This window comes from Streptomyces sp. NPDC059906, from assembly GCF_042730645.1.
Taxonomy (GTDB): Bacteria; Actinomycetota; Actinomycetes; order Streptomycetales; family Streptomycetaceae; genus Streptomyces; species Streptomyces rubrogriseus.
In genome coordinates, this window is record NZ_JBHWKU010000006.1 from 281,284 (window position 1) to 338,422 (window position 57,139).

49 protein-coding genes and 2 pseudogenes (3 of these 51 only partly in view) are annotated in these 57,139 nt (G+C 71.8%); 20 read left to right on the plus strand and 31 right to left on the minus strand.

Annotated elements, in window-relative coordinates; translation table 11 throughout:
- Positions 1-5, plus strand: the 3' end of a protein-coding gene (locus tag ACFV9J_RS12835; RefSeq protein ID WP_385353385.1) for a TlrC/CarA/OleB/SrmB family ABC-F type ribosomal protection protein. It extends 1,690 nt beyond the left edge of the window; the window shows 5 of its 1,695 coding nt (coding positions 1,691-1,695); the start codon falls outside the window, past its left edge; the stop codon is at positions 3-5.
- On the opposite strand, the gene ACFV9J_RS12840 is transcribed toward ACFV9J_RS12835, so the two are convergent.
- Both ACFV9J_RS12840 and ACFV9J_RS12845 read right to left on the minus strand, forming a co-directional pair.
- Positions 1-1,511 carry the 5' portion of a carboxylesterase/lipase family protein gene (locus tag ACFV9J_RS12840; RefSeq protein WP_385353387.1) on the minus strand. Its footprint begins 7 nt before the window's first position, so only the first 1,511 of its 1,518 coding nucleotides appear in the window; the start codon lies at positions 1,509-1,511; its stop codon lies off the left edge, out of view. The genes ACFV9J_RS12835 and ACFV9J_RS12840 overlap by 12 nt on opposite strands.
- A gap of 137 nt (positions 1,512-1,648) precedes the next feature.
- Complete coding sequence (locus ACFV9J_RS12845; RefSeq protein ID WP_385353389.1) at positions 1,649-2,620, minus strand: zinc-binding dehydrogenase; 972 nt, start codon at positions 2,618-2,620, stop codon at positions 1,649-1,651.
- A 641-nt stretch (positions 2,621-3,261) separates the two neighbouring features.
- Between ACFV9J_RS12845 and ACFV9J_RS12850 the strand changes: the two genes are divergently transcribed.
- From ACFV9J_RS12850 to ACFV9J_RS12875, 6 genes are all read left to right on the plus strand, one after another.
- Complete coding sequence (locus ACFV9J_RS12850; protein ID WP_385353391.1) at positions 3,262-3,585, plus strand: hypothetical protein; 324 nt, start codon at positions 3,262-3,264, stop codon at positions 3,583-3,585.
- A 101-nt stretch (positions 3,586-3,686) separates the two neighbouring features.
- Complete coding sequence (locus ACFV9J_RS12855) at positions 3,687-4,049, plus strand: hypothetical protein (RefSeq protein ID WP_385353393.1); 363 nt, start codon at positions 3,687-3,689, stop codon at positions 4,047-4,049.
- Positions 4,050-4,174: 125 nt separating this feature from the next.
- Positions 4,175-5,134, plus strand: a complete 960-nt coding sequence (locus ACFV9J_RS12860) for an SDR family NAD(P)-dependent oxidoreductase (RefSeq protein WP_385353395.1) — start codon at positions 4,175-4,177, stop codon at positions 5,132-5,134.
- A 92-nt stretch (positions 5,135-5,226) separates the two neighbouring features.
- The gene (locus ACFV9J_RS12865; RefSeq protein WP_385353397.1) at positions 5,227-6,489 is read left to right on the plus strand and encodes an MFS transporter; all 1,263 of its coding nucleotides are present in this window, start codon (positions 5,227-5,229) and stop codon (positions 6,487-6,489) included.
- Positions 6,490-6,561: 72 nt separating this feature from the next.
- Positions 6,562-8,229, plus strand: a complete 1,668-nt coding sequence (locus ACFV9J_RS12870) for a PucR family transcriptional regulator (protein WP_385353399.1) — start codon at positions 6,562-6,564, stop codon at positions 8,227-8,229.
- A 212-nt stretch (positions 8,230-8,441) separates the two neighbouring features.
- On the plus strand, positions 8,442-9,800 hold the full coding sequence (locus tag ACFV9J_RS12875) for a diaminopimelate decarboxylase (protein ID WP_385353401.1): 1,359 nt from the start codon (positions 8,442-8,444) through the stop codon (positions 9,798-9,800).
- An 82-nt stretch (positions 9,801-9,882) separates the two neighbouring features.
- Here ACFV9J_RS12875 and ACFV9J_RS12880 read toward each other — a convergent pair whose 3' ends face one another.
- On the minus strand, positions 9,883-11,238 hold the full coding sequence (locus tag ACFV9J_RS12880) for a hypothetical protein (protein WP_385353403.1): 1,356 nt from the start codon (positions 11,236-11,238) through the stop codon (positions 9,883-9,885).
- A 102-nt stretch (positions 11,239-11,340) separates the two neighbouring features.
- A complete protein-coding gene (locus ACFV9J_RS12885; RefSeq protein WP_385353405.1) occupies positions 11,341-12,264 on the minus strand; it encodes a helix-turn-helix domain-containing protein in 924 nt (307 codons plus the stop codon).
- 90 nt (positions 12,265-12,354) lie between these two features.
- Here ACFV9J_RS12885 and ACFV9J_RS12890 point away from each other — a divergent pair, with 90 nt between their 5' ends.
- A complete protein-coding gene (locus ACFV9J_RS12890) occupies positions 12,355-13,296 on the plus strand; it encodes an alpha/beta hydrolase (protein ID WP_385353407.1) in 942 nt (313 codons plus the stop codon).
- On the opposite strand, the gene ACFV9J_RS12895 is transcribed toward ACFV9J_RS12890, so the two are convergent.
- A complete protein-coding gene (locus tag ACFV9J_RS12895) occupies positions 13,257-16,136 on the minus strand; it encodes a TIR domain-containing protein (protein ID WP_385353409.1) in 2,880 nt (959 codons plus the stop codon). The genes ACFV9J_RS12890 and ACFV9J_RS12895 overlap by 40 nt on opposite strands.
- Positions 16,137-16,239: 103 nt before the next feature.
- Positions 16,240-17,160: a LysR family transcriptional regulator gene (locus ACFV9J_RS12900; protein WP_385353411.1), complete on the minus strand. Its 921-nt coding sequence runs from the start codon at positions 17,158-17,160 to the stop codon at positions 16,240-16,242.
- A 126-nt stretch (positions 17,161-17,286) separates the two neighbouring features.
- On the opposite strand from ACFV9J_RS12900, the gene ACFV9J_RS12905 reads away from it, so the two are divergent.
- From ACFV9J_RS12905 to ACFV9J_RS12915, 3 genes are all read left to right on the plus strand, one after another.
- The gene (locus ACFV9J_RS12905) at positions 17,287-18,156 is read left to right on the plus strand and encodes an inositol monophosphatase family protein (protein ID WP_385353413.1); all 870 of its coding nucleotides are present in this window, start codon (positions 17,287-17,289) and stop codon (positions 18,154-18,156) included.
- A 48-nt stretch (positions 18,157-18,204) separates the two neighbouring features.
- Positions 18,205-18,849: an NADPH-dependent F420 reductase gene (locus ACFV9J_RS12910; protein ID WP_385353415.1), complete on the plus strand. Its 645-nt coding sequence runs from the start codon at positions 18,205-18,207 to the stop codon at positions 18,847-18,849.
- A 113-nt stretch (positions 18,850-18,962) separates the two neighbouring features.
- Positions 18,963-19,334: a VOC family protein gene (locus tag ACFV9J_RS12915; RefSeq protein ID WP_385353417.1), complete on the plus strand. Its 372-nt coding sequence runs from the start codon at positions 18,963-18,965 to the stop codon at positions 19,332-19,334.
- 30 nt (positions 19,335-19,364) lie between these two features.
- On the opposite strand, the gene ACFV9J_RS12920 is transcribed toward ACFV9J_RS12915, so the two are convergent.
- Entirely contained in the window at positions 19,365-19,682 is a 318-nt protein-coding gene (locus ACFV9J_RS12920) for a hypothetical protein (RefSeq protein ID WP_385353419.1), read from the minus strand.
- 94 nt (positions 19,683-19,776) lie between these two features.
- Here ACFV9J_RS12920 and ACFV9J_RS12925 point away from each other — a divergent pair, with 94 nt between their 5' ends.
- Entirely contained in the window at positions 19,777-20,691 is a 915-nt protein-coding gene (locus tag ACFV9J_RS12925) for a LysR family transcriptional regulator (protein ID WP_385353421.1), read from the plus strand.
- A gap of 154 nt (positions 20,692-20,845) precedes the next feature.
- Positions 20,846-20,977, plus strand: coding sequence for a hypothetical protein (locus ACFV9J_RS12930; RefSeq protein ID WP_385353423.1), 132 nt, complete (start codon positions 20,846-20,848; stop codon positions 20,975-20,977).
- Here the strand turns inward: ACFV9J_RS12930 and ACFV9J_RS12935 are convergent.
- Positions 20,974-21,858, minus strand: coding sequence for an aldo/keto reductase family oxidoreductase (locus ACFV9J_RS12935; protein ID WP_385353425.1), 885 nt, complete (start codon positions 21,856-21,858; stop codon positions 20,974-20,976). The genes ACFV9J_RS12930 and ACFV9J_RS12935 overlap by 4 nt on opposite strands.
- A gap of 93 nt (positions 21,859-21,951) precedes the next feature.
- On the opposite strand from ACFV9J_RS12935, the gene ACFV9J_RS12940 reads away from it, so the two are divergent.
- Positions 21,952-22,815 (plus strand): LysR family transcriptional regulator, encoded by an 864-nt coding sequence (locus ACFV9J_RS12940; protein ID WP_385353427.1) that lies wholly within the window; start codon positions 21,952-21,954, stop codon positions 22,813-22,815.
- Positions 22,816-23,050: 235 nt separating this feature from the next.
- Here ACFV9J_RS12940 and ACFV9J_RS12945 read toward each other — a convergent pair whose 3' ends face one another.
- Positions 23,051-23,632: a TetR/AcrR family transcriptional regulator gene (locus ACFV9J_RS12945; protein WP_385353429.1), complete on the minus strand. Its 582-nt coding sequence runs from the start codon at positions 23,630-23,632 to the stop codon at positions 23,051-23,053.
- Positions 23,633-23,760: 128 nt separating this feature from the next.
- Here ACFV9J_RS12945 and ACFV9J_RS12950 point away from each other — a divergent pair, with 128 nt between their 5' ends.
- Entirely contained in the window at positions 23,761-25,230 is a 1,470-nt protein-coding gene (locus tag ACFV9J_RS12950; protein WP_385353431.1) for an MFS transporter, read from the plus strand.
- 105 nt (positions 25,231-25,335) lie between these two features.
- Here ACFV9J_RS12950 and ACFV9J_RS12955 read toward each other — a convergent pair whose 3' ends face one another.
- Positions 25,336-25,800 carry a DinB family protein gene (locus tag ACFV9J_RS12955; protein ID WP_385353579.1) on the minus strand — a complete coding sequence of 155 codons (465 nt, stop codon included), beginning with the start codon at positions 25,798-25,800 and terminating at the stop codon, positions 25,336-25,338.
- A 95-nt stretch (positions 25,801-25,895) separates the two neighbouring features.
- Positions 25,896-26,864, minus strand: coding sequence for a helix-turn-helix domain-containing protein (locus ACFV9J_RS12960; protein ID WP_385353433.1), 969 nt, complete (start codon positions 26,862-26,864; stop codon positions 25,896-25,898).
- Positions 26,865-27,138: 274 nt separating this feature from the next.
- Between ACFV9J_RS12960 and ACFV9J_RS12965 the strand changes: the two genes are divergently transcribed.
- Positions 27,139-27,645: a peptidoglycan-binding domain-containing protein gene (locus tag ACFV9J_RS12965; protein ID WP_385353435.1), complete on the plus strand. Its 507-nt coding sequence runs from the start codon at positions 27,139-27,141 to the stop codon at positions 27,643-27,645.
- Positions 27,646-27,776: 131 nt separating this feature from the next.
- Here ACFV9J_RS12965 and ACFV9J_RS12970 read toward each other — a convergent pair whose 3' ends face one another.
- Positions 27,777-29,651, minus strand: a complete 1,875-nt coding sequence (locus ACFV9J_RS12970; protein WP_385353437.1) for a Na+/H+ antiporter NhaA — start codon at positions 29,649-29,651, stop codon at positions 27,777-27,779.
- Positions 29,652-29,798: 147 nt separating this feature from the next.
- Positions 29,799-31,841 carry an NPCBM/NEW2 domain-containing protein gene (locus ACFV9J_RS12975; protein WP_385353439.1) on the minus strand — a complete coding sequence of 681 codons (2,043 nt, stop codon included), beginning with the start codon at positions 31,839-31,841 and terminating at the stop codon, positions 29,799-29,801.
- A gap of 617 nt (positions 31,842-32,458) precedes the next feature.
- Between ACFV9J_RS12975 and ACFV9J_RS12980 the strand changes: the two genes are divergently transcribed.
- A complete protein-coding gene (locus ACFV9J_RS12980; protein WP_385353441.1) occupies positions 32,459-33,592 on the plus strand; it encodes a methyltransferase in 1,134 nt (377 codons plus the stop codon).
- A gap of 182 nt (positions 33,593-33,774) precedes the next feature.
- Positions 33,775-35,433: a ribosomal protection-like ABC-F family protein gene (abc-f, locus tag ACFV9J_RS12985; RefSeq protein ID WP_385353443.1), complete on the plus strand. Its 1,659-nt coding sequence runs from the start codon at positions 33,775-33,777 to the stop codon at positions 35,431-35,433.
- Between the two features lie 142 nt (positions 35,434-35,575).
- On the opposite strand, the pseudogene ACFV9J_RS12990 reads toward abc-f, so the two are convergent.
- The 7 genes and pseudogenes from ACFV9J_RS12990 to ACFV9J_RS13020 form a co-directional block, all read right to left on the minus strand.
- Positions 35,576-35,797, minus strand: a pseudogene (locus ACFV9J_RS12990) (leucine zipper domain-containing protein); the annotation flags it as partial.
- A gap of 101 nt (positions 35,798-35,898) precedes the next feature.
- On the minus strand, positions 35,899-36,699 hold the full coding sequence (locus ACFV9J_RS12995) for an alpha/beta fold hydrolase (RefSeq protein WP_385353445.1): 801 nt from the start codon (positions 36,697-36,699) through the stop codon (positions 35,899-35,901).
- A gap of 25 nt (positions 36,700-36,724) precedes the next feature.
- A complete protein-coding gene (locus tag ACFV9J_RS13000; RefSeq protein WP_385353447.1) occupies positions 36,725-38,275 on the minus strand; it encodes a bifunctional 3-(3-hydroxy-phenyl)propionate/3-hydroxycinnamic acid hydroxylase in 1,551 nt (516 codons plus the stop codon).
- Positions 38,276-38,326: 51 nt separating this feature from the next.
- The gene (locus ACFV9J_RS13005) at positions 38,327-39,259 is read right to left on the minus strand and encodes an NADP-dependent oxidoreductase (protein WP_385353449.1); all 933 of its coding nucleotides are present in this window, start codon (positions 39,257-39,259) and stop codon (positions 38,327-38,329) included.
- A 52-nt stretch (positions 39,260-39,311) separates the two neighbouring features.
- Positions 39,312-40,394, minus strand: a complete 1,083-nt coding sequence (locus tag ACFV9J_RS13010; protein WP_385353451.1) for an alpha/beta hydrolase family protein — start codon at positions 40,392-40,394, stop codon at positions 39,312-39,314.
- Positions 40,394-41,377, minus strand: a complete 984-nt coding sequence (locus ACFV9J_RS13015; RefSeq protein ID WP_385353453.1) for a fumarylacetoacetate hydrolase family protein — start codon at positions 41,375-41,377, stop codon at positions 40,394-40,396. The genes ACFV9J_RS13010 and ACFV9J_RS13015 overlap by 1 nt, the downstream gene beginning before the upstream one ends.
- Entirely contained in the window at positions 41,374-41,952 is a 579-nt protein-coding gene (locus tag ACFV9J_RS13020; RefSeq protein WP_385353455.1) for a VOC family protein, read from the minus strand. Before ACFV9J_RS13020 ends, ACFV9J_RS13015 begins: the two co-directional genes overlap by 4 nt.
- Positions 41,953-42,223: 271 nt before the next feature.
- On the opposite strand from ACFV9J_RS13020, the gene ACFV9J_RS13025 reads away from it, so the two are divergent.
- Positions 42,224-42,982, plus strand: coding sequence for an IclR family transcriptional regulator (locus ACFV9J_RS13025; protein ID WP_385353457.1), 759 nt, complete (start codon positions 42,224-42,226; stop codon positions 42,980-42,982).
- A gap of 10 nt (positions 42,983-42,992) precedes the next feature.
- Here the strand turns inward: ACFV9J_RS13025 and ACFV9J_RS13030 are convergent, their stop codons facing one another.
- The 10 genes from ACFV9J_RS13030 to lanA form a co-directional block, all read right to left on the minus strand.
- Positions 42,993-43,271, minus strand: a complete 279-nt coding sequence (locus tag ACFV9J_RS13030) for a hypothetical protein (RefSeq protein WP_385353459.1) — start codon at positions 43,269-43,271, stop codon at positions 42,993-42,995.
- Positions 43,272-43,373: 102 nt separating this feature from the next.
- Positions 43,374-44,630 (minus strand): Gfo/Idh/MocA family protein, encoded by a 1,257-nt coding sequence (locus ACFV9J_RS13035; protein WP_385353461.1) that lies wholly within the window; start codon positions 44,628-44,630, stop codon positions 43,374-43,376.
- Between the two features lie 95 nt (positions 44,631-44,725).
- On the minus strand, positions 44,726-45,883 hold the full coding sequence (locus ACFV9J_RS13040) for an ROK family transcriptional regulator (protein WP_385353463.1): 1,158 nt from the start codon (positions 45,881-45,883) through the stop codon (positions 44,726-44,728).
- 92 nt (positions 45,884-45,975) lie between these two features.
- A complete protein-coding gene (locus tag ACFV9J_RS13045) occupies positions 45,976-47,475 on the minus strand; it encodes a glycoside hydrolase family 36 protein (protein WP_385353465.1) in 1,500 nt (499 codons plus the stop codon).
- 78 nt (positions 47,476-47,553) lie between these two features.
- Positions 47,554-48,903: an ABC transporter substrate-binding protein gene (locus ACFV9J_RS13050; RefSeq protein WP_385353467.1), complete on the minus strand. Its 1,350-nt coding sequence runs from the start codon at positions 48,901-48,903 to the stop codon at positions 47,554-47,556.
- 118 nt (positions 48,904-49,021) lie between these two features.
- Positions 49,022-49,912: a carbohydrate ABC transporter permease gene (locus ACFV9J_RS13055; RefSeq protein ID WP_385353469.1), complete on the minus strand. Its 891-nt coding sequence runs from the start codon at positions 49,910-49,912 to the stop codon at positions 49,022-49,024.
- A gap of 10 nt (positions 49,913-49,922) precedes the next feature.
- Positions 49,923-50,876 carry a carbohydrate ABC transporter permease gene (locus ACFV9J_RS13060; protein WP_385353471.1) on the minus strand — a complete coding sequence of 318 codons (954 nt, stop codon included), beginning with the start codon at positions 50,874-50,876 and terminating at the stop codon, positions 49,923-49,925.
- 287 nt (positions 50,877-51,163) lie between these two features.
- Complete coding sequence (locus ACFV9J_RS13065) at positions 51,164-52,564, minus strand: lanthionine synthetase C family protein (RefSeq protein WP_385353473.1); 1,401 nt, start codon at positions 52,562-52,564, stop codon at positions 51,164-51,166.
- On the minus strand, positions 52,561-55,782 hold the full coding sequence (locus ACFV9J_RS13070; RefSeq protein ID WP_385353475.1) for a lantibiotic dehydratase: 3,222 nt from the start codon (positions 55,780-55,782) through the stop codon (positions 52,561-52,563). The genes ACFV9J_RS13065 and ACFV9J_RS13070 overlap by 4 nt, the downstream gene beginning before the upstream one ends.
- A gap of 84 nt (positions 55,783-55,866) precedes the next feature.
- Entirely contained in the window at positions 55,867-56,028 is a 162-nt protein-coding gene (gene lanA / locus ACFV9J_RS13075) for an SCO0268 family class II lanthipeptide (protein ID WP_003978597.1), read from the minus strand.
- Positions 56,029-56,215: 187 nt separating this feature from the next.
- On the opposite strand from lanA, the pseudogene ACFV9J_RS13080 reads away from it, so the two are divergent.
- Positions 56,216-56,724: pseudogene (locus tag ACFV9J_RS13080) on the plus strand (AraC family transcriptional regulator); the annotation flags it as partial.
- Positions 56,725-56,728: 4 nt separating this feature from the next.
- Here the strand turns inward: ACFV9J_RS13080 and ACFV9J_RS13085 are convergent.
- Positions 56,729-57,139 carry the 3' portion of a VOC family protein gene (locus ACFV9J_RS13085; protein ID WP_385353478.1) on the minus strand. 381 nt of this gene lie beyond the right edge of the window, so only the last 411 of its 792 coding nucleotides appear in the window; its start codon lies beyond the right edge, outside the window; the stop codon is at positions 56,729-56,731.

Below are 57,139 nucleotides of genomic sequence, written 5' to 3' on the forward strand. Positions count from 1 at the left end.
CGTAGGACCGGAAAGTCGGCCTCGGCCCAGAGGGCTCGGACGGCGGCGGACCGGTCGCCGGTGCCGGCGGAGTGACGGCCGGCAGTCCACACCTTGACCTCGGTGACCTCGGTAAAGGAGTCACGGACAGGCGGCCAGCCCGGGCTTCCGGTGGCGGCGAAGTCGGCCCAGGCGCGCACCATTCGGCGGGCCAGTCCCTGGTCCGCGGCGGTGGGCGCGCCGCCGATGAGGAAGGCCAGACGCTCGTCGTCCAGGTTTCCGAAGGCGAAGGGAACGTCCGCACAGTGCCAGGCGCGTACCACCGCACCCGGATCGGCGCGGCGCCGGTCGAAGCGGGACAGGAACGCCCGGCCGCCGGCCCGGGCGTGGACTTCGGCGAGTCGGTCGGCGTACGCACCGAACAGCAGGTCGCCGAAGACGGCGAGGTAGACGTCCAGCACCGGGGCCTGGGGCAGTGCGGCGCGGTAGCCGGCCACCAGGCCGTCGGGTAGGCCGAAGTCCTCGGCGAAGCGCGCGAGTTGCCCGTCGGTGGTCACCTTCGCGCTGCTGCCGACGGCGTCGAGCAGCCAGTACTCCTCCGTGGTGTGGCAGACCAGCAGGTCCACGTCCCTGGCCGCACCGGCCGCCATCCCCGTGAGGGGGTCGGTGGGCAGGACGTCGCCGTCGAGGACCGGGGCGTACAGCGAGGGGTCGTAGTGGCGGGACCCGGAAGCGGGATCGTGCCGGTAGTCGTCGACCACCTGGTCGGCGGCGGCGACCAGGGCCTGCGGAGTCGTGGAGAGGAGGCCCGCCGACGTGGCCGGGCAGCCCGCGGCGGCGGCGACCTCGCGCGTGGTCGCGGCCGCGATGTCGCGCGTGTAACAGGGGCTGGCGGGGCTGTGCGCGATGGCGCGGTGGAACAGGCCGCGGGCGCGGTCCATCACCATGAGGCAGGCGACCGAGGCGGCCCCGGAGGACTGGCCGGCGACGGTGACGTTGTCGGGATCGCCACCGAAGGCGGCGATGTTCTCGCGCACCCACCGCAGGGCGGCGACCTGGTCGAGCAGCCCCCGGTTGTCGGGGTGGGCGATCGCCCCGTCCGGCGGGACGTGGCCGAAGCCCTCGAAACCGATTCGGTAGTTGAGAGTCACCACGACCAGCCCGGCACGGGCCAGTACGGTGCCGTCGAAGTCCGGCTGGGCCGACGAGCCGAAGGTGTAGGCACCGCCGTGGATCCAGACGAGCACCGGCAGGGGGCCACCGTCCGGGGCGGGCGTCCACAGGTTGACGGTGAGGATGTCCTCGTCACCGGGAGACCACACGGGCGCTCCGGGCAGCCGCGCGGACTGCGGGGCGACCGGACCGAATCGCCTGCCGTCCCGCACCCCGGTCCAGGCGGGCGCCGGGGCCGGCTCCCGGAACCGGTGGACGCCGAACGGCGCGGCGGCATACGGAACACCGAGGACGGCGACGACGTCGCCGGAGGCCCGAAATCCCCGCACCGAACCGTACTGGGTCTTGAACACGTCCACTGGGACCGCCTCTCGCTGCACGCCTGTGGGACGGGGGCCCAGCATGGCATCGCCCGGCCGGTCGGAACCAACACCAAGATCGTCAGGTTTGACGCTCCCGTGTTGTCAGTCCCTTGGTACCGCCGGTCGGTGCGGGCCTACTCGCCGCCCACCAGGAGCAGTGACTTGCCCACCGTCGTACGCGCGGCCAGAGCGCGGTGGGCGTCCGCGGCCCGCGCCAGCGGGTAGGTGGCGCCGATGGCCGGGCGCAGGCGTCCCTCGGCGGCGCTCTCCAGCGCCAGGCCCAGCAGTTCCCGGGCGGTCCTCTGGTCCGGAGGGCCGTCCATGAGCGGCATGAGCAGCCGGATGCCCCGGCGCTCGGCGGACTCCCGGTCCGGGGCGGCGAATCCGTCGGCGGTCCCGTAGGTGACGAAGCGTCCACCGTCCGCGAGCGCGTCGACGCTGGTCGCACCGAGCGCCCCGCCCGCGCCGTCGTAGACGAGCGCGGCGCCGCCACCGGTCGCCTCGCGCACCCGCTCGACCCAGTCCGCCCGCGTGTAGTCGACGACGACCTCGGCGCCCAGATCCCGGGCCAGCGCCAACTTGGCGTCGCTGGACGCGGCGGCCACCACCCGGGCCCCCGCGTCGACCGCCAACTGCACCAGCAGTGTGCCCGCCCCACCGGCCGCCGCCGAGACCAGTACCCAATCCCCCTTCTGCGGCGCCCCCAGCCGGTGGAAGCCGAGAGCGGTCACGCCGTCGTGCACCAGTGCGGCCGCCGTCACGGCGGCCAGCCCGTCAGGAACCGGCATGATCTCCTGCGCACCCGCGACGACACGTTCGGCGTATCCGGTCCCGGTTCGTACGACCACGCTCCGGCCGATCCAGCCCGGATCCACTCCGTCACCGACTGCCAGCACCTCGCCCGCTCCGCCGCCACCCGGCACGTACGGCAGCGTTCGCGGGAAGAAGTCCTGACCCCAGCCGCCGCGCAGCAGCGTGTCCAGGAAGATGACGTCGGCCGCGACCATGCCGACGACGACCTGGCCGGGGCCGGGCACGGGATCGGGCAGCTCGACCAGGGTCAGCACGTCCGGAGCACCGAACGAGGCCACGTGGATCGCATGCATGAGCAGCACCCTTCGCTGGAGAAAACATCCCGCCCAGCCTCCGACCTCAAGTCCGGTCGAGGTCAAGGCTCGTCCGGGCCGTCCGCCACAGGCCGGTGGCTCGAATGTGACCCACAACACAGTTGACCTGGTTACGCGCCCCCTCATGATCTTCACGGCTTCTTCTCATGAAAATTAAGCGGGGCGATAGCCGTCACACTCCTCGGAGTCACCGTTCCCGCGGTGGGGACCGGGGCAACTCCGGCGGTGGCCGACGACAGGGCTGCTTCGGCGGTGGCGGACCGTACGCCGGAGTCGGAGGCGAGCGCGCTCGCGGCGCAGACGAGTGCGGCACCGGTCCGCGCCCGCAGGAGCGACGGCGGATGGGCTCCCGTCGACACCATCCTCGTGCGGGAAGCCGACGGCACGGTGCGGGCGAAGAACACGACCGCCGCTCTCACGTTCTCGGGCGGCGGCAGCGGCGCCTCACTGGTCGCGCTCGAGAACCAAAGGGCACGAACTGTGTTTCGGCTGGCCCACCGCGCTCCCCGAACCCGGCCTCGACGGCGACACCGCCACCTACGCCGAGATCCTTCCCGGCGTCGACCTCCGGCTGACCGCGCTGAACTCCGGGCACTTCCCGAACGAGGCCGCGTTGAAGTGTGGCCTACACGGTGCCCGCGCCCAACGTCGGCTTGAGCGGCTCGCGGGGGTACTTCAGCATCACGGTCAAGAACGACGGCGGAAAGGTCTCGCGCAAGGCCACCTTCAAGAAGGGGCCCGAGCCCAAGCCGGATCTGAAGCGCGGGGAGGACCTGTTCTCCGAGATGGAGAGCTACATGTACGACGAACTGACGCGCAATGCCCGGTCCGACGACGTCAAGGCTCGTGTACATGCGCCCGACCGTGTCGATCACCGCGGCGTGGAACCGTTCCCTGGTCAGGTCGAGGCCGTGCAGGGCGTGGATCAGGTGAAGAAGAGGTAGCCGGGCCTCGGGGCCGGGGGCAGGTTTTGACCGGTGCTTGGTACGGCGACGAGCTGGACGGCGCCGGTGCTTGGCGGAGCAGGTGACGGATGGAGGGACGTATGGAGAACAGGCGACTGCACGGGTGTCTCGGGGCGGTGGTCGGGCTGGCGCTCGCGCTGCTCGCGGCCATGCTGCTGGGCAGGGTGTGGAACGCCTGCGACACGGGGGTGAACAGCGCGGCCAACAGCAGCTTTCTCCTTGTCCTCTTCATCCCAGGACTGTGGGCGGTGCTGCTGCTCGGCTGGCTGGCGGCGGGCGCTGTCCTGGGACGCCGTCCCGCTGTCCACGCCCTCGCCCTGGTCGTCGTACTCGTAGTGGTCGTCTGGTGCGCCCTCTCGCTCTTCTGGGGCGGGACCACCTACGACTGCCCCAGCGGTGTCCCCCGGTGGTGGCCGGACGTCCTCCCGGCTCCGGGTTTCTGAGGGGCGTGTCGGTCGTCTGTCGGCGGTGCACGTGATCTGTCGGCGATCTGTCGGCCGGGGGAGCGATCTTGGGCGAGTCGGTGCTCCTCACGAGCACCCCGCCCGAGCACAAGGAGTCTGTCATCGTGTCCAGCGCACCCCAGAGCCGACCATGGGACGTACACCGGCTGCCGTCCGCCGAGGGACACAACTTCCTCGTCACCGGGGGGAACGCCGGGATCGGCTACTTCGCCGCGGAGCAGCTCGCCGCCACCGGCGCCCTCGTCGTCATCGGCAGCAGGAACCCCGCGAAGGCGGACGCCGCCCTTGCCTCGATCCGCTCGCGTGTCCCGGGCGCGCGGGTGCGGCACCTGCACCTGGACCTCGCCGACCTGTCCACCCTGAAATCCGCCGTGGACGATCTGGCGGCGGACCTCGGTCGTCTCGACGCGGTGGTCCACAACGCGGGGGTCGCGCTCGACGACCCGCCCCGTCGGGAGACCGAGGACGGCCACGAGCTGATGTTCGGCACCAACCACCTCGGCCACTACGCGCTGACGCGGTGGCTGGCCCCCCTTCTGTCCGCGGCGCCGGCGGGCCGCGTCGTGACGGTGGGAAGTTTCGCGGCGCGATCCGAGCGGCTGGACCTCGACGACCTGCAGTCCACCCTGGACTACCGGCCCAAGCGCACCTACGGCCGGTCGAAGCTCGCGCAGATGTGCTTCGGCTTCGAACTCGACCGCCGGCTGCGCGCCGTCGGCAGTACGGTGCTCAGTGTGGTGGCCCACCCCGGTGGCGCCCTCGACTCCCTCACCCCGCCCCGCCCGCCGGTCAGCACGTCGACCCCCGGCGAGCGACTGCGCGGCCTGCCCGCGGCGCTCATGGTGCAGGGCAAGGACGCCGGGGCGTGGCCGGTGGTCCGTGCCGTCCTCGACTCCGACGTACAAGGAGGGCAGCTGTGGGGGCCGAGGGTCTTCGGCCTGCGCGGCCAACCGCGACGTGAGCCGGTCCCGGCACACATGGCGGACCCGGCGGCCGCCGCTCACCTGTGGGCCGCCAGCGCGGAACTGACCGGTACCACCGATCCGCACCTCGGCTTCCGGTAGGCGGAACCGCTCCCTCGAAGGAGCCGACACGTGGGGGCGACCCCGTCCGGTCACTGGAAAGACCGCTCGGAGATCAAGGACAATCGGGAACCATGTCTGAAAGAGCGACGGAATCCGTCCTGCGGTCCCCGGGCATACCCCACCTCCTTACGGTGGGGGCCTTCTGCTTCGCCGGACTGGCCCTGCTGCTCCCCGTCTCACCGGCGTGGGCCGTCGCCGGAGGCGCCGACGAGTTCGGTGCCGGACTCGTCACGGCCGTCCTGATGGCCGCCACCGTCCTGTCCCAGCTGTGTGTCAGAACGGCGCTGCGCACCATCGGCTGGCGCCGCACGCTGGCCCTCGGTGCTCTCCTGCTCGGCCTGCCCGCCCTCCTGCAGAGCCTCAGCGACCAGCTGGTGCCCATCCTGGTGACGACCGCCCTGCGCGGAGCGGGCTTCGGCATCGTCACCGTCTGTGGCGCCACCGCCGCGGCCGCGCTGGCCCCGCGCGGTCGCCAAGGGGCGGCCATCGGCCTCTACGGCCTCGCCGTAGCGCTGCCCCAGGTCGTCCTCACCCCGGCGGCACCCTGGCTGATGGGCACGTTCGCCCTCCCCGCGATCGTCGCCTGCGGTGTTCTCCCCGTCCTCGCGCTGCCCTGGACCCGGGCCCTCGGCCGCGCGGTCGAGGCCCGCACGGACGGCCCGCCCGCCCAGAACGGCCGTACCGGGCACCCCGCCCCCGCCGCCACGGTGCTCCGGCGCATCCTGCTCCCGCTCACCGTCCTGCTCCTGGTCACGGCGGCAGGCGGCGCGGTACTCACCTTCGCCCCGCAGTTCACGAGCACCCCCGCGCTCGCCGCCACGGGTCTGCTCGCCCTCACCGCCACGGCCGCCCTGGCCCGCTGGGGCTGTGGAGAACTGGCCGACAGGATCGCCCTGCGCCCGATCACGGCCCTCCTCGCCACGACCGCCTGCGCGGGACTGGCACTGATCGCCCTGGCCATCGGCTCGGACGGCGAAACCGTCCTCCCCCTGCTCGCCGGACTGCTCCTGCTGGGAGCCGCGTACGGAGGACTCCAGAGCCTCACGCTGGTGCAGGCCTTCGACCTGGCCGGCGCGGAGAACCGGCACCTGACCTCCGTCGCCTGGAACATCGGCTACGACGCCGGTACCGGGCTCGGATCCCTCGCGCTGGGCCTGGCGGCGCAGGTGGCCACCTTCTCCGCCGGTTTCGCCGTCATGTCCGCGGTGATGGCAGCGCTGGTCCTGGCGGTGGTCCTCACCCCCAGGCGGCCGGCCGGGCGTACTGCGGGAGACCGCCCGCGCACGCGCGGCAGTACCCGTCGCTCACCCACCCGGCCCCGGAAGCTGCCGTAGCGACCTGCCCCTCTGCCGAGGGGGAGAGCCGCCTGCGAGAGGGCGAGCCGCTCGGACGACCATGATGGAGGCATGGCAGCAAGGGAACCGGACCGGCGCGACGGCAGGCCGTCGCTCGAGCAGATCCTCCGTCTGATCGCCCCCGGAATGCTGGATGTCGTCGTGGCGCCGCGCGGATCCGGTGTGCCGGTGGCCGACGTGGTGCTGCACGACCCGGGCGAGGAGCGGGACGACGGCACCTGGGCGGCGTCCGGACTGATCCTGCTCGCGGTCGGGGTGGATGTCGCCTCGCCGGAGGCGATCGACGTGCTGCGTGGTGCGGAGCGGGCCGGAGCCGCGGCCGTGGTGCTGAGGCGGGGGGCCCGCGGGCCCCGGGCGGCGCTGCTGGAGGCGGCCGCCTCGGGACGCACCGCGCTGCTCACCCGGCGGCCGGGGCAGGGGTGGACGGAGGTGCTCGGCCAGCTGCGCACCGCTCTGGCCCACAGCGCCCCGACCGCAGGGACCGGGGTGGAGGGGCTGCGGCTCGGCGACCTCCCGGAGCTCGCCAACACGGTGGCGACCCTGGTCGGGGGCGCGATCACGATCGAGGACCCGCAGTCGCGGGTGCTGGCCTACTCGCGGATGGACCACGAGCCCGACCCGATGCGCAGGCTGACGATCCTCGGGCAGGAGGTGCCGCGCTGGCGGGTGGACGAACTGCGTGAGAGCGGCTTCTTCCAGGCACTGTGGAACACCGACGGCGTCGTACGGCTGCCTGCCGACGACCGGTACGCGGAACGGCTGGCCGTCGCGGTGCGTCACGGGTCGGAGATCCTCGGGTCCCTCTGGGCCGCCGCCGACGGCCGGCCGCTGGCCGAGGACGCGGCGGCGGCGCTGCACACGGCGGCGCGGGCCGCCGTGCCGCACCTGGCCCACCACCAGACGTGGGGCCGGGCCGCGGCCCGGGCGCGGGAGGGCGCGGTGCACGCGCTGCTCGACGGCAGCGGCCGGGCGGCCCGCGTCGCGCACGACGCCGGGGTCGCGCGGGACCGGCCGTACACGGTGCTGGTCGCGGAGGCGTACGACAGCCGGGACCTGACGGTCGTGCCCGCCCCGGCGACGGGGGACGCCGCCGAGCAGCGGATGCTGGACGTACTCGCGCTGCAGGCCGAGGCGTACCGGCCGGGCTGCGTGAGCGCGCGATCGGGGCGGCGGCTGTACGTCCTGCTTCCGGCGGAGGACGGCGCGACGGACCTGGCGCGTGCCCTGGCGGCGACGGCGCGGTCGGTGCCGCGCGGTGTGGTGTTCGCCGGCGTCGGCCCGGTCGCGGCGGACCTGTCGGGGCTGCCCGCCTCGCGCGAGGCCGCGGAGCTGGTGGTGCGGGTGCTGCGCGAGCGGGCCGCGCGGCGACCGGCCGCGGACGTGGTCTCCGCGGTGGCCGCGTTCGGCGAACTCGTCCCCGAGGTGTCCGCGCTGCGCGTGCTCGACCTGATCGCGCCCTTGTGGGAGAGCCTGTCGGGCCCCGTGCACGCGATGGTCGAGCACGACCGGGCGCACGGCTCGGAGTACGGCGCGTCGGTCGGCGCCTACATCGACGCCTTCGGCGACACGGGCACGGCCGCTCGGCGCCTCAACGTGCATCCGAACACCCTGCGGTACCGGCTGCGGCGGGCTCGGGAGCTGTTCGGTGTCGACCTGGCCGACCCCACCCTGCGCCTCCTGGCGGACATCGGACTGCGGCTGGCGCGGCGCACGGAGTGAGGCCCCGGTCCTTCCTGAGTCGGGGCGGTCACCCGAGCACCTTGATCCTTCTCCTTGATCATTCTCCTGTCATGTAGCACAGGAAACTGCCCGACCGTGGTCGCGTGGCACGAAGACGCGCCGGGCTCGGCGGAGCGAAGCTGTACGAGGCAGAGTGGCCGGCCGCTCCACGAGCGGGCCGTGCACGACCGACACCTCTGGAGTGTGGTGCAGTGACTTCCGGTTCCCTCCATCAACGCGGCAGCGCCCGTGAGGCCGCGCTCGCACGGGCGGTCGAGGACGGCCTGCTGGGCCCGCGAGCGCCCCTGGTCGGTCTCCTCGACGTCGACGGCGTGCTCGCCGCCGTCGACGCGCTGAACGAGGCGTTCGAGGGACCCGCACCGGTGCAGCACACGTTCGCGGCGAAGGCGTGCGGGCTGGTGCCGGTGCTGCGGCTGCTCGCGGAGGCGGGCATGGGCTGCGAAGTGGCCTCGCCCGGCGAGCTGGAGCAGGCGCTGGCGGCCGGATTCACCTACGACCGGCTGGTGTTCGACAGCCCCGCCAAGACCGTCGAGGAGCTGGAGTTCGCCCTGGCCCACGGCATCGCGATCAACCTGGACAACTTCCAGGAGATGGCCCGCGTCGACGGCCTGCTGGCCGGCCGGGAGGCCTCCGGGCCCATCGGACTGCGAGTGAACCCGCAGGTCGGTGCGGGAGCCATCGGTGCGATGAGCACCGCCACCGCGACCTCCAAGTTCGGCGTCGCGCTGTGCGACGAGGGCGCCGTCGACGCGGTGATCGAGGCCTTCGCGCGCCGGCCCTGGCTCAACCGGCTGCACGCCCACGTCGGCTCCCAGGGCTGCCCGCTGCCGCTCATCGCCCAAGGGGTGCGGGCGGCGTACGAACTGGCCGAGCGCATCAACAAGGAGCTGGGGCGCGCCCAGATCACCGGGCTCGACATCGGCGGCGGCCTGCCCGTCAACTTCGACAGCGAGGACGACCGTCCGACGTACGCCGACCACGTCGCCGAGCTGCGCTCCGCCGCACCCGGGCTGTTCGACGGCCGCTACGCCCTGATCACCGAGTTCGGCCGTTCCCTGCTCGCCAAGAGCGGCACCATTGGCTCGATCGTCGAGTACACCAAGTCGGCCGGCGGCCGCAGGATCGCGGTCACGCACGCCGGTGCGCAGGTGGCCACCCGCACGGTCTTCATGCCGGAGGCCTGGCCGCTGCGCGTCGGGGTGTTCGACGCCGCGGGCCGTCCCAAGCAGGGCCCGGCCGAGGTCGTCGACATCGCGGGCCCGTGCTGCTTCGCCGGTGACCTGACCGCGACGGGGCGCGAGTTGCCGGCCGTCGAACCGGGCGACGTGGTGGCCCTGTACGACACCGGGGCGTACTACTTCTCTTCGCACTTCTCCTACAATTCCCTGCCACGTCCCGCTGTCTACGGTTATCGGACGGATTCCCGCGGGCAGGTCGCCTTCGCACTCGTGCGCGAGGCCCAGAGCGTGCGCGGTGTCGTCGAGGAGAGCGGACTCGCCCAGGCGGACGCCCTGGTGGCACTGGGCCCGGGCCGGATCGCGGAACGGTAGTGTCCAGGCCGGGCACCGGTGAGGAAGAAGCTGCGCCGTCGGGCGCGGGCGGTTCGGCGGCCACCGGCCATGGCGACCGGCGTCACCGCCCGGGTCGCCGCGACCGCCCGAGCCGGGAACGCCAGGAACGCCGGGAACGCCGGGTTCGTCGCTCGGACGGGACGGCGTCCGGGGCGGGCAACCGCAGCGATATCCGGCGGCGTGCGAGCAGACCGACCACGATCAGCAGCAGGAACGGCGACCAGGCGATCGCGTACGCGACACCGTAATGCTGGAAGTCCAGGATCGACCGGCTCGGGTCCACGTCGCTGCTGTTGACGCCGAAGTACGCAAGGAGCAGCGCGGGCGGGAGCGCGAGGAGCGAGCCGACGGCGATCACCGCCGCCAGCACCCGGTCCCGGTCCTCGGCGTACTGCTGGGCCGCCGTCTCGAGGCCGACGCGGCGCGTCGCGAGGACGGCGTTCACGCGCTCGACGATGCGGGAGGTGTTGGCCAGCGCGTCCGCCAGTGACGAGACGTCGCGCAGTGACGCATGGAAGCTCTCGACCAGCAACTCCGGTACGAGGATCGTGTCGGCGTACACCTCGACGCTGAAGCTCAGGTCGAGCTGGAGATCGTTGAGCCGGTGCGAGAGCTGCGCGACCAGGGCGCGGGCATCGTCCGTCGTCTCGACTGCGGCTGCCCGGTCCAGCTCCAGCGCCTCGAACGCCTGGCGTCGGATGCGGTGCACGGCCGCGACCGCGGTGAGGATGCCGGCGGCGGCCAGCCCGAACGCGTTCTCCACCGGCGGTGCGTAGCCAACGATCAACGACACGCCTCTGCCGTGCGCGACCATGGTCTGGCCGGCGTTGTTCAGCGTCTCGGGCCGTCGAATGCCCAGTGTGGCGCCGGTACCGCTGTCCAGCGTGCCGCGCAGCACGATGGTCACCACGTCCTGGCCGACCGCGTCGCCGGGCACGTGCTCGGCCAACAGCCTTCGCGCGAGGGCCGCTCCGGGAAAGACGCTCTGGTGGACGTTCCGGCCGAACTCGAGCGGTGGCCGGTCCGCGGTCCGGTCCGTGATGCCGTACGCCCGTAAGCGCTCGTCGAGCCATGCGGTCAGCGGCATCCCGCCGACGCTGGTGGCGGAGCGGTCCTGCCAGGTGGCGAAGAGGGTTTCGGCGATCGTGTCCGAGTCGCCCGCCTCGTCCGGGACTTCGAGGTCCACGAAGAGCAGCGGGTCCTGGCGAGGGGTGACAGCCAGGGTGATGTCCGCACCGTCGACCCGGGCCGCGTTCGGCGGCAGCAAGATCTCGCAGACGTGCTCGTGCAGCACCAGCCGGGGCAGCAGCAGTCCGGCGGCTTCGACGTGGGCGGTGAACCGGCCGAGACCGAGTGCCTCGGACAGCGGACGGAGCCGGTCGTCGGGCACGTGCACCTGCGGCGTGAGGTGGTACATCAAAAGCAGGCGGGTACGAACCCTGACCGCTGCGTCGGACCGTGGCACAAGGCCCCCCTCCGGCTGACACCCGTGTGGGGCAGCAGCCTAGGGGGCCGCGGATCATTGCGCCCAGGCCCTGGCGCTTTTGCGACCGTCACCGGACACACCGGGACCGGTCCGCGCCGACGTGACGGCGCCCACGGCGCCCACGGCGCCCACGGCGCCCACGGCGCCCACGGCGTGCAGGGCGCGCAGGCGGTCGTGGGAGGGAGTGCCGGGCGCGGCGGTCAGGGCGACGAGCTGCTGGTCCGGGTCGGCCGTGTCGGTGAGCGCGGACCAGTCGAGGGTGAGTTCGCCGACCGCCGGGTGGCGCAGGTCTTTGGTCCCCGCGCTGCGGACGGCCACGCGATGGTCCTTCCACCAGGTCCGGAAGTCCGGGTCCTGCGCGGACAGCTCTGCCACCAGCGCCGACAGACGCGGATGGTGCGGGTCCCGGGCCGCCTCCATCCGCAGTTGCGCCACGCAGGCCCGCGCCATGTAGGGCCAGTCGGTGTACAGGGCCCGCACCGCCGGGTCGAGGAAGACCAGACGGACGAAGTTGCGTGCGTCCCGCGGCAGCAGCGCGAAGTCGGTGAACAGCGCGGCGGCCGGCGGATTCCACGCCAGGACGTCGGTGCACCGGCCGAGGACGAGGGCCGGAGTGTGGGTGAGATCGTCGAGCAGACGCCGCAACTGGGGCCGGACCTGCCGGCCGGGCCGCCGCAGCGGCCGGCCGGCGTCCTTGCCCGAGAGCTCGAAGAGGTAGGCCCGCTCGTCCGCGCTCAGCCGCAGTGCACGGGCAAGCGCGTCCAGCACCGGTTCGGAGGCCCGGCGCCGTCCCTGTTCCAGTCGGGTGTAGTAACCGGGGCTGATCGACGCGAGCACGGCGACCTCCTCCCGGCGCAGGCCCGGGACCCGTCGGCGCCCGTCGTAGGGGAGCCCGGCCGTCGGGGGGCTCAGCTCCCTGCGCCGCGCCTTGAGGAAGTCACCCAGTTCGCTGCTCATGCCATCGAGTCTCGCACCGCGGTCCGGCCCGGTGAGGGGGTCGGCTCTGGCCCATTGTCCCGGCGTGCGGCACCCGCCAGGGTCGGGGGCATGAAGACCGACGTCACCTTCCGCAGCAGTCGTCTCACCCTCGCCGGCACCCTCTTCCTGCCCGGCACACCGACCGCCGGTCGGCTCCCGGCCGTCGTCATCGGCCATCCCGGCGGCGGGGTCAAGGAGCAGACGGCGAGCGGCTACGCGGAGCGCCTGGCCCGTGAGGGTTTCGCCGCACTGGTCTTCGACGCCGCGCACCAGGGCGAGAGCGAGGGGGAGCCGCGTGGCCTGGAGAACCCCTTCCAGCGCGCCGAGGACATCAAGTCGGCCGTGAGCTTCCTGGTCACCCGAGACGGGATCGACCCGGACCGGATCGGCGCCGTGGGCATCTGCGCCTCCGGCGGCTACGTCCCCTACGCCGCCCAGACCGACGTGCGTATCAAGGCGGTCGCCACGGTCAGCGCGGTGGACCTGGGTTCGGTGATGCGCGACGGCTCCGGCCCCGCCCGGGATCCACGGGCCTTGCGCTCCATGCTCGAACGCGCGAGCGCCGCACGCACCGCGGAGGCACGCGGCGAGGCCGTCCCCCGGCAGGAGTGGATCACCGAGGCCGTGGACGCCGAGACCCGCGAGTACTACCGCACCCCACGCGGCCACCACCCCGGTGCGGTCCAGCCCTGGCCGGTCCGCAGTCTCGACCAGATCATCCAGTACGACTCCTACGCCCTGATCCACCTCATCTCGCCCCGCCCGCTCCTGATGATCGTCGGTTCCGAGGCCGGCACGGCGCACTTCAGCCGCGATGCCATCGAGAAGGCGGCCGAGCCCAAGGAGCTCTTCGTGGTCGACGGCGCCACCCACGTCTCCCTCTACGACCGGGACGAGCACGTCACCCCGGTCGTCGCCAAGCTCACCGCCTTCCTCGCCACCCACCTCCGGCACGGCGCTCCGCGCGTCCCTCAGCGACAGGGGTCCACCACGTCCAGGTCCTTGAGGTAACGGTCGCGTTCCCGGGCGGGCAGGGGCTGGCTCACCAGGCCGCACAACAGGTCGTGCCACGCCTGCACACCGACCGTGCGGCGCACGACCCTGTGGTCGGGGCCGAGCGTGAGGATGTCGTCGGCGGGGCCGGGGACGACCTGCATGCCCTCGTTGGGCTGCGCGGAGCCGGCCGGGGGGTCCGTGGTCCAGACGTCGAGCTGATCGCCGCTGCCGGCGTCCAGGACGCGTACACCCCGGGTGCTCTCGGCCATGAACCCCTGGAACAGCAGACGGCCGTCCCGGCTGAACGCCACGTCACCGCTTTCCTTCGGCAGGTACCCGGTGGCGCGCACGCGCTCGCCGGAGTCGAGCCGTACGACGTACACATGGCTCTCCATGTCCGAGAAAGCCGCCTGCCTGCCCTCGTGGTCGACACTCATGGCCAGGGGACGGGCCTCGCTCGGCAGGGTGGTGCGGGCCGTGTGCGCGAAGGCGTGGTCGCCGTCCCAGCGCCAGGTGTCGACACCGTCGTCGTTCAGGAGAACCAGCGTCCTGCGGTCCCCGCTCAGGGCAAACCTGCCGGAGTCCTCCGTCACCGTGCTGCGGGTGCAGGTGCGGGTGTCGAGCAGTTCCACGGCGCCGTTCCATTCGCCGACCACGTACCGGTCGCCCGGGAGGAAGGACAGGCCGGGGCGGCGGATCAGCGAGAAGGAGGCTCCGCCGATGGCCGTGCCGCAGTCCGTGCGCCTTCCGGTACGCAGGTCCCAGATGTCGAACCGCCCTTCGTCCTCGAGGCCCTCCACGCTCTGCATGCCGACGTATCGCTTGTCCCCGCTGAGCGTGTAGGCCGTGTCCTCCAGGTTCACCGACAGGTTGGCGTACGGAATCACGCCGAGCCTGCGGCCCGTGCCCGGATCCCAGAACTCGGTGCGCCCCTCGGACCGGTGCACCGCCATCCGTCCGTCGGGGGTCAGATCCCCGAAGGTGAACTCCTTCCCGTCAAAGGCCACTTGCTGCCCCCGTCGGACCCCGGTGGTGAAGAGGTTGAGCTCTCCGCCGTACGAGGCGACGACCACCTGGGTGCCGTCGGCCGACATGGCGATGGTGCTGGCCGGCCGGGTCAGCCGGCCCAGTGTCGTACCGGGCCGCAGCGCGGCGTCGTAGAGCCGGACCGTGCCGTCCTGCCCGCCCAGCAGGAAGGTCCCCCTGTCGTCGGCGACCGTCATGTCCTCGTACGGTCCCAAGGACCGGACGGCGATGCGGCGGCGCTGTTCCAGGTCCCATACCTCGGCACGCCTGGACGTCCGGGTCAGGGCCTTGCCCGCCCCGTCGAACAGCAGAACCTCGCTGAACCGCAAGGCTTCCGCCGTGCTGCCCGGCATCCCGGGCAGGGACCGGGCCGCCTCCCAGCGCGCCGGTCCTGTCCGGAACTCCCGGACCTCCTGACGGTCCCTGTCGACCAGGGTCAGCCGGGACCCGTCCGCGGCGAAGCCGAGCCCCACCCGGGCGTTACTCACCGGGACCCGGGTGATCTCGCGCCCGTCGGAAGCGCGCCACACGACCGCGAACGCCTCACCCTCCGGGGTGTAGTGCGAGGCCGCCACCCACCGTCCGTCGGGTGAGAGGGCGAAGGCATGGAGCCCGTGCGCGACGTTGGGGAGATTCTCCGTGTGCCCGGCGGCCATCGTGCACAAGAGGCTGCCGGTCCGGGTGTCCCACAGCTGGACCCGGTTGAGGTAGACCTCCATGGCCAGGACGCGGCCGTCGCGACTCAGCGCCCTGGGCGTGCCCTCGGCGCGCACCACGCGCGACTGCCGGGCGGCACGCACGTCGTAGAGGCGCACGGCCCGGTCCTCGTCGAACACCGAGCGGTACGCCGCGGTCGTACCGTCCCCGCTGAGGACGACGTCCGTAGCGGCCGGGCGGGACACACCCTCCATGTCCGTCACCGAGTCGGCGTCCGCCCGCAGCCGCCGCTTGGCGTACGGCGCGGCGGTCACGGCCTGGGCCAGGGCGCGTCGGGACTCCGGGGTGGACCTGGTCTCCTCGGCGTACAGGGCGTACTGCGCGGCCTGGTTGGGGCTGGTCCCGAGCAGTTGCCCGGAGCGGGCGGCGAGCGCCTGTGAAGCGGAGGTGCGGGCCTGGGAAAGGGCCTCTTCGCGCTGCCTGCTGGCGTCGAAGAAGCCGTAGACCGCAAGGAGGAGCAGCACCAGGAGCAGGGCGACGCCCGACCAGCTCAGCCGTTTGACGAAGCGGAGCTGCCGGAAGTCGTCGTGTTCCAGCTCTTCCTTGGGACGGCCGTGCAACGGCGACGCCAGGGTGGCGACCGCGGCACGGAACGGTGGGTAGCGCATGGAGTGATGGGACCGCTCCCCGATCTCCCGGAGGTCCACCCAGAGCGGTGCGGCCGTGAACCGGCCCGCCAGATTCCGCGGCAGGGAGGTGGTCTTCTGCCAGTCGAAGTCGCCGGCCCTGTCGTCCCACGCGATCTCACCGCTCGCGACGGCGATGAGCAGATGCTCCGTGTCGCGCTCGCGCAGCCAGTAGTCGACTTCCCTGGCCACCCAGGGCGAGGCGGCGGCCTCCGGGGAGGCGAGCAGGATCAGATAGCGGGAGCGTGCCAGTTCGCGCTGGATCGACTGCCACAGGTCGTGGTTGGCCGGCAGGCTGGTGACATCACGGAACACGCTCATCCGCATGGGCCGGAAGCGCGAGACGGCCAGCCGTTCCAGGCCGCGCTGGAGCTGTTTCGCGAGCGGCGCGTTCTTGCTCTGGCTGTACGAGATGAAGGCGTCGCGCTGCTTCGCACCGACCGGCTCCACCGCTCGCGCCTCGGCCTCTTCCACGGCATCGCTCATGGCGTCTCCGTGCCCCCTCCGCAGCTACCTGTTGCCCCCGACGTGCGGCATCAACTCCTCTGCCTATCATGCCCGTTGCGACGCCACGGGCTCACCCGCACCGTCATGCTCCGACCGCGGCCGACGAGGTGAACGGGGCCCGGAGGATGCGGCCGGCCGTTTCGCGCAGCCAGGTGTGTGCGGGGTCGTTGTCGTGGCGCTGGTGCCAGAGCAGGTGGAGGGGCACTTCGGGCAGTTCAAGCGGCAGCGGCAGTGTGACCAGGCCGAGCTGGTGGCGGATCGAGCGGGTGACGGCGTCGGGCAGGGTGACCACGAGGTCGGTGTCACGGGCGAGTTGAAGCGCGGTGACCGTGGTGGGGGCGGAGGCGATGACGCGGCGCTCGTGGCCGAGTTCCGCCAGGGCGTCGTCGATCCGGTCGCGCAGGCGCCCGCGCCGGGACACGGTGAGGTGAGGGGCCGCCGCGTACCTCTCGGTGGTCACGGGCTGTTCGGTGAGCGGGTGGCCCGGGCGGACGGCGAGGACGAGCCGGTCGCGCCCGACCAGGCGGTGACGGATGTCGGGCAGGGACGGCGGGCCGGCACTGGAGGCGAGGTCGACCTCGCCACGGCGCAACTCGGGGGTGTCGTCGCCCGGTTCGGCGGTGAGCCGCAGTCGCACCCCCGGGGCCTGGCGGTGCACCGCGACGATCAGGGCGGTCCCGCAGGTGGTGGTGAGGGCATCGTGCCAGCGGACGGTGAACACCCGCTCCAGGGCCGCCAGGTCGAGTTCGGACTGGGCGGACAGCAGGTGGTGGGCCTGCTGCACCAGCGCGTGGACCTCGGTGCGCATGGCCAGCGCGCGGGTGGTGGGAGTCATGTGACGTCCGGTGCGGACCAGGATCTGGTCGCCGGTTGCTTTGCGGATACGACCCAGAGAGCGGCTCATCGCCGGGGCGGTGACGTGGAGGCGGGCGGCGGCCCCGGCCACACTGCCCTCCTCCAGCAGGGCGTCCAGAGCGGTGAGCAGATTCAAATCCAGTTGCATGACAGTAACTGTACGAGTGAGAACCATGCACTTGTTGTTAACGATCCAGGCTTCTACCTTCGAGGTGCGGGGCCCGGAGGAAAGCGCCCGAGTCGCCCCGCTTCCACCGAATCCAGGGAGTACGCCATGACCACAGCCATGCCTTCCGGCCTCGACACCACGCTCCTGCCCGCGGTGACCACCGCGGTGCGGGCCGCCGGAGTCACCCTGCGGGAGCGCCGCACGACCCACGCCCGGGGCGTGAGCCTGGAGGAGGTCGTCGGCGAGATCCACGCCAATGACGAGGCGGTCCTCGCTGTGCTGCGTGAGCCGCTGCTGAAGGCCCGTCCCGAGGCGCGCTGGGTCGAGGACGAGCTGGCGGGCGGGGCGCTGCCGCCGGGCGAGTGGTGGGTCGCCGACCCGGCCGAGGGCAACATCAACCACGTCCACGGCCTGCCCGACTGGGCCGTCACCGCCACCCTGGTGCGCGACAACCAGCCGGTCCTGACGGCCGTTCACCTCCCGCTGACCGGCGACACCTACACCGCCACCGCCGGGGGCGGCGCCCATCTCAACGGCCGTCCCCTGACCGTGTCGGCCAAGAGCGACCTGGGTGCCGCGCTGGTCGGCACCGGACAGGCCCGGCCCGGCGAGAGCACCGACACCTTCCGCCGGATCGGCGAATCGGTCACCGCCATGCTCACCGCCGGACTCGTGGTGCGCGTGTCGGTCCCGGCCACGCTGCAGCTCATCCACGTCGCCGCCGGACGCATGGACGCCTTCTGGCAGTTCTCCGACGTCCGCTCCGGCCTGGTCGCCGGCGCTCTCCTGGTCACCGAGGCCGGGGGGACCGTCACCGACCTGGACGGCAAGCCCTGGACCGCGGCCGGCCGCGACTTCCTGGCCGCCGCACCCCGCATCCACACCAGCGCGCTCGACGTCCTCTCCCCGATCCGGCCGACGATCCGGCCGACGAGCCGACCGTCGAGCCGGCCGACGAGCCGACCGTCGATCTGACGGCCCCCGCCCGCCCGAACCATTCAGTCCGCAAGGAGCAACGCCACCATGACCAGCATCGGCATCCTGGGCGCCGGCCGCGTCGGCACCACCCTCGCCCGCACCCTCACCGCGGCGGGACACCACGTCACCCTCGGCCGCCGCGAACCCGGCGACGAGCCGGGCACACCGCCCGTGGAGGGATCCGTCGTCCGCTACGCCGACCACGCCACCACCGCCCGCACCGCGGACGTCGTCATCAACGCCACCCCCGGCGACAGCTCCCTCGACCGGCTCACCGCCCTGCGGGCCGAACTCGCGCGCAAGATCCTCATCGATGTCTCCAACGCCACCCACGACGCCCCCGACGGCCTGCCCGGCGACCTGTGCTACCCCGGCGGCAGCCTCGCCGAACGGCTCCAGGACGCCCTGCCCGACACCCGCGTCGTCAAGACCCTCAACACCATGCTGTTCATGGTCATGACCGCCCCGGGAACGCTGACCACCCCGCCCACCGCCTACCTCTCGGGAAACGACGAGCAGGCCAAGCGGACCGTCACCGGTCTTCTCGGCGACCTGGGCTGGCAGTCCGGGTGGATCGAGGACCTCGGCGACATCACCACGGCCCGCGCCACCGAGGCCATGATCCTCGTCGTCCCCCACATCATCCGCCGCGACGGCTTCACGCCCTTCGCCGTCTCCCTCGCCCACTGACCCGCACGGGGCGGGTGCGGCGCCGTCCGGGACCGGCACGCGGTTTCGCCGATGAGTTCAACCTCCTCGAGCGGTCTCACCCGGTGACAACGACCGTTCCCGACAGGAGCGCCATGTCCACCATCCAGCCAGTGATCCTCACCGCCGACCACGACGTCCTGCTCGGCTTCTACACGAAACTGTTCGGCGCCGAAGAGATCTTCCGGATACCGGAGAAGGGCCCGGTCTTCTACCTCGGCCTGCGCATCGGCGACACCGACCTCGGGCTGGTGGCCAAGCCGGACCCGGGGGACCGGGAGGAGGCACCGCGGATCCTGCTCAGCATCGGTGTCGACGACGTCGACGAGACGCTCGGCCGGGTAGCGGCGCTGGGCGGCACGGTCCGCCGCGGCCCCAACGACATGCCGTGGGGGCAGCGCGTCGCTCACATCCAGGACCCCGACGGCAACCCGGTGAACCTCACCCAGCCCGTTCCGGCCCGGTGACGAGCCAGAACTAGCAGGGCGCGCAACTGCTCACTCCAGCGGCTCGTGGTTGACCCAGATCGCCTTGTAGGGGTGGCGGCCCTGCCAGCGCTTGATGAGGTCGACGGCCCCGGGCAGGGCGAAGATCGAGTTGAGGGCGTCGAGGTCGGCCAGGCGCAGTCGCACGATGGCGCTGGCGACGGCCACCGGGGCGTGGTCGTCGCCCGGGACGCGGATGTGATGCCGGGCGGCGACCGACTCGACCAGACCGGATGCCCTCACGAGCTCCTGGAACTCCTCAAGGTACTGGTCCAGCTCAGTCGCGGGAATCGGATTGTCGAACGCAACGATCATCGTGTGGTGAATCATGCCCCCAGCGAACAGGGCTTTTCCCCACCCGTCCAAGACCTGTCCGTTCTCGTTCCATGCCTCATGGGAATGGATCAGGGAGTAGCCTGTCGGCATGGCCGAGCTGGAGACCCGCGAGCTGGAGTACTTCGTCGCCGTGGCCGAGGAACTGCACTTCGGCCGTGCCGCGGCCGGCCTGGCGATCGCGCAGCCGGCCCTGTCCAAAGCGATCCGGCGCCTGGAATCCCGGCTCGGAGTGCGGCTGCTGGAGCGCTCCAGCAGGCACGTCGCCCTCACCGCCGCCGGCGAGGCGCTACTGCACCATGGCCGGCACGCACTCAACGCGGTCGGCGCGGCCGCCGAGAAGACCCGCCAGGCCGGTGACCGGCAAGCCCACCTGCGCCTGGTGATCAAACCCGGCGGTGACGGAAACCTGCTGTCCGGCATCCTCGCCGGCTACGCCGGCCGGCCCGACGCCCGCCAGGTGGACATCCTCTTCGGCGGAGCCACCGACCGCGCCGATCACGTCCGCGACGGCCGGGCCGATGTCGCCCTGTTGTACGCGCCGTTCGACGACATGACCGGCCTGGACCACGAAACCCTGGCAGTCGAGGGACGCGTCGCGATTCTGCCGCCGGAGCACCGGCTCGCCGCTCGCCCGGAGGTCACCCTCGCCGACCTCGCCCAGGAGACACTGCCACGCTGGAAAGGCGTGCGCTGGACCGGAGCGCCCGAGGCCAGGCCAGGTCCCGAGGTCACGGACGCCGCCGAAGTCCTGCAGATGATCAGGCTGGGGCGCACCGTCGCGATCCTTCCCCGCTCACTGGCCCGGCCCCTGCACCCCGACCTCGTCTACCGTCCCGTGACCGACGCCCCCGACAGCGAACTCGTCCTCGCGTGGTCGCAGGACGACCGCCGCCGCCTGGTCGCCTCCTTCGTCGCCGCCGCCGTGGAAGCCGCGGGTCAGTCGTCGCCCGATGCCGACGAGCCCCGACCAACCGCCGGGCCGGTCCGCCCGCGTCGTCGCTGACGGCGGCAGCCTCGCTCCTCACGTGGTGCCTGCCGCTGGCGTGCGCAGCGTTCTTCCTCTGGGTCCAAACGCCGGAAGACCCTGGGAGTCGTCGCGGACCAGCGGGTTGCCGACGTCGCCGTGGACGTCATGTCCCCGGACGCGACGAGCCTCGTTGCGCCCGTCCGTCGGGGTCTCCGGCGTCCACTCGGGCCGACTCCCCGTGACGTACGAGCTGCTCCAGCGATGGCGCCAGGAGTCCATGGACGAGCTGCTGACCCCCAGGACGCCTGCGCGGGCGGGCTAATGGCCGATCCTGTCCAACTCGGCGAGTTCCTCGTCGGGGAGTGAGAGCCCCGCGCCGGCCACGTTCTCGCGCAGGTGCGCCACCGACGAGGTGCCGGGAATGAGCAGGATGTTCGGCGACCGCCGCAGCAGCCAGGCCAGGGCGACGGACATCGGTGTCGCGCCCAGCCGGGTGGCCACGGCGGACAGGGCCGTGGACTGCAGCGGGGTGAAGCCGCCCAGTGGGAAGAAGGGCACGTAGGCGATGCCCTTGTCGGCGAGTTCGTCGATCAGCTCGTCGTCCTGGCGGTGGACGAGGTTGTACATGTTCTGGACACACACGATCGGAGCGATCGCCTGTGCCTCGGCGACCTGTTCCGCGGTGGCGTTACTCACTCCGAGGTGCCGGATCAGGCCCTGGTCCTGGAGTTCGACGAGGGTTTCGAAGGGCTCGGCGAGCGATCCGGGCCGGGGGCCCTGAGCGTCGCCGAGCCGGAGGTTGACCACGTCGAGCGAATCGAGTCCGAGGTCCTCGATGTTCTCGCGGACGGCGTGGCGCAGATCCTCGGGCCGACGGGCAGGGGGCCAGCCGCCCTGCTGATCGCGGACCGCGCCGACCTTGGTCACGATGTGCGCCGACGCAGGACCGGGGCGCAGCGCTTCACGAATCAGCCGGTTGGTGACACGTGGTCCGTATGCGCCGGCCGTGTCGATGTGGGTGATCCCCAGGGCGACGGCCTCGCGCAGGACGGCGAGTGCGCCCTCGCGGTCGGCGGGCGGGCCCATGACCCCGGGGCCGGCGAGTTGCATGGCGCCGTACCCGAAGCGGGTGACGGTCAGGTAGCCCAGGGTCCAGGTGCCGCCGGGCAGTGACGCGGAGGGTGTGTTCACGGTTTCGCTCATGCCGAAGATGCTCGCTCGCGCACCGGCCGCGCATCCAATACCGATGCGGTGCTCTGTCATACCCGGTAGGTATCACCGAGGTACGCTGTGGCCATGGACGCCTTGGAGACCCGCGAGCTGCGGTACTTCGTGGCCGTCGCGGAGGAAGTGCACTTCGGTCGTGCCGCCGAGCGCCTCGGCATGGCCCAGCCACCGCTGTCCCGGGCGATCCAGCAGCTCGAACGGCGCCTCGGCGTACGTCTGCTGAAACGCAACCGCCGCGGCGTCGCCCTGACCGGCGCCGGAGAAATGCTGCTGCACGAGGGCCGCGCGGCCCTCGACGCGACCACCGCGGCCGCTCGCCGCACCCGTCGCGCAGGTGGCGCCGACCGTCCGGGCGGCCCCCGCAACCGCCTGGTGCTGGCGGTCAAGGCCGGTGCGTCCCACGAGCTGCTGCACAAGCTCCTCGACGCCTACGCGGCCGAGCCGGACGCCGCCGAGATCGAGGTGCTGCCGAGCGGCACGTGCGAGCAGGAAGGGATGCTGCGCGACGGCCGCGCCGACGTGGCGCTCATGCACGCGCCGTTCAACTCCCTCGCCGGGTTCGACAGCGAGGAGCTGATGACCGAGGGGCAGATCGCCGTGCTGCCCGCCGGGCACCCTCTCGCCGCGCGGCGGACCCTGTCACTGGCCGACGTCGGCTACATCCCCGATCTCCCGCTCGCCCGCTGGTCCCGCCACGGCACGTATCCACCCGGCCCGGGCCCGGAGATCCACGACCAGACGCAGCTGGCCCAGCTGATCGCCCTCGGACGCACCGTGGCCGTCTACCCCGACTCGGCCCGCGCCTGGCTGTGGGCCGAGCACGCCGCCGTCCCGCTGACCGACGCGCCCCCCGTCGTCACTCACATCGCCTGGCCCGCGCACAGCAGTTCCCCCGCCCTCGCCGGGCTCATCCGCACGGCCACACGGCTGTGACCGCCCGGCGCGGGCGGCCGAGACCGCCCGCGCCGGGAGCCGCGTCGGCCGCATCCCGGACCGTCAGACTCCGATCAGGTCGAACGTCCCCGAACCGTCCCGCCTGCCGCTGCACGGGGAGGTCGGGCTTCTGCTGCGCGGTCGGGGGCACCGTCCTGGCAGCAGGACTCAGGGCGGCAACCGCCCCAGCGGCCGCCGTGGCGGTCACCGCGTGGTGGTGTGAGGCCCGAACAGACTACGTTTCCGTGTGCCCCAGCAGCCGGTCGACCAGCCCGTCGATGTAGTCGGGGATGAGCGGCACCACGCCGAACAGGACGCGGATGTACATCGGGGCCAGGACGTGGTCCAGCACGTCGAGCGCGTCCGGTGCGGGCTCGCCGCGGTCGCGGGCGCGATCGAGCATGGACTGGAGTTGCCGGGTGCGTTCGGCCCGCAGGTCGGTCCCCGCCTGCCGGCCCTGCAGGCCGCTGCTCGACAGGGCGACCGCCAGGTGCAGCACCGCGGGACCGTCGGGCCCGGTGATCTCGCGGGCCACTTGGGCCGCGTACGTACGCAGGTCGCCGGCCAGGCTCCCGGTGTCGGGCATCGGGGACTGCGCGTTGAGGCGGGTGAGCGCCACGTCGGTGAGCAGGGTCTCGAGGCTGCCCCACCGGCGGTAGATGCTGCTGTCGGCCACGCCCGCGCGGTCCGCGACGTCGCCGACGGTGAACTTGCCGTAGCCCCGCTCACTGATCAGATCGGTGACGGCCTGGTGTACCTGCGCGCCGACACGGGCACTGCGCCCGCCGGGTCGCCGGGCTCGCTGCTGCTCGTTCATGCCCCCACCTTAACGCAGCCAGTACTTGCGTTTGCGAGAGGAGCCTCTCTATAGTCCCCTAACGCAGTCAATTACTGCGTTAGGGGCGTCCGGATGGCCGGTCGCAGCCAACGACGGAGGGGGATCCCATGGCCGCACCGCATGCGACCGTAGGCAGTCGGCCGGACCGGGCCGTGCTGCTCACGGTGACCTGCCTGGGGCAGTTCATGGTGCTGCTCGACAACACGATCGTCGGAGCGGCACTGCCCGACATGCAGGAGAGCCTGCACACGCAGCTGACCGGACTCCAATGGATCGTGGACGCCTACGTACTGCTGGTCGCCATGCTGCTGCTGTCCGGCGGGGTCTTCGCCGACCGGTTCGGCCGCAAGCGGGTGTACCTGACCGGTGTGGCCGTGTTCACCGTCGCGTCGTTGCTGTGCAGCCTCGCGCCCTCACTGGGCTGGCTGGTCGCCGGCCGGATGCTGCAGGGCATCGGGGCCGCGGCGCTGAGCCCAGCCTCGCTGGCCCTGCTCGCCGCCGCCCACCCCGTGCCGCACGAACGGGTCCGGGCGATCGGGCTGTGGGCCGGAATCAGTGGAATCGGTCTGGCCGCAGGCCCCGTGGCCGGGGGCGTACTGACGGACGCCTTCGGCTGGCCCGCCGTCTTCCTCGTCAACGTGCCCATCGGCGTGGTCCTGGTGCTGGTCGGCCTGCGCCGCCTCGGCGAGTCCCGCAACCCCGGCGCGCCCGCGATCGACGTCCCGGGCACGGTGCTGTCCGTGGCGGCGGTGGGGGCACTGACCTACGGGCTGATCGAGGGAGGTGCCCGCGGCTGGACCTCACCGGTCATCCTGGGCAGCTTCGCCACCGCGGTGATCCTCCTCGCCGCCTTCGTCGCCGTCGAAGCCCGTCGCGAGGCTCCGATGCTGCCGCTGCGGCTGTTGCGGCAGCGCCTGTTCACCGTGTCCAACACCGCCATGGTCGTGGTGGGGTTCGCCCTCATGGGTTCGTCCTTCTTCTTCTCCCAGTTCTTCGTGTACGTCCAGGGCAGCTCCGTCCTGCGCGCCGGCCTGCAGACCCTGCCGATGTCCGTGGCCATGGTGATCGTCAGCCCGTACGCGGGCCGGCTGGCCGCCCGGTACGGCTTCCGCATCGTGGTCACCGCGGGCCTCGCCCTGGCCGCCCTGGGACTGCTGGCGCTCGGCACGGTGCACGCCGACACCGGCTACGGAAACGTGTGGTGGCGGCTGGGACTCGCCGGCGCCGGCTTCGCCCTGGCCATGTCCCCGCTGACCGGCGCCGCCATCCAGGCGGTCAGCCCGCAGGAGGGCGGCCTCGCGTCAGGCATCAGCAGCACCACCCGGCAGATCGGCGCGGTGCTGGGCGTCGCGGTGCTCGGAGTCGTCGTCCGCACCCGGCAGTCGGGCGGCGCCTCCTTCGAGACCGGCCTCAACAGTGCCTTCCTCGTGGCCGGCGCCGTCACTGCGGCCACCGCCGTGTTCACCGGTCTGTGGCTGACGAGGTCCAGGCCCGCGAAGGACTCCACGCCCCCCGCACCCTCCACCGGCGCCGACCCGATCACCTCCCCGAACCAGGCTTCCACGCAGAGCCGTTGACCACGACAATCGCTTCGACCGGCAAGACGCGCCCGTGCGGGCGAGTACACCTACTACGTTGAACCATGCGTGAGCCGATCGCCGGCCGACACCTCGACCACGGACTCACGAGGTGAGATCCAGCCACCGGCGTCCGTCGATCAACTCTCGGGCGGCGTCGAGATGGCCGACGTGGCACGCGGTCTCGGTGATGACATGCAGCAGGACGTCGCGCAGGGTGTGCAGGTGCGGTTCACCGAACAGGTCGTGGGGCCACCAGGCCAACGGGGCGTCGGCGGGCGTGGCGGTGATGACGGCATCGGCGAGTTCCGCCTCCCGCCGGTACCGGTCGAGCACGTCGACGGCCGGCATCTCCGAAGCCACCCGCCACGCTTCGTCGCCGCTCGTCAGACCGTGGATGACCTCCTCGTTCCCCGCGACGACGACTCGGAACCAGAACCGCTCCACATCGAGCGCCAAGTGCTGGACCAGTCCCAGGCAGTGCCATCCGGAAGGCAGCAAGGGCCGTCGAAGATCCGTCGCGTCGAGCCCGTCGAGGATGCCGAGAACATGCCGTCGCTGTCCGTCCAGGACCCGAAGAAGCGCCTTTACCTCACTACCCGAGGTGGTACCGCCGCAGGGAGTTGTCCAAAGTGTTGGGCCGGTGCGCGTCGCCGGGGCGTCCTTCACCCGGAGGGGTGGGAGTGGCTCTGGTCGCGCCAGGCCCGAGGCGAGAGCCCGTACGCCTGTTTGAACACCTTGCTGAAGTGGGTCGCGTTCACGAAGCCCCACCTTCGTCCTATCGCTGCGATGGTCCGCAGCCGGCCGCTCGGCCCGGACAACTCTCGCCTGCACTCCGCCAAGCGGTGTGTACGGATCCAGTCTCCGAGGCTGATGCCCAACCCGGACAGCACTGCGTAGAGATGACGTACGGAGATGTCGTGTGCGGCAGCGATCCGTGCCGCCGACAGATCGGGGTCGGCCAGGTGCGCCCGGATGTACTGAGTGATCCGCAGGCCCAGCGTCGACTCCAACGGGCCTCTGGCAAGGTCCGAGTTGCCGTGCTGGGTCGTCAGGACGGCGCGAAGGAGTTCGACGCTGGGCTCCACGACGGCGTCCGCGTGCACACCCTGGTGCAATGCGTCGTCGGCGGCCAGTCGGGAGAAGTAGCTGAAGGCGAGACGCGCAGTGGGGTTGCCGGGTCCCAGGGTGACTGAGCCGGTGTCTCGCAGGAGCCGGTCGGGGAGTGCGAGTGCCGCGCGGGGGAAGCGCAGGAAGTGGTGGTCGACTCCCTCGTCGAAGAGGAGCGTGTAGGGGGCGATCGATTCATAGACGGCGAATTCCCCCGGCCCCAGTACACACTCGCGTCCGTTCTGCGCCACGAGGCTGGTGCCCGTCACCTGCAGACCGAGGAAGACGGCCGGCTCCTCGTCCTCCCGGGCCAGGCGTTCCGTACGGCGGATCGTGACCGCGGTCGCCCGTGCCGAACAGATCGTGAGAGGTCCGACGGTGCCGAGCCCGATACGAACGGACAGGTCCTCAGCGGCAGGACGGTGATCGATGTCGACCGCCACCACGGAGTCCCACACCGCGTTGCGGACCACTTCCTCCCGGTCGCGCGGCGGTATGAACGCCGTGTCCAGAACCGGGCTCATGAGCCAGACCTTCGTCTGCGCCGCTCGTACAGCCGGCCCGACCGTCCCTCGGCCCGTTCCCTCACAAGCGCCCTCCCCGACACGGACAGCTCCCGCCGTCAGCTTGTCAGGACTCGATCTCGCTGCGCAACGGCCTGTTACGGCGTCGGCGAGCGGCTGTGCGCCACTGGCACATTCTCCTGCACGGACGACAAAGTCCGAGGCTCACGCTGAACCTAAGGTCCATGGAGGAGGCCGTCACTGAGACGCCATCACCGAACGGGAGGACTGCATCGTGCAACGAGTACCGACGACGCTGCGCACGCGGACCGGAGTGCTGGGGGCTTTGGCTCTCATCTTCGCCGCCGGCCTGACGGCCAGCCCGATGATGACCGCGCCCGCCCATGCCGCCTACGGTCCGTGCAACACGACGGTGAAGCGCACCGACGGGCTGGGAAGTGGCGGCGTCCCCGGCAACCACTACAAGATCCCCGCCCGTACCGGTAACGGCCTGAACTGCTACATGGAGTATCAGACGGGCAGTGACAACGCCGTAACGGCGCTGCAGAGAGCCATCGTTTCGTGCTACGACGGCACCTACGCCGCCAGGCGGATCACCGACACCGGAGGGGCGGACGGGTCCTACGGCACCGGCACGGAAGATGCCGTCCGGTGGCTGCAGGCCAACCGGCTCGGCGTCAGCGCCGACGGCGACTACGGGCCGGCGACCCGTGAAAAGATGCGGTGGCCGCTGTACACCGCGGGCGGCACGTACATCTCCTGCTTCAACCCTCCTTTCTAGTCACCACGACGTCCGCTCTAGTCACCACGACGTCCGCCGACGCCGGCCTCTGCTCCTGCGGCCGGCGTCCGGCTTCCGGCTTCCGGCGTCCCGGGCCGACCCACCCGGCCCGCACCGGTCGGGGGAGCGGGTCACCCGGTCAGCGCACGCTGCCGGGCCAGCTCCACCGCCCGCGTGAGCGCGGCGATGTCATAGGCGCCGTGATGACGGCGCCCGTTGATGAAGAACGTGGGCGTCCCGGACACCCTGCTCAGATCCGCCGAGTCGACGTCCTCCGCCACCCGCCGGGCACCGAGATGGTCCCTGAGGTCCTGCCGGAACCGCTCGACGTTCAGGCCCAGCTCACCGGCGTAGCGCAGCAGGTCCGGCGCGGCGAGGGCGTTCTGCCGTTCGAGCAGCAGGTCGTGCATCTCCCAGAAGCGGCCCTGCCGGGCAGCGGCCTCGGACGCCTCCGCGGCCAGTTGGGCCCTGGGATGAACGTCCCTCAGCGGCAAGTGCCGCCACACATAGCGGACATCGCTCTCCTGGCCGAGGAGGTCCCGCACCACGGGTTCGGCCTGTCCGCAGTACGGACACTCGAAGTCCCCGTACTCCACCACCGTCACCACCGCGCTCTCGGGCCCGCGGATGCGGTCGTGTCGCCTGTCGACGGGCACGGCCAGGTCCGTCAGGGGGTCGACATCGCCCAGCAGCGCCCGCGCCCTGCGTCTCTCCGGCAGCAGACCGATCACCGCGGTCACCGCCCAACTGGTCAGGAACGCGCCGATCAGCGTGACCAGGATGCCGATCCGCGCCTCTTCGAGTTCCTCGCCGTCGAACGCCAGCGACGCGATGAGCAACGACACGGTGAACGCCGACCCGGCGATCGCACCGCCGACGGTCACCGATCCCCAGCCCACGTTCGGCCGCAGCCGCCCACCCGAGAGCAGGCGCGCGGCCGCCATCGACCCGACCGTGCCGATCACCTTGCCCACCACGCAACCGAAGACGATGCCCAGCGTGACGGGCGAGGTGAAGGCGTCGGCGAGGGCCGGGCCGGAGAGTTCGATACCGGCGTTGGCCAGGGCGAACAGCGGGACGATGCCGAAACTCACCCACGGCAGGAACCGCTGCTCCAGCCGCTCGTTCGGCGAGATCGCCGCATCCAGCCCCTGGACGGCGCTGCGGTGCAGCTCGGGCGTCGGCTGCTCGCGAAAGAGCCGGAACAACCGGCTCGCCTGCTCCAGATCCCCGCGGGGCGCGGGGTAGGCCGCCACCAGCGCACCCACGGCCAGACCCGCGACGACCGGGTCGACCCCGGCCTCGTGCAGCGCCACCCACACCACCACCGACAGCACCGCGCAGTACAGGGCTCGGCGGACGCCGGACAGCCGCAGCAGGGCGATCGCCAGCAGCGTGCACACGGCGACCACCAAGGCGGGCAGACGGATCTCGTCGCTGTAGAAGACGGCGATCACCAGCAGCGCGACCAGATCGTCGACGACGGAGACCGACAGCAGGAACGCGCGCAACGACGCGGGCAGCCGAGACCCGAACACCGCCAGGACGCCCAGTGCGAACGCGGTGTCGGTGGACATGGCGGTGCCCCAGCCGTGCACCGAGTCCCGCCCCGCGTTGACGAGGACGAAGATCACGGCCGGGACGATCATGCTGCCCAGACCGGCGATCGCGCTGAGCAGCAGCCAGCGGCGGTCGCGCAGCTCTCCCATGTCGAAGTCCCGCCGCGCCTCCAGGCCCACCACGAAGAAGAAGAGGCTCATCAGCCCCGAGTTGATCCACTCATGCACGGTGAGCGAAAGGTGGCGCGTGTCGAACCCCACGGTGAACCTGGCCTGCCACACCGCCTCGTAGGAGTGCGGACCCACGTTGGCCCAGACCAGGGCGGCAGCGACCGCGGCCAGCAGGAACACCGCGCTGCTCGTCTCGGTCCGCACGAAGGTCCGCCATCGCGCCGTGCTCCGGGCAGAGAGGCTCGGCGTCGCCTCCTCGGGCTCCTGACCACTCACGACGCCGATTATCACTGCTCGGGCACCGTTCGCCCGGAGCCCTCTCCCACCTGACACGGAAGACCGCTGAGTGGCACCAACCAGAACGGTCCGACCGTGCGACGTCCTGCCCGGCGCGACGGCGACCGGACCGGCGCCCCACCTGGCTCAGGTGCAGGTGACCCGCAGGTCCGCCCAGTCCGCGTGGTCGTATCCGCTGCCGTCTCCGGCGTCCGTGACCACCAGCCGGACGACGTCCGCGCCGGAGACGTCCGCGGAGACCGCGCGGGCGGGGTCGGCGTTGGTCAGTGTGCCCGTCGACGCGGCCCGGGCCTCGTCGGCCCAGACCTCGAAGGCCACGGTGCCCTTGTCGCCCGACTCGTCGTCGACGCCGACCTGCGCGCTCACCTTGCTACAGGCGCCGCCGAGGTAGTATTCGACGCTGCTGGAGGCGTGGACGCCGAGTCCCTTGGCGAAGGCCGTGCCGCCGATGGTGATCGGATTGCCGTCGCCGGCCTCGCGCCCGCCCACGCTCTGGTCCCGTTCGACGGGGCCCCAGCCGTTGGTGGCGCTCAGCGGATCGGCGTCCGACAGAGCGGACTCACCCGCGGGCAGGGGGACGCCGACGCGCACGGTGAAGGGTGCCGTGGAGGTGAGCCAGGAACCGGAGCGCGTGCGGTGCCTGGCAGTGAGCGTCAGGGTCCGGTCGCCCGTGGACGTGTCCGCGGGGACGGCGACGTCCCAGTGCGTCGCCAGGGTCGCGCCCGGCTTCAGGGCCCGGGCCGACGTGGCGGACCTGGGGGTGACGCGCCAGCCGTCGGGGCCCGTCAGGGCGACGCTCACCGAGTGGGCCGCGGTGCCGCCCAGGTCGGTGGCCTCGGAGGTGAGCCGCACGGTCCGCCCGGCCTCGGTCACTCTGTCGCCGCCCGCGTGCACGTCCACGGCGGGCGGGTACTGGGCCCACTTCCTGTCGGCGTGCACCCGCACCAGCACGGTGCCGTGCGCGGGCACCGTCGCGGCGATCCTGCCCGTCGTGTTGGTGTCACTGTGCTTCCAGAGGTCCCGCATGGTGTAGCCGCGCGACTTCGGCAGGCCGACGGCCTTCGCGGTGGTCTCGATCCGCTGGGCCCGCGAGCCCTCGTTGAACAGCGCGACCGCCCGGCTGCCGTCGGCCAGCTCCTTCGACACGACCCACCGGCCGGCCTCCGAGGAGACGACCTCGCCCTGCTTGCCCAGGGGGTCCTGGTCGACGGCGATGACCTCGTCGTTGGTGAGGATCTCGAACGCCGACCGGGGTGCCGTGCGCAGGTCGGTGCCGATCAGCAGCGGGGCAGCCATGATCGACCACATGGAGAAGTGCGTACGGTACTCGGTGTCCGTCATGCCGCCGTTGCCGACCTCCAGCATGTCGGGGTCGTTCCACCCGCCGGGACGCGCGTACTCGGCGAGCTCGAGGTTGCTCTTCATGATCGACGACATCGAGCCCCAGGAGTCGTTGATGTCCCCGGTGGTGCGCCAGAGCTGGCCCAGGTCGCCCGCCCACTCCCAGGGCTTGTTCTCGCCCCACTCACAGATGCTGTACACGATCGGCCGGCCGGTCGCCGCGAGCGCGTCGCGCATGGTGGTGTAACGCTGTTTCGCGTCGATGCCCTGGTTGTTGCAGTTGTCGTACTTGAGGTAGTCGACACCCCAGCCGGCGAACTGCCGGGCGTCGCTGTACTCGTGACCCAGCGCGCCGGGGAAGCCGATGCTGCTGCACGTCTTCGTGCCGGCGCTGGTGTAGATGCCGAACTTCAGGCCCTTGGAGTGGACGTAGTCGGCGACGGCCTTGATGCCGTTCGGGAAGCGCTTGGGGTCCGGCACCAACTGGCCGTCGGCGTCACGCTCCGGCAGCGCCCAGCAGTCGTCGAGGTTGACGTACTCGTAGCCGGCGTCCTTGAGGCCGCGTTCGACGAAGAGGTCGGCGATGCCCTTGACCATCGACTCGTTGAACTCGTCCCTGCAGTGCGTGGAGTTCCAGTTGTTGAAGCCCATCGGCGGGGTGAGGGCCAGTTGATCGTGGCCGGACGACGCCGGAGCGGGGTCCGGCGCGGCGGTCGGGGCGGCCTGCGCGCTCACCGCCAGGCCTCCGGTGGTGAGCAGTGCGGCGGTGATGGCGCCCAGGGCTCTGCGCCCGATGACGCGCGGTACGCGCATGGGAAGGTGACGCATTGTCATGTTCCTCCGCGGCTCGTCGGCAGCGGGTGCGTGCGGGGGCACGCACCGTCAGCGCGCGCTCACAGTAGAGGCGCTGAGGACTGATGGAAAGAGTGCAGTCCTGATTGATTCTGCTCGCCGTTTCGAACTGGGTTCCACAAAAGCGCAGACCCATCGCCTCCGATCCCGGCAGACGGGGCTGCCCGCCGACCGCATGTGGGACCCAAGTCCGGTCGAAGCGGCGCTGTCCGTCCTGGCCGCGTGGAAGGTGCCGGACGGCGGCGAGGTCAAGCGGCTCGCAGGGTGCCCGCATGAAATGGCCCGATGCAGTCAGCCGCCGCCCGGCATCCGTGACAGCTGTGTTCCTCAAAGTGCACGCCCGCAGCATCCATGATCAGTTCTGATTTGCCTGCGGAGAGAACGCTGTGCGAGCCTTTTGCCTCCTCTCTCCGAAAGGGCTGGTCGTGACGCTAGGCATGGTTCTCGGCGACTCCTCCTCTCGCGCTTCGACGCGGGAACGGCAGCCCTTCCTGCCCTGAGACACGCGCCCGTGCCGCGGCACGGGCCGTTTCCCCCGCTCCTCGTCGAAGTGCTCTTCGTGCCCCCGCACGTTCGATCACGAGGAGTACGTGGTGTCCACGATCCACTGGACCGAGACGAACACCCCCCGTTCCGCCCGCTGGCATTCCGAGAGTTCAACACCGCCGCCCAGCCGGGTCGTCGGCGCGGACGACCGTATGAAAGCCGACGCTGCTCACCGTCTGGCCTGCGAAGGCACCGCCTTGCTGTGGCAGGGCGACTTCCACAACGCACGTCAGCTACTGCAAGCGATGGGCCGCCGCATCGACCGGAAACCTGGCCGGCCGGGCGACAGCCCGGCAGACTCCTTCCGCCTGCATCGCAGGGCCCGCAGCCACCGTGCCCGCGTGCTCGGCAGGCTCCTCGTCCTGCTGGCGGACGACTACCGCCTGAACCTGCGCAGGGCTCCCGATGCCCGCCAGGCATGCACCGAGGCGTACGGTCCGCCGTCCGGGCCGACGGCCGTCTCGCTCACGGAACTACTGGGCGTGATCGGAGCGCACCAGTGGCGCACAAAGGGCGTGCGGGTACCGGCCCTCGACGCCCGCATTCACCCGCACTACGGAGTGTTCTCCCCGGTCAGGGGCGAATACGTCGACCTCGTCGCTCACGCACCGCTCCCCGCACCGGCGGCCCGCCGCGCTGGTCGCTGTACCGCATTCGACCTCGGGACAGGGACGGGAGTCCTCGCCGCCGTCCTGGCCCGCCGGGGGATCGACCACGTCGTGGCCACCGACATCAGCCCACGTGCCCTGGCCTGCGCACGCGAGAACGTCCGCCGACTGCACTTCACCGAGCGCATCGACATCGCGTCCCCCGGTCTGTTTCCCGAAGGGCGCGCGGACCTCGTCGTCTGCAACCCACCCTGGATTGCGGCCCGGCCCACCTCCACCGTGGAGCAAGGCGTCTACGACCCCGGCGGCAGCATGCTCCGCGACTTCCTGGACGGACTCGCCGCGCACCTCGAGCCGGGGGGTGAAGGCTGGCTCATCCTGTCCGACTTGGCCGAGCACCTCGGTCTCAGGACGCGCGGTGAACTCCTGGCCGCCATCAAGGCGGCGGGCCTGCGCGTGGTGGACAGGACTGACACCCGGCCGCGGCATGCACGGGCGAGGGACACCGCTGACCCCCTCCACGCCGCTCGCACCGCGGAAGTCACTTCACTCTGGCGTCTCGCCGGCACCTGACGACCGGCGTCGGCCGTCGCCTCCGGGAAGATCGCAAACTTCGTGCTCCGCGGAATTGAAGCGAGACGCTTCGTCTTGTTATGGTGGGGGCATGGCTTTCCTCTTCTTCGTCTGAGTCCGGGCACGGCCCCTGCCGCCGCTTCTGCTGCCCGTAGACCCTTCGCATGCCCAGGGAAAGCTCCATGCGCGATCGCGCCCGTACCGTCCTGCCCACCACCAGCACCGCCACCGCTGTGGCACAGCTGTCCGTCAGGTCCGTCACCAAGTCGTACGGCACCCGGACCGTCCTCGACCAGGTCTCCTTCACCGTCCGGCCGGGCGAGAAGGCCGCCGTCATCGGTGAGAACGGCTCCGGCAAGTCCACCCTGCTGCGGCTGCTCGCCACGGTCGAGACACCGGACGCCGGGGAGGTCACCGTCCGCTTCCCCGGCGGGACGGGTCACCTCGCCCAGACCCTCGGCCTGGAGGCGGACCGCACCGTACAGGACGCCGTCGACCTCGCGCTGAGCGAACTGCGCGACATGGAGCGAGGGCTCCGTGCGGCAGAGCAGTCCCTCGCCGACGCGTCCGAAGAGGAACTCGCCGCCTACGGCGAGCTGTTGACCGCTTTCGAGGAACGCGGCGGATACGAGGCGGACGCCCGGGTGGATGCCGCCACGCACGGGCTCGGGCTGGCCCGGATCGCCCGGGAGCGTCCGCTCGGCTCCCTGTCCGGCGGCGAGCAGTCGCGCCTCGCCCTCGCCTGCACCCTCGCGGCCGCCCCCGAACTGCTGCTCCTGGACGAGCCGACGAACCACCTCGACGCGGCGGCCGTGCGCTGGCTGGAGGAACACCTGCGCGCACACCGCGGCACCGTCGTCGCCGTCACGCACGACCGCGGCTTCCTGGAGCGCATCGCGACCACGATCCTCGAGGTCGACCGGGACGAGCGCACCGTGCACCGGTACGGCGACGGGTGGGCCGGCTACCGCGCCGCGAGGGCCGCCGCCCGGCGCGGAGCGGAGCAGCGGTACGCGGACTGGACCGAGGAGGTGGCCGCCGCGGAGGAGTTGCTGGAGGCCGCCGCCCGGCGGCTGAACACCACCGGCCGCGACCCGAAGCAGGGCTTCGGCAAGCACCGCCGCTCCAGCGAGGCGAAGCTCGGCGGGCAGGTGCGCTCGGTGCGGGAGCGCCTGGACCGGCTGCGGCGCGACCCGGTGGCGAAGCCGCCGATACCGCTCCGGTTCACGACGGCACCGCCGTCGGCGGCCGGCGGCCCGGCGCCGGGCACACTCGCCGAACTCACCGACGTACGGGTCGGGCAACGGCTGCGCCTGGAAGGGCTCCTGGCGATCGAGCCCGCAGGACGCCTCCTTGTCACGGGCGAGAACGGCGCGGGAAAGACGACGCTGCTTCGCGTTCTGGCGGGCGACCTGCGGCCGGACGCGGGCATGGCGCGGCGCCCCGCCCGGATCGGCTACCTCGCCCAGGAACTACCCGCGCACGCCACGCGGCTGCCGCTGCTGGCCGCGTTCGCCGCCGGGCGGCCCGGGCTGCCGGACGAGTACGCCGAACAGCTCCTGTCCCTGGGCCTGTTCCGCGAGCAGGATCTGCACGTTCCGGTCGCCGCCCTGTCCGTCGGGCAGCGGCGGCGGCTGCAGATCGCGACCCTGGTGACCCGGCCCGCAGACCTCCTCGTCCTCGACGAGCCGACCAACCACATCGCACTCGACCTGGTCGAGGACCTCCAGGCGGCGCTCGCGGCCTACCCGGGGGCGGTGGTCGCGGTCTCGCACGATCGCGCCTTCCGGGCGCGCTTCGAAGCCGAGCAACTGGAACTGCACGCCGGTCGCAGACGCTGACCGGGCCCGGGTCGGCTCAGGTACCGCGCCAAACGGCGGCTCCTCGGGCAGAGCCTCTCACCACCGAACGTGTCAGCGAGGAGAAGCCGAGCAACCGGACGGCGCTTGGTGTACTCGCGTCCGACTGCATCAGTTCGTCGGCCTCGGTCGCCGCCGGGGTACGGTGCGGTGTCGTCAGGGGCCGGCTGGAGCGGTCGTGCAGCCCTTGCTCACCCTCGGACCTCCAGCGGCGGACCCACTTGTGGGCCGTGACGCGCGAGATGCCCATCTCGGCTGCGACATGTGCCACGGGACGGCCGCTGCGGACACGCTCGATGAGCAGCCGCCTGCCGTGAACGGTCAGCCGGGCATTACGGTGGGACACGAAGACCTCCGTGCGGTGCAGTCCTAGACAGCTCCACCACACCGGAGGTCTTCGCCATGATCAAGCCCCGCCAGCGTTAACAACGCTCGTGATCAATACAGCTAGGGTGCGGAACGCCCGCCTGACGGCGGTGTGTTCACGTGGCGGTCGATGAACTCGCGGATCTCGCGGGCGACGAGTTCCGGAGATTCGTACGGCGCGAGATGGCCCGCGTCCGACAGGAAGACCAGCCGGCCGCCGGGCATCGCACGGACGTCGGCGATCAACTTGTCCCGTGGGGCGATGGTGTCCCTGCCGCCGATGACGTAGCACGCAGGCACGGCCATCCCGGACAGCTCCTCGAACATGCTCGTGTAGGCACCGCCACCCGCACCGAGCCAGCTGTGCCAGAACTGCTCCGTGACAGCACCGGTCATCGTGCGCACGACGTCGGTCGTCCTGCTCGGGTCGAGCGACATGGCCCCGACGGCCTCCGTGACGGCTTCGACGTCACGGAAGGAATCGTGGAACAGTTCGATGACTGGATCGCCCGCCTCGGTACCGCCCGCGTTCCACGGCATGAGCGCCATGACGGCGAACACCTGGCCGGGCCGGTCGAGAGCGATCCGCACGCCGAGTGCGCCCCCGAAGGAGAGACCGACGAGAGCGAAGCGTTCGAGGCCGAGTTCGTCACAGGCGTCGATCACCGTTTCGGCGATCCGAGTGAGGCTCGATCCGTCTGCGGGCGCATGGAGGGAACCCGCGTGCGCCGGCAGGTCCATGAGAACGAGGCGGTAGCCGTCGAGCAGGGGTGCCGTCTCGGACCAGCACTGGAGTGAGCACCCGAGGCCGGGCAGCAGGACGATCGAGTCCGGCCCGTTTCCCCGCACCTCGTAGTGGACACCGTTGTTCGTCTTCGGCATGAGATTCCTCCTGTCTGTCACGCCGCTACACCAGCGACACGCTCGCGCGAAGTGAGGCGAGCAGGTCCACCATCTCGGAGAGGTCGGCAGCAGCGCCGAAGACATAGAAGTCCGGGCGAACCAGCACGGCCACGACACCGGACTCCTTGAGCCAGCCACTCAGCGCTTCGCCCGCTTCCTCGACCCCCGCGGCACCGACGACGACGAGCCGCAGCCCGATCGCCCGCTCGAGATCCGCCACCGCCGCGGTCGTCGCCGCGTCCGGCTCGACCACGCTGAACAGGGTGAACCCGCGGCCAAGCACGTCGTCGGACCGTTCGGTCCTCGCGCCGTCCGTACGCAGCAGGGGCTGTACGGCCAAGTGACCGGCCAGCGGTTGGCCGTCTCGGAAACCCGCGCCGACCGGCGGCTGGAACGGTGCCGGAAGCTCGGTCGCCGACCGCATCTCCTCCCGACGTCGCGCCGCGAGAACCGGATCGGTCTCGCAGACGACGGTCCCGATCCGCACCGACTCCTCGATGTAGTCGACGACCTGCGGCCTCCTGGAGAGCGTGTACAAGTCCAGCAGCTTCGGGTCCGCGGCGCCGGCCAGCACCAGGTCGAGCGTCCAGCCGAGGGTTGCGGCGTCCCGGATGCCGGAGCTCATGCCCTGTCCGAGGAAGGGCGGCATGACGTGAGCGGCGTCACCGGCGAGCAGAACCGACCGGTGGCGGAACGTGTCGGCCACCACGGACCGGAACCGGTAGACGGCCTGGCGGATCAGCTCCCCCTCCCGCGGGCCGATCCAGGGCCTGAGCAACTCCCAGACGCGTTCCGGCTTCACCATCTCGGTGGCATCGTCGCCCTCGACGAGCATGAACTCCCAGCGGAAGTACCGCTGAGCCACCCGGCCCATGTGGTTCGGCCTCGCCGGGTCGAGTACCTGGCCGGTGTCCGGGATATCCGGGACCGGGGCGCCGGGCCGAGGCCGTACGTCGACGACCAGCCAGTCGCCCCGGAAACCGAGATCCCTCGTCGGAACGCCGCAGAGCGTGCGCACCCTGCTGTTGGCGCCGTCCGCCCCCACCACATAGCGAGCGGTGACGACTTCGCCGTCCGCCAACGTCACCGCCACATGGTCGGCCGCTTGGCGCAGATCGACCAGTTCGGCACCGAAACGGACGTCCACAGTGGCTGCTCCGCGGACCGCGGCGTCCAGGGCATCCTCGAGTTCCGGCTGGTAGAAGTGGTAGGACGCGTCCCAGCCGGAGGGGGCGGCACCCTCCCTCGGCAGACGAGAGATCACGCTTCCGTCGGGATCGAGGAATTCGTACACACGCGCCGGTTCGGCGATGCGCCGGACGTCGTCGGCGATGCCCAAGGACTGGAAGACGCGCATGATCTCGTGGTCGAAGTGTCCGGCTCGTGGCGTCTCGTAGCGCCCGACTCGCCGCTCGCACACCAGTACCCGGTGCCCCGACGCCCCCAGCAGAGCGGCCAGGGTCTGACCGACCGGGCCGTACCCGATGACGAGGACATCCGCGTCCAGGGCATCCGGCGCGGTCGTGGATGTGCGGAATTCATCGGCAAGCTTCATGTGTCCCAACCCTTCGCTTGCACCGGAGCGCGTGCACGCCGGAAATTCACCTCAGGTGGCGTCGATGTCCAGTACGATCCGGCCGCGGGCACGGCCGCCCGCGTGGAGCATGTGCCAGGCGTCGGCGGCCTGCTCCAGCGGGAAGGCGCGGCTCACCGGGACGGACAACTTCCCGGACTCGGCGAGCGCGGCCACCTCCGTCAGCTCGTCCGCGTCCGCGCGTGCCCACACCAGTTGGCCGCCTTGTTCGGGGGCGGTGGCGTCGGCCACCGAGGCGACCCGCGCGGGGTCCTTGAGGACCTTTCGCGAGACCGCCACCGCGTCCCCGCCGAAGAAGTCGAGCGCCGCGTCGACACCCTCGGGCACGAGCTCGCGCACCCGGTCGGCCAGGCCTTCCCCATAGGTGATCGGCGTGGCGCCGAGATCGCGCAGGTGGTCGTGGTTGCGCTCGCCGGCGGTGCCGATGACGCGGGCGCCCCGGTGGACCGCGATCTGTACGCCCAGCGTGCCGACCCCACCCGAGGCCCCGTGGATCAGGACGGTGTCGCCCGCGCCGATGCCGATGCGTTTGACGGCCTGGTAGGCGGTCAGACCGTTCAGCGGCAGACACGCCGAATGCAGCCAGTCCCAGGACTCCGGCTTGCGGGCCAGTGTGCGGACCGGGGCCGAGACCAGTTCGGCGTAGGTGCCGTTCTGCGCCCAGTCCTTGAGGACGAAGCCGATCACCTCGTCGCCGACGTCGAACTCGGTGGCGCCGAAACCGCGCGCCTCGACGACGCCGGCCATCTCGAAACCCGGGACGAGGGGGAAGTGGGTCACCATGATGCCGTCGAGATTGCCGACGGCGATCTTCTCGTCGGCCGGGTTCACCCCGGCTGCCTTGACCCGGACCAGGAATTCCCCGGGGGCGACCGCCGGAGTGGGCAGCTCGGTGAGTTCCAGGGCGTCCGCGTCGCCGTAGTGTCGCAGTGCGATCGCTTTCATGATCTCCTCAATGATTCCGTGAGCTGTTCGCAAGGTTGCTGGATCTTCTGGGTCAGCCGCGGCGGAGCCGGGCACGGAACCAGTCACATACGAACTCCGTGCGCTCGGCCGAGTGGTTGTACAGGGTGTGGTCGCCGTCGTCCCAAACCCGCAGCGTGTGGTGTGCCGACAGGCCGAGGAACACCTTCTGCTGGTCGAGGCCGACCAGGGGGTCGTTGCCGCCGTGCAGCACGAGCATCGCGGCATTCGTGCGGTCGACCGCCGGATCGAGCCACAGCGTGCGGAAGACAGCCTCGGTCTCGTCGTCGGAGTCGACACCCAGCAGCGCACGCGACTGTTCGCGTGCGGTCCGGAAGGGCAGTGGCTCCGGCTCAGCGTTGGCCCCGTTGACGCAGCATGCGACGAAACGGCTGTCGTGCACGGCGGCACGGGCGGCGAGCAGTCCACCGAAGCTGTTTCCCCACACCCCGAACCGGCCGTCGTAGCCGGTACGGGCACGCACGGCGTCGAGGGCCGCGCCGAAGGCCCGGTCGACGTCTGCGTCGAGGTGGAGTCCGCCGGCCATGCGTGTGGCCCCCTGGCCCGGTGTCTCGAGCAGGACGGCGGACAGTCCACGCCGGGCCAGGGCTTCGGCCTGCCGGTGGAAGGCCGGGCCCCAACCGCTCTGTCCGCCGACGACGACCACTGCGGGGCCGGGGCGGGCGCCGGACCGACTCACGAACCAGGCGGTGCAGTGGCTCTGCCGGAACGGGATCGACAGCCGTTTCACGTGCAACTCGGTGTCGAGGTCGGCCGCGGCCTGGTAGGCCCGGGTGAGCCGGACGTAGAGCGCGCGTTTGGCCGGGTGGTCGGTGTTGAAGGCCATCTGCGCGAAGATCAGGGAGGCCGTTGCCCGTCGATAGCACGCGACCGCGGTTTCGACGTCACCGCGGTCGGCGGCCGCCGCCGCACGGTCCAACTGCGCCTCAGCCAGACGAGTCGCGACCTCGTGCCAGGGTTCCGAGACGGCCGCGTCGGCCAGGCGGACGGCGTCCCCGTGGTCCATGCCGTAGTCGAGCATTCGTGACATCGGCATGGCCCGCAGCAACGCGGCCCGGTGCTTGGCCGGATCCACCTCCGGCACGGGAGCGTTCATCAGCGCGGAGCTCCGTCGGTGAAACGCGGTCGTGTTCCGTCGTCCCGCGCTGCCGCGCCCCGGGTTCGCAGCGCAACGACCGGCGCCGCCTCGGCGACGGTGTTGCGCAACTCGCCGAGACCCTCGATCGCCGCGACGACCTCGTCGCCCGGCCGCAGCCACGGGTAGGCCGCCGAGTCGTGGGTGCGGGAGAGCTCCAGGACGCAGCCGGTGCCGCAGGTGCCGGAGCCGATCACGTCGCCGGGCCGCACTTCGGCGCCGCGGGAGGCGTAGGCGATCATCTCGCCGAACGACCAGTGGATGTCCGACCACAGGGCACGGGAGTAGGGGACGCCGTTGACCGTACAGGTCATCTCAAGACGGTACCCGTGGCCCTCGCGGAAGTCGGCGATCTCGTCCGGGGTCACGAAGTACGGTCCGAGGCTCGTCGCGGTGTCCTTGCCCTTCACCGGACCCATCGACAGCTTCATCTCGCGCTGCTGAACGTCCCGGCCGCTCCAGTCGTTGAGTACGCAGTAGCCGGCGATGGTGTTCTCGGCCTCCCGGGCGGTCAGGTCGCGGCCACCGTGGCCCACCACCGCGGCGACCTCCAGCTCGAAGTCGAAACGCTCCGCACCCGGAGTCATCGGCACCGGCCCGCAGCCCGTCACGGCGTAGGGGCTGGAGAAGTAGAAGACCGGCAGCTCGTACCAGTCCGGGTCCATCTCGAGGCCCCGCCAGGCGCGCCCTGCCCGGACGTGCTGCTCGAAGGCGTAGAAGTCACGCACGGTCGGCGGCGTCGCGATCGGCGACAGGGGAACCAGGTCCGGCAGCGGCACGGTCGCACCGCACCGCAGCGCGGTCCGTCCGGCAGCGAGCAGTTCGGCCTCGCCCGCCTCGATGAGAGGCAGCAGGTCTGCCGGACCGTCGACAACCCTGACCACGTCGCCGTCCACCACGCCGACGCGCGAGGACGGCCCGTCCGCGTAGCGAACGAACTTCACCGCTCTGCCTCCTCGGCTGCGTCGGCATCGTCCGCCACCGCTTGTTCGCGCGTCCAGGCCCGGTAGCTCTCCTCGGTGAAGCCCGTCGCACCGTGGCGCTCGACCGAAGCCCGGACGGCGTCCAGCAGCTTCTCGGGATCGGTCTCGATGTCGATGTGTTCGACGAAGGGCTGTCGTGCCACGAGCCCGGTCCGCCAGTAGACCTCACACCGGTTGCCCTCCGGATCGTAGAAGTAGACGCCGACGGCATTGCCGTGGGAGACGATCATGTCGAGCCGGACGTCGTGGTCCCGGAAACGCCGATGGAAGCCCAGGACGTCCTCGAAGCGTGCGCACCGGAACGACACCTGCTGGATGAGCCTGCTGCCGAGTGGCGCGTCCCGGCCCCCGGCCAGGAGCAGTTCGTGATGCTCGGTGTCCGGCCGGGCGGACAGGAACCAGATGCCGAGCCGTTCGTCGTGGTCGGTGACCGTCAGCCCGAGTACGTCGCTGTAGAACGCCAGCTGCCGGCTCACATTGTGACAGCGCAGGCCCACATGGCCGAGTTCCGCGACGGACGGAGTCGAAGTCGTCACGCCGGTCCTCCTGGAGGGTGTTCCGCAGAGCAGATCATGTTCTGCAACGTAGCCCGGCTCCGGTGTCGCGTCAATGGCTGCGTGTTCCGTTGAGTGGATGGCACTCTGTTGAGCAGAACAGAAAGTGAAGGCGGGTCGGTCGAGCCGACAAGCCGCGGGTTGTTTCGTGGGACGCGCTGGGACGCCGAGGGGAGTGCGACTATTCTGGCTGGCGAAATGCACTTCAATCACCAGAACGGCCGCCGGGTGACGACGGCGAGATGGAGGGGTCGTGGCAGTGTCGGCCGCCTATCCGGTGGAATCGATCGACAACGCGGCGCGGATCCTGCTGATGCTGGTGGACCGTCCGTCGTTGCGCGTCACCGACGTGTCCGCCGAGCTGGGGGTGGCCAGGTCGACCGCTCATCGGATGCTGACCACCCTGCAGGCCCGCGACCTGCTCCGCCAGGACGCCCAGACCAAGGGCTACGGCGCCGGGCCCGCCCTGGCCAGACTCGGCATCGCCGTGATGGGGGCGGTCTCCCTCCGCGACGAAGCGCGCCTCCTGCTGGAGAAGCTCGTCGAAGACACCTCCGAGACCGCGCATCTGCTCGTCCTGGAAGGCACGGAGACCGTCTTCGTCGAAGGTGTGGAGAGCCAGCAGGTGATCCGTGCCGGGCTGCGTACCGGGCAGCGAGGCCCGGCGCATGCGTCCGCCGCGGGGAAGGCCCTGCTCGCCGAGCTCTCGCGGGAGGAGTTGCGGCGCCGCTATCCGGGCGCGCGGCTGCGAGGCGGAACCGAGCGCGCGGTAGGGACACGGCGAGCGCTCGAGGCCGAACTCGAGAAGGTGAGGGAGACCGGATACGCCACCAACACGGAGGAAAGCGAACGGGACCTCTGCGCGGTGGCCGCCCCGGTACGCAACCGGCAGGGCGTGGCCTGCGGAGCGCTGTCGGTATCCGGCCCGGCGCGGCGGACCGAGGCCAAACTGACTGTCCTGGGCGCCGCCGTCGTCGCCGCGGCCACCGAACTCGGCGCGCGTCTCGGCTAGGGCGCAGACCTCACCACGGCGACGAGCCCGATATCGCGAAACCGTTCTTGGACAGCGCCGTGTGGAGGGCCGCCTCGATGTCGTCGCTCTGAGCGTCCGAACTCCCCGGACCGAGGCTCACCATGACTGTCGCCTGCCTGCCGTCGGCAGTGGCGCCACCGTAGGCGCGGCTGTCCGCGTCGCCGGTGGAGCGGACCGTCATCATTTGCCGCAGTTCGGCCGGCAGCAGCAGTTCGCCGCGGAGCAGGGCGCCCAGGAACCGGTTGACGTCGGCGCCACTGGAGATCATGGAGCCGGCAGCGCCCCGACGGAGGGACTCACCCTCGTCAGGTCCACTGACGCGCTCGCGGATCTCCTCGCCGAGGTGTCTCGACTCCTGCCGCCCCGTGCCTCAAACGGTGCCCGCCGAGCGAGCGCCGTCGGCCCCCCCGGGGGGCTGGTGCTCCTCGAAGTGGCGGACGATCGCCGGGTCGAGCGGGGGAACGTCGACCGGTGTGCTGCCGGAGCGCAGCGAGGTCGTGGCGGCGACCGCGGCGGCGACCGCCTCGCGAGCGGCCACGGGCGAGGTCTCGGTCGGGCCTCCGGCGGCGGCGAAGCGCAGGAACTCCTCGACGAGCGCCCGGTCCGCGCCGCCGTGCGTCTCCTCGTCGGACGCCACGACCGGAACGGAGAGGTCGGCGTCGGCACGGTAGCCGGAGCGGCGCCGGTTCCACACGTCGACCCGTGCGAAATCGCCGTCGATGCCGTCGCCGAAGTTCTCCAGGCGCCCCTCGTCTCCGATGACGGTGTAGTTGCGCCAGTAGTCGGGCGTGAAGTGGCACTGCTGGTAGCTGGCGAGGACGCCGTTGTCCAGGCGGGCCAGCATCATGCTGATGTCCTCGACGTCGACGACGGGGTTGAGGTCGCGCAGGGCGGACGGCGGCCAGACCTCCGGGTCGAACCAGTCGGGCATGCGCTGACCGGGCGGCACGGTCTCCTGCGTGGCCCGGCGCGGGTTGTCGCCGTAGACGGCCAGCGCACCCTGGGCGACCACGTTGCGGGAGAAGCCCCCGGCCAGCCAGTGGACGACGTCGAGGTCGTGGGCGCCCTTCTGCAGGAGCAGACCGGTGGTGTTGGCCCGCTGCGCGTGCCAGTCCTTGAAGTAGAAGTCCCCGCCGTGGCCGACGAAGTGGCGGCACCACACCGCGCGGACGCGGCCCACCGCGCCGTCGTCGATCAGCTCGCGCATCCGCCGCAGCACGGGAAGGTGACGCAGATTGTGACCCACGTAGAGCCGGGTGCGGGAGCGGAACGCGGCTTGGAGCAGCGCGTCGCAGTCGGCGACGGTGATGGTCAGCGGCTTCTCCACGAACACCGCCACGCCCGCCGCCAGGAAGAACAGCGCGGGTTCGGTGTGCAGGTGGTCGGGGGTGAGGACGAACACGGCGTCCAGCCCGTCGTCGAGCATCCGCTCGTACCGGTCGTGCACGACCACGTCCGCGCCGAACAGACGCCTGGCGTCCTCCTGGCCCCGCGGGTCCGGGTCGGCGCAGGACACGATCCGGGCAGCGCCGGAACGGTTCACCAGAGCGGCCATGTCCGCGCGCTGTCCGACGCCGACGACGCCGACGCGCAGGTGCCGATCCGATATCTGGTCACGGGTGCTCACTGGGCTGTCCCTTCGTTCCTGTTGGGTGTTGCGTATCGGCGCCGGGTGCGTCCCGGCCCCGCCGTCAGCGTCGGGGCGCGTGCCCGGCCCCGCCGTTACCGTCGGGGTGCGGTCGGCGCCGCCAGACCGTCGCTCAGCAGCCGGCTGTCGACCTCGTCCAGGGCCAGCCGCACCGCCCCCAGCGCCACGCTCTCGTCGCCGAGTGTGGAGGCGCGCAGCTCCGGCATCCGCAGACAGTGCTTGGTCAGCTCGCGGTGCAGGGGACCGAGGACCACGTCGGCGGACCGGGAGAACCCGCCGCCGTAGACGACGACCTGGGGGTCCAGGGCGAGGACCAGGGCGGCCACCCCCACCGCGAGGTCGCGGGTGTAGCGCCGGACGGCCGTCCGGGCGTCCCGGTCGCCGTCCCGGGCGGCCTGGAAGACCCAGGCCGCCACCTCGCCCTCCGCGGCGGCCGCCGGCATCCCGGGGCAGGTCTGCAGGTGGTCGGGCGCGGTGAGCCACCGTACGGCCTTGAGCGCGCCGATCTCTCCCGCGGCGCCGCCGTGGCCCCGGCGCAGGGTGCCGTCGAGGATGAGACCGGCGCCGGTGCGCAGACCGGCGAGGAGGTACACGATGTCGTCGGCGTCCTGCGCGGCGCCCCGCCACCGTTCGGCGACGGCGGCCAGCTTGCAGTCGTTCTCCACCTGCACGGGGCAGGAGAACCGGGCGCCGAGGTGGGCGGCCGGGTCGGCCTCGCTCCAGCCCGGCAGCGGGCTGGACAGCGAGGTCCGGCCGCTGCCGTCGACCGGACCGGTCACCCCGACGGTCACCGCCCAGACGTCGCCCGCGGCCATGCCCGCGCTTGCCAGCACCTCGTCGACGACCCGGTCCACCGCCGCCAGCCGCTCCGCGGGCGCCGCCTCCGGGGCGGCCGGGTGGCGCACCGTGCGCACCAGGTTCCCCTCCAGATCGCTGAGGATCACGAGGATCTTGTGCACGCCGACGTCGATGCCCAGCACGTGCCCGGCGGTGGACCTGAACCGGTACCGGCGCGCGGGACGCCCCACCACACTGCTGGCCCCCGGCTCCTCCACCTCCGCCCAGCCGTCGGCGACCAGGGACTGGACCAGCACGTCCACCGCGGGACGGGACAGGCCGGAGCGGGACGCCAGCTCGGTGACCGTGGACGGCGGGTTGCCGCGCAGTGCTCCCACGATGGACAGCTGGTTCATCTCGCGCATCCGGGACATGTCCGTTCCGGTCGTCGCCATGTTGATGCTCCCTGGAGGCGTTGCGGTGGCCACCGCCGAATATTGCTGAAGAGTTTACTAATTCGTGGCGGTGGCCGCGTGCGGGTACGAGGTCAGGCGAGGGGATAGCGCTGCTCGTCGCCGGGTGCCACGGCCGGGCCGAAGTCCACCTCCCGGCCGTCGAGCGCGAAGCGGTAGCGCCCGAGCCGGCGCACCTCCGGGCGGCCGGTCAAGTACGCCTCCATCGCCCGCAGTTCCTCCGGGCGCAGCCATCCCGGCGGGTCGGAGACGGCCCGGAACCCGCAGACGTCGGCCAGGTCGCGCAGCAGACCCTGCTGCTGGTCGGTCAGCAGGTTCAGACGGCTGCGGAAGTACACGACGTCCGGGTCGACCTCCAGCAGCGGTGACTGCCACAACCGGTGCACCGTGTTGACGACGGCGTTGCGGGCCAACGCGTCGGACGGGTCCTGCGTGGCGTAGTGCTCCCACATCGGTGCGACGTCGGGGCCGCTGCGGATGGCGTCGACCAGCCCCAGCGAGGGCAGCAGCGGGGCGCCGCTGCCGAGGAGGTAGGTGTCCGGGCCCGCCGTTTCGCGGACGATCGAGAGGCCGGTGCGGTAGGCCTCCTCACGGCCCACGTCGGCGAAACGCACACCGGGCACGGCGCCGGCGCCGACGAAGTCGAGCTTGAGGTAGGTGAACCCCCACTTCCGGACGACCCGGTGGATCGTCTCGCGCAGATGCTCCTGCGCCGCGGGCAGCGTGAGGTCGAGCGCCCAGTAGCCGACGCCCCAGTTGTGCCCGGCGACCACCGGCTCGCCGCGCCCGTCGCGCAGCAGCAGCTCCGGCCGCTGCCGGGCGGTACGGGAGCCGGGCAGGACGATGAACGGGGCGATCCACAGTCCGGGCCGCAGCCCGGCGTCCGTGATCCGGTCGGCCAGCGCCCGCATCCCGGACGGGAACTTGTCGTTGGCCTCCCAGTCGCCCACCGCCCGCTCCCAGCCGTCGTCGACCTGGACGACGTCGAAGGGCAGGCCGCGCAGCGCCGTGACGTCCTTGGTGAGCTGCTCCTCGGTGATGCTCTCGTAGTACGCGTACCAGCTGCACCACACGTTGCCCGCCCGCTTGTCGCTGCGCCCGAGCCGGTCGCCGAGGTGCCGGGCGTAGGCGGCGAACACCTCCTCCTCGCTGCCGAGGGCGAGGAACCAGGGCGCTCCGTCGCGCTCGCACCATCCGGTGAGGGTGTCCCGGTCGGCGGTCAGGCGGGGGACGTCGAGGCCGAGCGCGCCGAGCAGCAGCACCCGCCCGTCCGGCCCCTCCAGGGCGGCGACGGCGGACGAGTGGTGGCGGGCGGGATCGTCCCACACGGTGTCGTCGGCGGTCAGCCGGCGTTCGGCGCTCTCGATCCGCAGCGGAGCCTCGGAGAGCCGGCGCCAGCCGCACGGGCTCCACGAGTTGTGGCCGTGACGGTAGAAGAGCGCGTCCCCGAGACCGTGGAGCACGGCCGTCCGGCCGGGTGGCAGCAGCAGACCGCCTTCCACGGCTCGGGGCGGCGCGTCGCCTTCGAGCTCGACGGCGAGGGTGCGCCCGCCGAGTTCTACGAGCTGGGCCATGGGTCTCCTTGCGTTGCGGTACGTGCGGTACGTGCAGTACGGGTGGGGCTTGCGGTACGGAAAGGCCCGCGCCCGCGCCTAGTCGAAGAGGTCGTTCACCTTGCCGTTGACCGACTCCAGGGCATCGGCGGCGTCCTCCTGGCCGAGGATCGCCGACTGGATGGCGTCCTGCACGAGGGGGCTGATCTCGGTGCCGTGCTCGGTGACGGGAAGCTGGAAGGTGACGCCCTTCGTCCCGACGGCGTCGGTGAAGGCGCGCACGTCGTCACCGTCGGCCTCGTGTGCGGCGAGGGCCTTCTCGGTGGAGCTCTTCAGCGCGGGGAAGACGACACCGTGCGCGGCGACCCGGTCCTGGCAGTCGGCCGACGCGAGGTACTTGACCCACTTCCACGCCTCCTCCTTGTGGTCGGTGCCGGCCCAGACGGAGTCCGCGAGGCCGTTGAGGGCGCTCTTGCGGCCGGCCGGGCCGACCGGCATCGCCGCGAACCCGAAGTCCTGCTTGACCCTGGGCCCGGTGAAGCTGGAGACGGTGAAGGAGCCCGCGAGCGACATGGCGCCCTTCCCGGCGATGAGCAGTTCGGTCCTGGCCACGCTCGACTGCTGGTCCAGACGGGGCGCGTAGCCCTTGTCGATCAGGTGCCGGAACCACGAGACGGTCTCGGCGAGTCTGGGGTCGTCGAACTTGTAGTGCGTGCCCCAGGGGTTCTTGTCGAGGTACTCGAACCCGTTGGCGGCGGCGAAGTTGCCCCAGCCGTTCTGGCCCTGGGCGCCGTCGGCCCATTCGGGCAGGAAGCCGTAGACCTCCACGTGGTCCTTGTCGAAGGCGGGGTCGAGACCGTTGCGGCCCTCGCTGTCCACCGTGGCCTTGGCGATCACCTGCTCCAGGGTGCCGCCGTCCGCCGGGTTCCACGTCAGGTCGTTCAGGGCGGCGGGATCCACGCCCTGCCTCTTCAGCATGTCGGTGTTGTAGACGAGGGCCATGGTGTCCCAGTCCTTGGGCAGGCCGTAGCGCTTGCCGTCCTTCACCCAGGTGTCGGCGAGGCCCGCCTGGTAGGCGGAGACGTCGAGCCCGTCCCGCTCCACGTAGGGCTGGAGGTCCAGGAGCTGGTTGCCGGCGGCGAACTGCGGATAGTAGGTGGCCTGGTTGGTCCACACGTCGGGCGCCTCGCCGGAGACCAGTTGCGTGGTGAGGTTCTGCCAGTATTGGTTCCACGCGGTCTGCGTGATCCTGACGGCGATGTCCGGGTTGGCCTTCTCGAAGGCGGTCGCGCACTCCTGGTAGGCGGGGAGCTGGAGGTCGTCCCACAGCCAGTAGTCGACGGTGGTCCGCCCGTCGCCCGCCTCGTCCGAGCCGCCGCAGGAGACGAGGGTGGTGAGGGCGGCCAGACACAGCAGGGCCGCGCCGGCGCGCAGGTGTCGGGGTCTCATCGCGAGGGGCCTTCCTGGCTCGTACGGGATCGGTGGGGGCAGTGGGGGCAGTGGGGGCAATGGGGGCAGTGGGGGCGGTGGGATCGGCGGGGGCAGGCGGTGGCTCCGCGGGGACGGGTCACTTCATGCCGGTGAAGTTCAGGGACTCGACGAGCCGGCGGCCGAGGAGGATCAGGAGGACGAGCACGGGCAGCACGGAGAGGGCGGACCCCGCCATCAGCCCGGTCCAGTCGGGCTGGGTGTTGGGTGACTGCTGCTGGAAGATGCCGAGGGCGACGGTGAGTACCCGCGTCTCCTCGTCCCGGCCGGACAGCAGCGGCCACAGGTAGTCCTTCCAGGCCCACACCGTGGTGGTGAGTCCGACGGTGAGCAGCGGGCCGCGGGTCATGGGCATCACCACCCGCCAGAAGATCCCCCAGGGACCCACGCCGTCCAGGATCGCGGCCTCCTCCACCTCGCGGGGGACCGACAGGAAGAACTGCCGCAGGAAGAAGACCGCGAACGGCGTCATCAGAACGCTCGGCGCGACCATGCCGACGAAGGTGTTCAGCCAGCCCAGGTCCTTCACCAGCACGAAGTTGGGCAGCACGGTGAAGATCGGGGGCACCATCAGCGCGGCGATGAGCACCCCGAAGACCACGTCGCGGCCGGGGAAGCGCAGCCGGGCGAAGGCGTAGCCGGCCATCGCGCAGAACAGCGTCTGCAGCACCGCGATCAGCCCGCTGTAGACCACCGAGTTGAGCAGGTACCGCAGGAAGTCGACCTGTGCACCGGAGCCGCCTGCCGCCACGGCTTCCTCCTGGCTGGTCAGCCCCAGCACCCGCAGGAAGTTGATCATCGTGGGGTGGTCCGGGACCAGCCCGGTGGAGTCGGTGTACAGGTCGGCCGCCGGGGTCAGAGCGGTGCGCACCATCCAGTAGAAGGGGAAGACGGTCGCGAACAGCGCGACGACGAGCACGGCCCAGGCGGCGATCCGGCCGGGGGAGACTCTGGTCCTGATGCGTGTCATGGTCTGCTCCTCAGGCCAGGTCCGAGCGGGAGGCGCGCAGCAGGCGCATCTGTACGGCCGTCAGCACGCCGAGGATGAGCGCGAGCACCACGGCCACGGCGGAGGCGTAGCCCATGTGGAAGTTGGTGAAGGCCTGTTCGTAGATGTAGTAGTAGATGACCCGCGTGGCGCTGACCGGCCCGCCCTTGGTGGTCACGGCGATCGTGTCGAAGATCTGGAACGAGCCGATGAGCGACACCACCAGCACCAGCGAGAGCACCGGCCGCAGCAACGGCAGCGTGATCCTCGTGAACATCCGCCACTCACCGGCCCCGTCCAGCGAGGCGCTCTCGTAGAGGTACTGCGGGACCTGCAGCATGCCGGCGTAGAGCAGCAGCGCCGTGTAGCCGGTGTAGGCCCAGGTGTTGACCGCGGCCACGCTCGGCATCGCCCAGTCGGGCGAGGTGAAGAAGCCCGTGGTGCCCATGCCCATGGAGTTCAGTACATGGTTGACCAGCCCGAGGTTGGTGTCGAGCAGCCACATCCACAGCAGGCCCACGGTCACGTTGGGCACCAGCCAGGGGACCAGCAGCATCGCCCGCAGTGCCACCGACCGGGTCAGACGGTGCATCAGCGTGGCCAGGACCAGCGCCAGCAGGGTCTGCGACACGATGTTCACCAGGACGTAGTAGCCGGTGACCTGCAGCGCGTTCCAGAACTGCTCGTCGCCGATCAGCCGGCTGTAGTTGTCCCCGCCGACGAAGTCGGGCGTGGCGATGAGACTGTAGTCGGTGAGCGAGTAGTAGATGCCCCGCACGGTCGGATACGCGTAGAAGAGCGCGAAGCCGAGCAGGGCCGGGGCCAGGAACAGCCACGCCGCCTTCCGGTCGTCGCGGGGCCGTCGGGGCCGGCGCGGCGCCGAGGTCCCGCCCGGCGACGTGCCGGCACCTGGATGCGGTGGCGCCACCGCCGTGTGTGCGCCCATGGTTCCCCTCCGAAGGGATTTGCGCCGCACCTCTTGCCAGTGGGGCACCGTGGACAACATATTGATGAGCAAGAGCGAAACTTTGTCAATGCTGTCGCATAATGGCGAGGCCGGCCGGCAGGCGGCCCGGCGGCACCGTCGGAAGACTGACTCCCCGTCCGTTCCCGGAGGCTGACCCCATGCGCACCCTCACACCGCGACGCGGCAGACGGCTGCCTTCCGCCATCGCGAGGGCAGCCCGGATCACCGTGAACGGACGGTCATGTGATCGCCCCCGGCCCCGTGGGTCAGGCCAGCAGCAACGGCATGTCCCAGTCGGCCGGTGTGCCGGCCGCCGCGTAGGAGTCCAGGGCGAGCGCGACACCGGCGGCCCCGTCGAGGTAGCCGGAGACGTCGGAGCCGAACGGCACCTTCGTCATCGTGAAGCGCAGTCCGAACGGCAGTTCGGGGTCGAAGGCGGAGACGAGTTCGGCGGCGATGCCGTCCCGCAGTTCGGCCAGCCGCGGGTCCTGCCACGCTTCGTCGAGCCGGCCGAGCTGGTGCAGGGCCCCGGCCCAACCGTGGCACAGCGCGTGGTCGTCGATGCCCCAGGCCGGCCGGGGGAGGACCAGCAGCCGCTCCACCGAGGCGCGGGCGAGGTCGGAGAAGTCCGCCCGGCCGAGCGCCCGTCCGGCCAGTTGCAGGGCACGGGAAACACCGGGAGCTCCGTAGCACCAGGCCGGCCACTTCGCGGTGCCCTCGTAAGCGGCGGGCCCCCGTTGCCACTGGGCGAAGGAGAGGTAGCCGGGCCAGAAGAGGCCGTACCGGTCCGCGACCGCCCAGGTCCGCAGCAGCGCGGCGGTCGCCTCCATGGCCTCCTGCTGCCGGGGCACCCGCACACCCTGCTCCCAGGCCAGGGCCAGCAGGGCGAGCGGCCCGGCGACGCCGTGCGAGAGGCCCAGGTTGAGGTGGCCGCCGGGGAACGCCGCCTCGGAGCCGATCCGGGGCGCGTCCAGGGCCCACCAGCGCGGCACGTCCGCGCCTTGGTGCTCCACCGTGCCGAGCGACAGGCGCACGAGGTAGTCGAGCACCGCCGTCAGCGGCTCCTCGCAGCTCTCCGCGCGGGCCAGCAGATAGCGGCCCACGCCGGTCAGACCACGGACCACCTCGTAGTGACCGATGGTGGGCAGCGGCCGGTCCTCCACGGGCGGCAGGACGGTCCGCACGAGGTCGCGCTGGTAGGCGTCGAAGCGCTGGAGCGCGGAGACGTAGCCCCCGGTGGTGCGGTGGGCGAGCAGCACGGCGAACGCCAGGGCCCCCGGCCCCTTGAAGACCCCGCCCGCGGTGCCGGGCCGCCCCGAGACGGCGCGGGTTCCCGCCGTGAGATACGCGTGAGCCCGCGGCACCTGCCGCGCCGGGTCCCGGGAGGCGCCCGCGAACGCCAGCGCCAGCCCGGGACTGCCGCTGCCGAGGGTGAGCTCGGCCCAGATCGGCTCGGCCACCCCGTCGTCCGCCGCCCGGGCGGGGATACGCGTGGCCGCCACCGTGGCGGCGGGGTCGGCGAGCCGGTCCAGGATCTCGGCGGAGACGGCTCCGGCCCGCTCCCGGAGGGACTGAGGGGACTCGCCGACCCGGTCCTCGCGCGTCCCGCCCCTGCTGACGCCGTCCATCATGTGCTCCCGTGACCCGCCCCCGGTGGCGCCGCTCATCGTCCGCTCCCGCTCCCGCTCTCGTGCCGCCGGCGGCCGGCATGGGTGCGTACCGCCCCGCGCAGCACCGCGTACCCGCGCGCCTCGGCCGCCCGGTCGATGCCGAACAGCCGGTTGTGCCGCATGTGCAGCAGCGACAGGAGGGCCTCGTCGCGGTCGGCCTGCGGGGCGGAGAGGATCAACTCCCCATAGGCGCGTGGCTCGGGCGACTCGGACCACAGCGCGCCGAGCGACGGCGCCCCGAGTGCCGCCGCGGCCGACGACACCGCGCGGCCCGGCCCGATCAGCCGGTCGGCGACGGCCCGGTGCCGCTGGTAGACCTCGTGCTCCACCGTCTTCGTGAACATCCGGTCGACCCAGCCGCACCAGTCCCAGTCCCCGAGGGATTCCAGCAGCACCGCGTGCCCGAGCCCGGCGAGTACGGCACCGGGGAGCGCCCGCGCGGGGCCCCGCAGCGCGCGCAACTGCACCAGCGCCGACAGGCTGTCGGTGCGGAAGAGGCGCTCGGCGGCCTCCTGCACGGCCTCGCCCCCGTACCGGTCGCTCTCGGGCCGGTACGTGTCGAGGGTCATCGTCCGCAGGGCCCCGCTTTCGACGAGAGCCCGTGACACCCGGCTGATCGCGGGCAGCACCCGGCCGTTCAGTGCCCCGGGATCGCCGTGGAACCGCAGTCGCAGATGCGGCCCGGGGTCCTGGTAGCGCAGGAAGAACCAGCGGTCGACCTCGTCCTCCACCTCGGAGAGCAAGGCAGGAAGATGCTCGGTGAGCAGAGCGTCGTGGGCCGACGGTTCGGCGTACCACTTGACGAACAGCCAGTCCTCGCCCGGCAGATGGACCCGGACCGGAGCAGGCCGGACCGGAGCAGACCGGACGGGAGCAGGCCGGACGGGAGCAGGCCGGACGGGCGGGGCGGTCCGTCCCCGCGCCGGCTCGGCACTCTCCGGCGCCGCGCGCCCGGTGGCCCGTCGCGCCCCCGCGAGGGGCACCACGATCTCCGTACTGTGCCCGCCGTTCCAGCCGAGCCCGGCGCCGTCGGCCGTCAGATCCTCGTAGAGGACGAACCGAGGATGTGCGGCGGTCAGTTCGGCGCGCAACAGGTCCCGGTCCCAACGCTCACGCAGGTCGACGGGGTACATCTGGTCGTTGCGCGCGATCTGCAGCCGGTCCGGCACGGCCAGGCGCCGGCGCCAGGCGTCCAGGCCCTGCTCCCATGCCCCGGCGCCCTGTGCCCGGGCCGCGTCGCGCAGCCGTCGGCCCGGCAGCCAGCGCCCGGGCACGGCCACCACCCGCCCGTACCGGACCCGCGGCAGATACGGCAGCGCGTCGTGCCCCGCCCAGTTCCAGCCCGACCAGACGCGGGGCCGGGCGGTCGCGAGATCCATGAGGAACCGGGCCACCGGCGGGGCCTGGGTGTCCAGGGCCAGCATGTGCGGCAGCACGGGACGGACCGGACGGCCGCTCCGCGGATCCAGCAGCCGCAGTCCGTCGGAGCCGGCGGCGACGAGCAGCGAGCGCCAGTCCAGACAGCGGGGGTCGCGCCGGTCGTCGGGTACGCCGACGGGGATGCGGTACGGCAGCAGCCGGGGCACTTGGACGATGTTGAGCCCGCGCGGCTCGTGGGGCATCAACTCGACCTGCGCCGTGATCACCGTGTCGTCAGCGCCGTCAGCGCCGTCAGCGCCGTCAGCGCCGTCAGCGCCGTCGGCGGCCAGCCGGGCGAGTTCGTCGGTGAGGCCGGCCGCCGCCGCGAACCGGCCCGCGGTGGCGCCCGCGGTCCAGGCGCCGATGTGCGGGCTGCCGAGCAGCCGGAATTCACCGCGGTCCAGCGCCGCGGTGCTCTCGGAGAGCACCTGGAAGCAGAGTTCGAGGCTGCGCGGCGGCGCGGCTGCCCGATCGTGCCCGGCGACCTCACCGAGACGCCCCACGACCTCGTCGGTCAGCACCAGGTCGCCGCCGGACAGGACGGCCTCCTGCAACAGCTCGCCGATCATCGCGCGCCTGGGCCCGTCCGCCTCGTCGCCGGGGCCGCCGCGCGCGTACACCGGCTCCGCGCCGTACTCGGAGGGCAGACCGAGTCCGCGGTGCGGGTCGACCAGCTCGCCCAACGGCACGGCGCAGGCGGTGCCGTAGCGCTCGATGAAACGCTCGCGGTAGTCCCGCATGTACGCCAGCGTCGTCCACTGCGGGGTGATCGCCCAGATCGCGGCCGCATACCGGCACACCTCCCGGCCGACCGCCTCCGGGACGACGAACTCGCCGGGCATGTGCAGATCCACGTGCAGAGGCGGCCGCGCGTGCGCGTCGTCGCCCGTGCCGGGGACGTCGAGCCGGCGGACCGCGTCCAGGGCGTCCTGCCAGGAGTCGCCGCCCAGCCCCGGAGCATCCTCCTGATGCCGCGCGCAGGCCGCCCGTACGTCCCGCAGCGCCCGCGCGTCGTCGGCAAGCGCCCCGCCCAGGACCGCCTCGATGCCGTCGAGCAGCGCGACGTCGATGCGGTGCGGGGTGATCGAGGTGAGCAGGAAGCCGTGTTGCAGGAGACCGGCCAGCTGACCGTCGAGCCGCTCGGCGTCCAGCGCCGGGAAGCGTTCCGTCAGCGATACGAGGAGATCCGCGTACGGCACCGGATTCCGCGCCCGCTCGCGCACGGCGCCGACCAGCGCGTTGTCGCGAACCGACTGTTCCTGCGCACCGGTGCGCAGGTACAACCGCCCGTCGCGCACGAAACACAGATCGTTGAGTACGACGTCCACGCGCCGGCGGACGGTGGGTTCTTCGAGCCAGGCCAGTACCCGTCGGCGCAGCCACGCCCCGTCGAGCCGGACCACGACCTCACCGGTCCCCGGCTCGGCCTTGGCCACGGAACCGAACCGGGCCGTGCCGACACCCGCGAACAGGCCGAACGGGGTGGGGCGCGCTCCGGCGCGGCGGGCGTACCGCGTCAGGGTTCGCGCGGCGCTAAGGGTCCGCTTGCGCCCCAGGGCGGAGGCGCCCTCATCAGTGGTCAGACGGGCCAGGCTGTGGGCCAGCGAGCCGCTGGCGACCCGGACCGCCTGGCCGAGCAGGGGATCGGCGGCGAGCTGCCGGGCTCCGGAGACCGGCGAGGCCGCGTCGACCGTGGCCGGAGCGGCTCCGCGCGGCCGGCTCGCCATCCGGACCAGTACGGGCTCCCGTACCTCGAAGACCGCTGCTGCTCGGTGGGTTTCGGACTCCGCCGCCACGTGTGTGCTCCTCGCCGTCGTGCGGAAAGCGGGGCGGACTCGTGGCCGCCCCGCTCGGAAGAGCCCCGAGGGGGCCTCAGTCCGTCAGCAACAGATCGGGCAGCGCGTGCCGATCGCGTAGCTGCTCGGCGACGTGAAGGTGCCCTCGCCGAACGACGCGGCCTGCTCCGGGAGATCGGAGACGCGGAGGTCCAGGTCGAGGTCGAGCTCGGGTGCTTCGTGGGACAGAACGATCTCGGTACGCATGCTTCTCCCTTGGGTGGTGGGGTGCACGGACTCGAAACGCAGGGCCCCGGTCGGGGCCCGGACATGCGCAACCATTGCCCACGCCACTGACAGTCGGTAGACGAAAACGAGCCATTGATCAAGGGCCGCCCGCTGCCGGGGACCTGGGGGGAAAACGGACCCCGCACCCAGCCCGCCCGGAGCCGCGGGCGGCAAGCAGCGCGCCGACTTCCACGTCCTTGCCGTCATCGACGCCGGACGCGGCTCCGTCACGGTCGACTTCCCTCTCCACCCGCTCCAGGACCGGTCCGCCGTGTGGATTCCCCCCGGCGCGGTGCACCGGCGGGACGACATCGCCGAGGTGCAGGGGCACCTCGTACTGTTCGTGCCGACCGCTCCCGTCACCCGCGCCACCCGGGAACTCGTCGCCTCCTGCGCCCCGGCAGCGCACTGGGTCATCCCCACCGCCGACCGGCCCTTCGTCGACGCGGCGCGCGGCCATCACGTGCGGTGTCGCAGGCCACCGGCCGTACGGCGAAGGCGTACGTCGTGGAGCGGCTCGTGCTGGAAGCCAAGCGGCTCCTCGCGCACGACCGCCTCACCGCCGCCCGCTGCGCCGGCGTCCTGGGCTTCCCCGACGCGTCCAACTTCTCGGTGTTCTTCCACAAGGCCACGGGCGAGCGACCGGGCGCTTGGCAGGCGGCGGTGACCGGTACCAGGGTCATCCCGCGGCCGGAGCCAGCACCACGAAGTCCGCCTTCGACGGGTCGAGGCACACGGCCAGACGGCCGACGCCCTCCGCGTCGGCCGGCCCCATCTGCACGCTGCCGCCATGCGCCGTGACCGCGGAGACCGCGGCGTCGCAGTCGGTGACGGCGAACACCGGGTGCCAGTACGCCCGGCCGTCCGTCAGGGTGAGATCCCGCTCGTCGAGCTGCATCAGCCCCCCGTGCATCCGGTCCTCGGACAGGCCGGAAGGAGTGATGAGGGAGTACGCGCCTTCGCCGCCCGGCACCGCCATGTCGCCGAACCGCCAGCCGAGGACCCCGCCGTAGAACTCCTTGGCCGCCGCGGCGTCGCTCGTGTACAGCTCCGTCCAGCACAGCGTCCCGGGCTGGTCCACGAGTTCGAC

Coding starts and splice junctions, on each gene's coding strand:
- ACFV9J_RS12845 (WP_385353389.1), bottom strand. CDS start 2,620: ATGCATGCGATCCACGTGGCCTCGTTCGGTGCTCCGGACGTGCTGACC.
- ACFV9J_RS12855 (WP_385353393.1), top strand. CDS start 3,687: ATGGAGAACAGGCGACTGCACGGGTGTCTCGGGGCGGTGGTCGGGCTG.
- ACFV9J_RS12865 (WP_385353397.1), top strand. CDS start 5,227: ATGTCTGAAAGAGCGACGGAATCCGTCCTGCGGTCCCCGGGCATACCC.
- ACFV9J_RS12870 (WP_385353399.1), top strand. CDS start 6,562: ATGGCAGCAAGGGAACCGGACCGGCGCGACGGCAGGCCGTCGCTCGAG.
- ACFV9J_RS12880 (WP_385353403.1), bottom strand. CDS start 11,238: ATGTACCACCTCACGCCGCAGGTGCACGTGCCCGACGACCGGCTCCGT.
- ACFV9J_RS12885 (WP_385353405.1), bottom strand. CDS start 12,264: ATGAGCAGCGAACTGGGTGACTTCCTCAAGGCGCGGCGCAGGGAGCTG.
- ACFV9J_RS12890 (WP_385353407.1), top strand. CDS start 12,355: ATGAAGACCGACGTCACCTTCCGCAGCAGTCGTCTCACCCTCGCCGGC.
- ACFV9J_RS12895 (WP_385353409.1), bottom strand. CDS start 16,136: ATGAGCGATGCCGTGGAAGAGGCCGAGGCGCGAGCGGTGGAGCCGGTC.
- ACFV9J_RS12900 (WP_385353411.1), bottom strand. CDS start 17,160: ATGCAACTGGATTTGAATCTGCTCACCGCTCTGGACGCCCTGCTGGAG.
- ACFV9J_RS12905 (WP_385353413.1), top strand. CDS start 17,287: ATGACCACAGCCATGCCTTCCGGCCTCGACACCACGCTCCTGCCCGCG.
- ACFV9J_RS12910 (WP_385353415.1), top strand. CDS start 18,205: ATGACCAGCATCGGCATCCTGGGCGCCGGCCGCGTCGGCACCACCCTC.
- ACFV9J_RS12915 (WP_385353417.1), top strand. CDS start 18,963: ATGTCCACCATCCAGCCAGTGATCCTCACCGCCGACCACGACGTCCTG.
- ACFV9J_RS12920 (WP_385353419.1), bottom strand. CDS start 19,682: ATGATTCACCACACGATGATCGTTGCGTTCGACAATCCGATTCCCGCG.
- ACFV9J_RS12925 (WP_385353421.1), top strand. CDS start 19,777: ATGGCCGAGCTGGAGACCCGCGAGCTGGAGTACTTCGTCGCCGTGGCC.
- ACFV9J_RS12935 (WP_385353425.1), bottom strand. CDS start 21,858: ATGAGCGAAACCGTGAACACACCCTCCGCGTCACTGCCCGGCGGCACC.
- ACFV9J_RS12940 (WP_385353427.1), top strand. CDS start 21,952: ATGGACGCCTTGGAGACCCGCGAGCTGCGGTACTTCGTGGCCGTCGCG.
- ACFV9J_RS12945 (WP_385353429.1), bottom strand. CDS start 23,632: ATGAACGAGCAGCAGCGAGCCCGGCGACCCGGCGGGCGCAGTGCCCGT.
- ACFV9J_RS12950 (WP_385353431.1), top strand. CDS start 23,761: ATGGCCGCACCGCATGCGACCGTAGGCAGTCGGCCGGACCGGGCCGTG.
- ACFV9J_RS12960 (WP_385353433.1), bottom strand. CDS start 26,864: ATGAGCCCGGTTCTGGACACGGCGTTCATACCGCCGCGCGACCGGGAG.
- ACFV9J_RS12975 (WP_385353439.1), bottom strand. CDS start 31,841: ATGCGTCACCTTCCCATGCGCGTACCGCGCGTCATCGGGCGCAGAGCC.
- abc-f (WP_385353443.1), top strand. CDS start 33,775: ATGCGCGATCGCGCCCGTACCGTCCTGCCCACCACCAGCACCGCCACC.
- ACFV9J_RS12995 (WP_385353445.1), bottom strand. CDS start 36,699: ATGCCGAAGACGAACAACGGTGTCCACTACGAGGTGCGGGGAAACGGG.
- ACFV9J_RS13000 (WP_385353447.1), bottom strand. CDS start 38,275: ATGAAGCTTGCCGATGAATTCCGCACATCCACGACCGCGCCGGATGCC.
- ACFV9J_RS13005 (WP_385353449.1), bottom strand. CDS start 39,259: ATGAAAGCGATCGCACTGCGACACTACGGCGACGCGGACGCCCTGGAA.
- ACFV9J_RS13010 (WP_385353451.1), bottom strand. CDS start 40,394: ATGAACGCTCCCGTGCCGGAGGTGGATCCGGCCAAGCACCGGGCCGCG.
- ACFV9J_RS13030 (WP_385353459.1), bottom strand. CDS start 43,271: ATGATCTCCAGTGGCGCCGACGTCAACCGGTTCCTGGGCGCCCTGCTC.
- ACFV9J_RS13040 (WP_385353463.1), bottom strand. CDS start 45,883: ATGGCGACGACCGGAACGGACATGTCCCGGATGCGCGAGATGAACCAG.
- ACFV9J_RS13045 (WP_385353465.1), bottom strand. CDS start 47,475: ATGGCCCAGCTCGTAGAACTCGGCGGGCGCACCCTCGCCGTCGAGCTC.
- ACFV9J_RS13050 (WP_385353467.1), bottom strand. CDS start 48,903: ATGAGACCCCGACACCTGCGCGCCGGCGCGGCCCTGCTGTGTCTGGCC.
- ACFV9J_RS13055 (WP_385353469.1), bottom strand. CDS start 49,912: ATGACACGCATCAGGACCAGAGTCTCCCCCGGCCGGATCGCCGCCTGG.
- ACFV9J_RS13060 (WP_385353471.1), bottom strand. CDS start 50,876: ATGGGCGCACACACGGCGGTGGCGCCACCGCATCCAGGTGCCGGCACG.
- ACFV9J_RS13065 (WP_385353473.1), bottom strand. CDS start 52,564: ATGAGCGGCGCCACCGGGGGCGGGTCACGGGAGCACATGATGGACGGC.
- lanA (WP_003978597.1), bottom strand. CDS start 56,028: ATGCGTACCGAGATCGTTCTGTCCCACGAAGCACCCGAGCTCGACCTC.